This is a genomic window from Pseudoalteromonas sp. FUC4, from assembly GCF_008370255.1.
GTDB lineage: Bacteria > Pseudomonadota > Gammaproteobacteria > Enterobacterales > Alteromonadaceae > Pseudoalteromonas.
Genome location: NZ_SEUI01000003.1, coordinates 519,042 through 576,712, shown reverse-complemented (window position 1 = coordinate 576,712; position 57,671 = coordinate 519,042). Strand labels below are relative to the sequence as shown.

The following is a 57,671-nucleotide window of genomic DNA, read 5'->3' as shown; positions in this document are numbered from 1 at the left end:
TGGCAAGAGCCATAATTAATGACCCTCCAATACTATTACTAGATGAGCCAACCTCATCACTAGATCATAATAGTGAAAGTAAAATTATTAACAACTTAAAGGGTTATTCTAAAGATAAAACCTTAATCGTAGTGACTCACCGCTCATCATTACTTGAGCTTGTTGACCGTATTATAGTTTTAGATAACGGAAAAGTAGTTGCTGATGGACCAAAACAAAAAGTAATTGCAGCGTTAAATAATAAAACAGTGGAGCAAGCCTCATGAGTGACAATAAAAAACCACTTGAACAACGCTCCTTTGAATCGGTTAGCAAAGCAATAGAAGCTAGAAAAAAAGGCAAGCCATCAATATTTAATAAACTATTTAAAGGATGGATTTCACCGCCAAATAGCCAAGATTGGGTAGTCGATGCGCAGTGGGAAAAAATGCAACAGGAGCCAGCAAGCGCTAGGTTATTGCTCTATTTAATTTGTTTAACGTTTATATGCCTTATTGTGTGGTCTGGCTTTGCTAATTTAGATGAAGTTGCTCGTGGTGAGGGGCGTGTTATTCCCTCAAATAAATTACAGCTTATTCAATCTTATGATGGTGGTATGGTCGAAAAAATAAATGTAAAAGAGGGGCAAATAGTAAACGAGGGTGATGTACTCATTAAAATAGACCCTACCCGCTTTATTTCTAGCTTTAGAGAAAACCAATCCAAAGTTGAGTCGTTAAGTGCAAAAGTAGCAAGACTCAGAGCACTCACTCAAAAAAAGGAGCTCGTATTTAGTGAATCTGTTATCAAAAATGCGCCTAGAGTGGTGCAACATGAGCGTTCTCTTTATTTGAGTAACAGCCAAGAATTAGAGCAACAAGTAAGTATTCACAAACGCCAACTAGAGCAGCGACACCAAGATTACATTGAAGCCAAAGCGGCACTTGAACAGCATACAAGTGCGCTGCGCTTAACAAACAGAGAGCTCTCTGTTACTCGACCCCTGTTACGTACGGGCGCTATTTCAGATATAGATATCATTCGTTTAGAGCGCCAAATAGTTGATTTAAAAGGCGAGATAAATAGAACTAAAGCAGTTATAAATAGGAGCCTTTCGGCCATTAACGAAGCTAAGAATAAAGTAACCGAAGTTGAACTCGTTATGATTAACCGTTGGAACAATGAACTATCTGAAGCGCTACTTCGACTAGATTCAATTAAAGAAACTGAATCTGGCTTGGCCGATAAGGTAACTCAAACTGAAATACGTTCTCCTGTTAAAGGCACTGTGCAGCGGTTATTAGTTAATACTGTTGGCGGTATTTTACAGCCAGGTAGTGATGTTATGGAAATTGTCCCGCTTGACGACCAACTTGTTGTAGAGGCCAAAATTCCACCTAAAGACATTGCATTTTTACGCCCTGGGCAATCTGCGATGATAAAGTTTAGTGCCTACGACTTTGCCGTATATGGAGGCCTTGAAGCAGAGGTTTTACATATTAGCGCCGATACAATTACAGACGACCGTGAGAACACCTTTTATTTGGTGCAACTAAAAACCACCAAAAATAACTTTTCAAAAGAACTGACTATTATTCCAGGAATGACCACTCAAGTGGATATTATTACCGGTAAAAAAACCGTACTTGAATATCTTTTAAAACCAGTTCTTAGAGCTACATCGCAAGCAATGACAGAGCGTTAAGCATTTAATAAACGGAGATATAATGCGCCAAAGTATTTTTATTACACAGCCTGAATTTGAATCGAAGCACTGGCATGCAGCGTTTCCTGGTTGTTTAATATGCACAAAAGAACCAAACAGGGTAACGGCATCAAGTATTATTTGGATTTTAGCCGGCACACCGAACTGGCTTGAGCTCGTTAAAAAGTATTCGCAACAACGTTTACTCGTTATTGTAATGACCAACGAACTAGACATAAATCAATTAAGGAGTGCGCTTGAAGCAGGCGCTAGAGGATACGTAGAAGCACTCGCCACTAAAATAATTATTGAACAAGTACTTGAGACAATTTGTTCTGGCGGAATATGGTTACCAGGACAATTACTATCTAATTTGGTGGGAGCTTTATCAAATACACCGTTTAAATATGCGAGCACATGCGAGCTTGATCTACTCACAAAACGAGAACGCCAAGTAGTTGATATTGTTGTAACAGGTGCTACTAATAAGCAAGCTGCAGAATCTTTAAATATTACAGAGCGAACAATTAAAGAGCATATGGGTTCTATATTTAATAAGCTAAAAGTACGCGACCGCATCCAATTAATGTTAGTTGTAAAAGGGCATTAACCGCACGGTTAATGCCTACTACTTACTCTTTAATAACCCCATCAAAGCCTAAGTTAATAAGTGTATCGAGGTCATCTTGACTTGTTACACCTTGAGCCACCACTTTAATACCAATAGAGTGAGCTAACGTACACACTCCTCGCAAGAATGTTTGGTTATCTTGGCTATAACTAATATTGTGCCCATAAACGCTATCAACCTTAATCATTTCAAGCCCAAACTCCTGAATTTTTTCAATTTTAGTAAACTCAGGGCCTACACGTTTTAACGCCACCTTAGCGCCCATACTTCTTACATCTTCACAGAAACCTTTAAATATTTTAATTTCGCTAACAGCAATACTTTCTCGTATATCAAAGCAGATTTTAGAAGCTAAATCAGGAAATGCCGACAGATAGGTAAGGATTGAAGCAAGCGCAGCATCATCAAGTAATGTTTGAGCAGACAATTCAACCGAAACCTGTTCAGTCGGTGGCTCCATACTATACTGAGCAACCAACGCCTTAATTAATCCCCAATCTAAACGTGCTAATAACTTTAAGCGATTAGCCCATTGGTAATAATAACTTGCCCGATATACTTGCCCGCCAAGCTCTAGGCTCAGTCCTAATTGATTTTGCATCAACTGCCCCGTAAAACTCGTTACTGGGTATGTGTTAATTTCTAGCGCTTTGTTATCTAGAGCTTCTTCTATTGCATTTTGCCAACTTGTTGCATCATCAAATAGCTCGCTTTTTTGTTTATTGTCACTTACTTTTGCTTGAACACCAGGTTTATTATCAGCTGATTTTAATAACTCATCTGCGCGTTTCAATACATCAAACCGTGTGTCATCTTTTTGGATGTAAGTGCAGCTATGCGGTATAGCTAATTCAATATTTTTATACTCTTCAATAAAAGATTCATGAAGCCTAACTACTTTTTCACTCAATACCTCAATATCATCAGTATCACTAAACAGTACAGTAAAGTCATTATGTGATATTCGGGCTATGTAGTTTTCTGAAAAGTGTGCTTCATTTGATTCTAAAAACTCGATTAAAACCTGCGAAAAACGACGTAAAAAATTAACCATTTCTACACGGCTAATTTGTTCGCTCATTTTATCTAGGTTTACAACTCGAAATAAAAATAAGGCGCCATGGGCATGATCTTTCGATTTTTGTAAGTGGGCCTCAAGCGTTGCACCAAAGTATTCTCTATTTGCTAAACCAGTTAGCTCATCATGTTGTGATTTAAATCTAAGCTCTTCTAAACGTTTACTATCTTCTTTAATAATACGACTAAAACGGGTAGATAATTGGTTCATAGACTGCACTAAACGTGCAAACTCAAATGTACGTGGGACGCTCGATTTAATAAAACGTTTTTCACCAAATGCATTAGCCTGATACACAACATCATCTAGTGGTTTTAATATTCTACTTAAAAAGTAAGCACTAACTATACAAGCAAAAAAAGCGACAATTAAAAAACTAAAAAACAGTTTAAGTGCACTTTCCCATAAGGCTTGCTCAGCATATTGACTGTGGCTTTCTATAAACAAAGTACCAAATTGCTGCCAACCATTATTTACTTGCCCAACCCCTGGTTGAACATTTAATCCATACATTGCCCTAAACCACTGTGGGGCCGTTGCTTTAAGCTCATCGGTAAATATGCGTTTAACAATTACCTCACCATTAGGGTCTTGTAGTTCTATTCGTTTATAATGACCGGTATCAAATGTGGCTGAAACTAATAATTCAAGCTCAACGGGGTCTTTATCTAATTGACTGATCATCAACGCTAGTGAGCTGGCGTTATCTACATTTTTTAAATACAACTGGGTCGAAAAGTAACTTTTAGCCGAATTAGTACTAATCAGAACACTACTTATAAAGCCCACAAAAATAACAATTAGTAATGCAATCCATAGCTCTTGTCTGAGTGTTATTTTTCGTTTTTTAAGATACTTAGATAAGGAAAATGATGCCATTACCACATAACTCCTTCTTTGGTTGTCTGCTCCAAAATTTTACGCCAGCGTGAAAGTCTTGCTGTTGGGCTGGCTACACTTTTGGTTGAATTATTAGCCCATAAACCTTGACTGTTAAAGCTAAAAACAGGGCTTAAATCTACACGTTTTGCAGCAGGTAAAACCTTTGTTATTAAACTGTCTAAAATGAGTGGCTGAGCGTTTGGTGTAGCAAAATAACCTAACACCATATGTGCTTGCGTTTTGTTAGTGCCCGCAATTTTTGCTTTTACATAAATAAGGCGTAACTTGTCGTCGCTCACACCTAACGCTCTTAAGCTGATATATTTTGCTATTGCGTAATCTTCACAATCACCGAGGCCCCTGCCTAATGTTTCTAAAGGGGTTGCCCAATAATCGTTTTGTTTCCAAAGCAAAATATCTGTTTGATAGCGCAAATTACGCGCAAAAAAATCATTAACAATAAGAATTTGTTGTTGCTCTGGCTTGTTTTGAGTTTGCACCAACATGCTTTGCCAGTTGCGAGCAACTGCCGCTCGCGCAGGCCCGTATTTTTGACCCATGAGCTCTATAAAGGTATTAAATTGAATAGTTAGTCGGCTTGCAAGCACACCACTGGAGAGTACAAAAAACAACAATAGGTAGCGCAAATTGGCTTTGCACCATATAAATAATTGAGGATTTAAATGACTTGGCTTAATCGCCATTTACAGAGCCACTGTTAATATAAGTGGCAATAAAATACATCTGTTGAGCACTACACAATCTGCTTAAAATTAATCCTAACAACAGCATAGCACTCAATATAGGAGGATGAGATATTTTGAATAACTTTTTTAATAAACGTTTTTAGTAGTACGTTACCTTTTTAACTTCACGAGGCTTTACTTCACCTATGTATAAATCGTGCACACGCTTCATATTAAGCTCAAGCTCGGTCACGTAAGTGTCATCTACTGCGTAAGTTTTAATTATTTGTGCACCTTTAATAAGCCCCTGCACTTTACTTTCTAGGTAATCGTCTTGAGCAATTGAGCCTTCCACTGTTGTTCCTGCGGTAATTTTTTGCCCATATACTTGCTCAGTAAGCTCGCGATAAGCTTCAAGCTTAGAAGCCTTAATTGCCATAAGTTGCTTTTGCGACGCGTTAGCGCCTTTTTGTAAGCTAATAGGTGCATACCCTATCGCTTTTAAAACAGGGTAATTATTTGGCTCTACATATTTATATTCAACATGCTTATCAAAAACGCTGCTACAACCACCTAAGGTTAAACACCCAAGTGTAATAAGTAATGAAATTGCTCGCATAGCATCTAGCCCTTGTATAGTAATTAGCAGTACATATGCACGTTTAATGCCATTTACTAATAATTACCAAATAACATTGGTACAGTCCTTGCTCTACCTAGTTAATAGCTAACGTTTAATTGGAGTTAAAGTATGAAGTCGTTTTTATCATTGGCATTTGCAGGATTAAGTGTAACGGCATTATTAACCTTCTCCCCTTTTACTAAAGCACAGTGGTATGAATCAACGGGCCATGCGAACGTTCAAAATGGTGATACGAGCGCGGCTAAATCTGCCGCTATAAAAGATGCTATAACACAGGCGTTAGTATTCTCTGGCGCACGAGTTAGCTCTGTGCAAACCCTGGTAGATGGCGTGTTAATGCAAGATCAGCTAAAAATTAGCAGCCACGGCGAAATTCAAAAAATTGAACTGATCAGCGAAAATAAATACGACAATAAATTTGCCGTTACATTACGACTCGATATTTTTTCTCAAACAGAGCAATGTCCACAAAATAGTTTTAATAAATTTGTGGCCGTTACACAAAGCCAACTTGTTCATCGTGAACACGCTAAAATGGGTCAAATATTTGACGTAAGCAAAGCGATTAGTAAAAATATTTTTACCTCCCTGCAAAAATCAAAAATGAGCGCAGTACCTATTGCTTACTATAATAATGCAATAAGCGTTGATAAATACTTTTCGCAGCAGCACGACTATTCAAACGCTCAATTAGAAGAAATATCTTCGCGCAGTAACGCTCAATATGTTCTGCTTAGCCAAATAACCAGCCTTTCGACTAGCGACAAACTCAATAACGATTATGCATTTTGGCAAGACGAAGCTTATGAGCGCAGTTACAACATTGAGTTTGCACTGTTTGATGGCACTACCTATGAGCAACTTTGGCAAAATAGTTACCATACTCAAGCCATTTGGCCATTTGAAAAAACAACCATAGTTGATGTTAATAGTGATAGATTTTGGCAATCCCCTTATGGGCAAAGCATAACCGATATCAACCAATCAGTAAGTTATGACATTCAAGCAGCCATGGCGTGTTTGCCAACTCAAGGCAAAATAATGCACATGGAAAATAGCAAAATAGTTATTAACTTAGGTAAAGCTCATGGGTTAAAAAAAGGCCAAATGCTGAGCATTGCGCACCATAACTATTTAACCGACGCGGCTGGTAATGTTATGCCGCACACCATCACCACGCTTAATAAAATTCGCGTTGAGCAGCTTTATCAGCAAACCGCAGTAGCCGTTAGTATTGACAGTAAACCGCTACCTGGCGTACAAATTAACGATGTAGTAGAAATAATCAGCCAAGATCTTTAGAGTTTTTTACTCAATTTAGCTTTTAAATTAGGGTGAGCCGATAACCACTCGCCCAATTGTTCTACACCAGATAAATGCGGATAATGCTTTCTACATGCAAACACCACATTACGCTGCTGATTAGGGAATATAGGCAAGTAATCAATCCCTACACGGTCGGTACATGCCAGCTTTGGTACAAATGTAATACCGTCATCCATGGCCACTAACGCTAATAATGTTTCTAAACTATTACCTTTATACTGGTTAGATACATCGACTCCTGCAGAAAAACAAAACTTTTGGGCTTGATCTTTAAAGCAATGGCCATCACTTAACATTAATAGGCTGCATCCTTGAAGATCGCTCAACGCCACTTTTTTATGCTTAGAAAGCGCGTTATCTTGTGATACTGCTACTAAAAAATCCTCTTTGTATAGAGCAACCGTATGGTAATTAATAAGCTCTGGCACATCGGCTAAAATAGCAAAGTCGAGTTCGCCGTTGTTTAAAGCTTCTAAAATTGTTGCTGTTTGCATCTCAATAAACGAAAACTGACTATTAATAAATGCCGCTTTCATTGATGTTAATAACGCAGGCAACAAGTAAGGCGCAATGGTAGGAATAATACCAATAGTTATTTTACCTTGGAGAGGCTCATTAGAAGTAGCAGCAAGTTCTTTGAGTATTTGCGTTTGTTCTAAAATAATCTCTATTTGTGTCAACAAACGTTCACCTTTTGCTGTTAAGGTAACTTGCTTGGTTGAACGATCAAACAAAGTAACGCCAAGCTCATTTTCGAGTTTTTTTACTTGGCCACTTAATGTAGGCTGGCTTACAAAACATGCATCGGCAGCTTTGCGAAAATGTTTATATTGCGCTATTGCTTTTACATATTCAAAATCTTTTAAGTTCATATTCAGCTCCACATGATAGTTTATAACTATCAGTTTAATACAAACAAACGATTGGAACTATATTTAATTATTCACCATAATGGCTATCAACAAATCAAGAGGAACAAAAAACTATGTTAAACAATATCGAAGGTCAAACAGTCCCAAGTGTTACATTTGCAACTCGTCAAAATAACGAATGGAAATCAGTAACAACAGATGACATTTTTAAAGGTAAAACGGTTGTAGTGTTTTCACTACCTGGTGCATTCACACCAACATGTTCATCAACTCACTTACCACGTTACAACGAATTAGCGGGCGTACTTAAGCAAAACGGCGTTGACGAAATTGTATGTTTATCAGTAAACGATACCTTTGTAATGAACGCATGGGCTGAACATCAAGAAGCGCAAAACATTACTTTATTACCAGACGGTAACGGCGAATTTACTGACGGCATGGGCATGTTAGTAGACAAAAACGACCTAGGCTTTGGTAAACGTAGCTGGAGATACTCTATGCTGGTTAAAGATGGCGTGATTGACAAAATGTTCATCGAGCCAGATTTACCAGGTGACCCGTTTGAAGTATCTGACGCAGACACAATGCTTGATTACATCAACCCTAAGCAAGCTAAACCAGAACCAGTAAGCATCTTTACTAAACCTGGCTGTCCTTTCTGTAAAAAAGCGAAAGAGCTTCTTGCAGAGAAAGGCTTCGCATATGAAGAGATTGTTATGGGTGCAGGCGCATCACTTACGAGTCTTAAAGCTGTATCTGGTCGTGACACTGTTCCACAAATATTCATTGGTGGTAAACACATCGGTGGTTCAGATGACTTAGAAAAATACTTTGCTTAATTAATAAGTAAATTAAATACCTAACGTTACTAGGTAAAAAATAGGGGCTTTTATGCCCCTATTTATTAGAGGAAAATACTATGAAAGAATTGCAAACCGATGTTGTTGTTATAGGTGCTGGCACTGCAGGTTTAAGTGCATACCGTAACGCTAAACAGTTCACACAAAACGTATTAATGATCGAATCAGGCCCATACGGCACAACATGTGCACGTGTTGGTTGTATGCCAAGCAAATTATTAATTGCCGCAGCTGAGGCTGCTCACTCAATTGAAATGGCACCTGCATTTGGTGTACACAGCTCAAAACCTGAAATTGATGGCAAAGCAGTAATGGCGCGTGTTAAAAGTGAACGAGATCGCTTTGCAGGATTCGTAGTAGAAGCCGTAGATGAGCTACCTGATGTTGATAAAATTCGTGGTTACGCTAAATTTTTAGACACAAACCGCGTACAAATAGACGACCATACAATTATTACAGCAAAACGCTTTGTAATTGCCACCGGTTCACGCCCTTCATACCCTGGCGTATTTAATAACTTTGGCGACAAACTTATTATAAACGACGACGTATTTGATTGGGATGACCTACCAGAATCAGTCGCTGTATTTGGCCCTGGTGTAATAGGTCTTGAAATTGGCCAAGCACTTAGCCGACTAGGCGTAAATGTAAAACTATTTGGTGTAGGCGGCGCAATTGGCCCACTTACAGATCCAGTCGTAAAAGACTATGCAAATACTGTTTTTGCTGAAGAATTTTTTGTAGATACCGACTCAAACGTATCTGACATGATGCAAGTTGGCGACAAAGCACAGCTAACTTACACCGACAAACAAGGTGAAAAACACACCGAACAGTTTGACTACGTACTTGCAGCCACAGGCCGAGTACCTAACGTAGATAAACTAGGCCTTGAAAACACAGGCATTGAACTTGATGAACGCGGCGTACCGCACGCAGACACACATACAATGCAGTGTGGTGAGTCAAACATATTTATAGCAGGCGATGCGAGTAACATGCTACCACTGCTACACGAAGCATCTGACCAAGGTGCTATTGCAGGTCAAAATGCAGGGCGCTTCCCAGATGTACGTATAGGTCTGCGCAGAGCAAAAATTGCAGCTGTATTTAGCGACCCACAAATAGCAATGGTAGGCGAAAGCTACAAGCAAATTACTGACCGATTAGGCCCATGCGGTTGTTTTGAAGTCGGCGAAGTCAGCTTTGAAAACCAAGGCCGTAGCCGAGTAATGCTTAATAACAAAGGTCATATGCGTGTGTATGCAGAGCAAGGTACAGGCTTATTTTTAGGTGCAGAATTTATTGGCCCACAAGCCGAACACATTGCTCACTTACTAGCATGGGCTGTACAAAACAAAATGACTGTACCAGAAATGCTTGATATGCCATTTTACCACCCAGTCATTGAAGAAGGGCTACGTACCGCCCTTCGCGACTTAAACGCCAAACTTAAATTTGGCCCAGACATTGTAAATTCATGTATGGAATGTGGTCCAGGCGCATAACCTATTTACTACACATACAAACTTGCTAAGTAAAAGCCAAAACTAACGTTTTGGCTTTTTTTTATAATTTTTTTAAGCTGACCTCTCAAAAAAAAATTTAGCTGTTACACTTAATTGATAATTCAATTAAAAAAGATGGAATAGCTATGCCCAATAATAAATTTAGACTAGTCACTCGCAGCGATTTTGATGGCTTAGTTTGTGCCGTATTGCTTAAAGACTTAGACCTAATTGACGATATTTTATTTGTTCATCCAAAAGACATGCAAGATGGTAAAATAGACATTACCGAAAACGACATTACCACCAACCTCCCCTATGTTGCAGGCTGTCATATAGCATTCGATCATCACCTTAGCGAAACCGTACGTAACTCAAGCGACTTAAAAAATCATATTATTGATCCAAAAGCCCCATCAGCAGCTCGCGTAGTGTACGACTACTATGGCGGCGCTGAAAAACTTCCAAATATTTCTGTTGAAATGATGGACGCGGTAGACAAAGGCGATGCTGCTCAGTTTTCAAAAGACGAGATATTAAACCCAACCGATTGGGTCTTAATGAACTTTATTATGGATGCGCGAACTGGACTTGGTCGTTTTCGCGAGTTTAAAATTTCAAATTACCAATTAATGATGAAACTGATTGATGCGTGTAAAGATCAGAGCATCGAAGAAATCTTACAAATGGAAGACGTAGCCGAGCGTGTTGCTTTATATAACGAGCATAACGAAAAAGCTAAAGAGCAAATTTCTCAATGCGCTACCGTCCATAAAAACTTAGTAGTCCTTGATTTAACTCAAGAAGAAATTATTTACGCCACAAACCGATTTGTTATTTATGCAATGTACCCCGACTGTAATATCTCGATTCATAAAATGTGGGGCCTTAAAAAGCAAAACGTAGTGTATGCCATAGGTAAATCAATAACTAACCGCAGTTCAAACACCAATGTTGGTGAACTGTGCCTTAAATACGGCGGCGGTGGCCATTTAAATGCAGGGACTTGCCAAGTAGAAACAAGTAAATCTGAAGCCGTGCTTAGTGAGTTAATCGATAAAATTACAAGTGATGGTTAATATTAACTTACAATAACCAGAGTCATATAATAGCTCTGGTTATTTTAGTAGAGTGAGTTTTAATCACTCTTTTTCATATAAATTTCTGTAATCATAAAAAATAATGACCTCATGTTAGATACTAAAGACTTCGAAAAAACACTTTATCAAGATACCAAAAAAGCATTTAAAGACATCATTCAAAAATATGGTAACGATCTTTATGTAATGGGTTTTTACCACACAGGTAGCTACTCACTACTTCCAATGTTTAATACTTTATCAGATTTAAAAGAAGTATTTGAAACAGAGTACAATAACGATGTAAGTAGCTTTTACATGGCTAAATGGAACCCTGATGACTACCCGACGCTTGAGAGTTATTCAGAATACTTTGATGAAACAACGCTAGAGTGTCAAAAACTAGAAAACAGCATTGATTTGTTTCAATCAGATATAGAGGCGATGGATAATTGGCACCAATGGCTTACAGCAATGGAAAAAGTACTTATGCAATTAGATGCCGAAGGATTATTTTCAAATGGTATTGAACGCGAAAAAATCACTTTAGCTATACTCGCCTATGACGAAGAAGAAAGCATTCAATTTAAAAGAATCAAACGACTTAATCCACCAGCTGTTCTAACGCAAATTCAAGCTGACTTTGAAGTAATGATTGCAGAGCGTGAAAAATGTGAGCTAGAAGTGTTAAATACCATTAATTAAAAACGAAACACGACTACATATACGCTATACAGAAAGTATTCGGAAGGAAAATAAAACTGTAACTGATTGATTTAATTGGTAGCCCCTGCAAGAATCGAACTTGCAACTGCCCCTTAGGAGGGGGCCGTTATATCCATTTAACTAAGAGGCCACAAATAAGCTGTGTGCTTAGAAGTGTGAATTATAACGGCATCTGGTTTTTTATATCAAGCGACAACTGAACTTAATTACTTGATAAGTATATATCTTCTTTATTTAGTACATAAATTGGGATTAATTTTCGACTACTCGCGACAATTTTTTTTGTATGCGCGTTAATCACACGTGTATTTACAACAACAGCATCATGGCGATAAATTAATGTACCCGCTAATACATGGCTCGCCATTTGATCTTCGCTAAGCTTTTCAATATCACGCGAGAAAGCAAAATCACCACGGCTATTTACATCTATTGTTTGAGTTGTTTTAAAATCAACCACGCCATAACCAAACTTTTGTAACTGATGGATTAACGTTTCTGAAATTTGATTACCTAATTGATTACTTTTAGTAAGCGATGAATCAAGATCAACCAAGGTAGTAACGGCAATATTAATATTGGTGTCGGTATCACTTTCAAATTCAAGCGTATCAACCAAATCAAGCGCCATTTGCTCTACATAGTTAGCAAGTGTTTTATGGTGCTTAAGTGGTGTGAACTGCTGAGATGGGTCGTATTCAACTTGCGATTGTATTGCTTGATTATTATAAGTAATATTAAGCTGATCATTACCACCGTTTACAGTGTAATCTATTCGTGTTGTGTTTTCGTTATGCTCATTATTATGCGTCATTGAGCAGCCTGTTAACCCAATTAAAGTAGTAAACCCAACGATAGTAATTAGTATATACGACATAGTTAGCCTCACTTGCTTGCTTGCTTAAGCATTATGCCATCAGTGCGGTAGTTACTATTAAGTGCATCAACAACTGATTGCGGAATAAAACCTTGCGCAGTGCCTACTACGGCTTTGCTTTGCAGCCCAACAATACGTGCATTTACAAGTACTCCTCCTTGACTGCTCACTAATGTGCCAGCGAGTACGTATTTAAAGTTTTGCTCTTGGTTAAGCTCTAAATAATCTCGACTAAATACAAAGTCTCCTTCAGATGTAACACGCATGTAGTCGGTTGTTTTAAAGTCAATAACGGGTATGCCAAAATTATGTAGCTCGTGCATAAAACTTTCTGATATTTGATTACCCAGTAAACTACTGTCATTAAAATCATCATCTAAAAATACAAAGCTTGAAACAGCTAATGGTGTTTTTCCATTAACATATTGCAGATTTTCAACCATGTCTTGCATTATTCCGCGTACATAATGATTTATGTTCTTTCGCATCGGCGGAGTCGGCTTAGTATGACTATTTTTTTGAGCAAAGTCAGATTGAAATAAACGGTCATTGGATACTGGATCTGCAACATCACGCTGATTATTAACGAGTTGCGTTGTTTGGTTATTATTTTGAACCTCGGTCTCATTCGTGCCTGTATTCATACCATTTAGTATATGCGAACAGCCAAAGCCCAAAGGTAAACAGAGGGTAATTAATAGGTTTCTCATTTTGTGCTCCTGGTTAGTATTCGCTGCGGTATAAGTAGCCGTCGCGTTGCTGTATTTTTTCATTACCCCACATTACATTAATTGGGATCTCTGTACTGCCGGCAGACAAAATTTGTTTATTATTAATATTTATCAAACGCGCATTTACAATATAAGCGTGTTGCTGGCGGGTCACTGTGCCGGTAATAATTAAGTCAATATTCTGACGAGCCCGTAATTTATTTAAATCACGACTAAGTATACTGTCGGCATGTTCTGATAAGTTTAAGCTGTTTCCCAATCTATACTCAACGGTGTTATATCCCAGTTGGGTCATTTGAGTTAAAAGGCTTTCTTGAATCTGTTGGCTTAAGCCAGAACCTTGCTCTGTCATTAGTTTTGAGTCGATCTTATCGGCAAGAAAAAAGCTACTTACACCAATACGCGCATTTCTACTTAGCGGCCCTTGAAGATTATTAAGTTGGGCAGTTAAGCTATTAACGTAATCACTTACTGTGTAGGCTGCCATAGCTGCTTTGGGAGCATTAGTACTGACACTCGGCTCGGGTTGAGGCGTTAAACTACAAGCTGCTAGGTTTACAAATAATAAGGGCAATAACAGGCGCATAGTTGCCATCCTCTTTTAAATATATAAGAGTTAAAGCAATTATTATGCCTAAAGATTACTGTTTGTAAGGTTGTTTAATGTAATAGCTAACAAAACATGCTACTTTTTGCTTTATAAGGGCTAAACAATCACTTTTAGCATCCGCTGAATTGCTATAAACACCTAACTTCAATCGATAAAAAGTTGTGTTATTAACTCTTACGGTTTCTACATTTACCTCAGTGGGTGAGATAATATTATGTGGTATTTTTTCTTGGAATTCTCTGAGCTTCTTTTGTAATGCATTTTTATTTTTAAAAGCGGCAATTTGCAAAGCAAACGATACCGAGTGGGGTTTTAATACACTCTCGTTATTAACTACATCATTTACAGGAGTATTTAGAACATCAAACCCATTTAGCTGTTTTAGATTAGTAGCAAGCTGCGTTAATTTATTTTCTAACTTTAGTAGCTGCTCTACTTTAGGTTGAGAGCTTTCCCACTGTGCGACTGAAACTTTAAGCAGCTCCAAATCAGACTTCTCAATAAGAATCGGTTGCGGGTTGGTTTGAGTCGCTTTAACTTGCTGGGGTGAGTTACATGCAGCTAAAGCAAGTACCATTAATAGCACTGTGCTTTTAAATATCGGTTTTAAAAGCATTTACTTTTCCAAAAAGGAGTTAAATTATGAAGAATATATTTTATGGATAAATATATTTTAATCAAGTTTCTATTTTAACTACAGTTTTACTGGCTTATCAGTATAGTTACTTACTATGCAATCGAGTTTATAAAGCTTGAATACGGCGCAGTCTGCTTTTGCATTTTTAAAGTTTTGGTAAGAACCAAGCTTTAGCCTGTAAAACATTTTGTCGTTTATTTTAGCGGTTTCTACATTCGTCAATATTTTGTCTCTAAACAACGGTGCTGCTTTAGTATTTAGTTCTTGCCATGCTTTAGCCACACCTTGTTCTGAGTCAACCGAAGCTACCTGCAAAGCAAATACATGTTTAGGTGTATTTAGTTTTACAGTTTGTTTTTTATTACTGTAGTTTTGTTTAACTTGTTGGCGTGATTTAACATTGCGTGTGTTTCGTGGTGAGCGTACAGACTTGCTGCTATATCCTTGATTAGACTGCGCAATAGCTTTGCTGTTGATAATATCAATATGATTTACGAGGTAAGTTATTTCTTTTTCTAACCTTAAGATTCGCTCTATACCTTCGCGTGCTTGTTGCCACTGCATTGCGGCATCTTTTAGCTGAGCAAGCTCCAAAGCTGTAATTGAGACGTAATCAGGCGAGTTACTTTGAGATTGTTGTTCATCAATAGTTTTTATTTCAGGCGAGACGCTGCATGCTGTACCAAATACAAGCATTAGTAAACTGAGTAAAAGCCCTATGTTATTTTTTTTATATTCAAACATGTATTAATTATCCTGAAAGCAGTGTTTTTCACTACATTTCAGTTAAACATTCTCACAAGAAAGTGTTTAACTTTTTAAGCTGTGAGCTATAAAACTTAGCTCTTCGCATGCATGTCAGTGCTTCACAAAACACATCGTTGCATACTCCCTCCCTTCCTTGAGAGCATTATTTAATACAAATTCAATGCCAATTAACACAAACTTTACAACATAAATAACAATATGTCTGTAATGACTTAAAAACTTTTATTTTTCGAGTGGCCCTGTCCTTACTTTATTCTAGGGCCTGTTGACCTTTCAGGATTAAAATTTGTTCAATCTCGAGGTTATTTAATCGCGGCGCGAGGTTTGTAACCTAGTGGGCTCGGTAACTGCTCCTGCGTTACCCTACTGGCTTACATCCATGTAAGAATAAGTAAAAACCGAGTAAAGCTTCCGCGTCCTGCTCACGCCCCTTACCTACATCCATGTGGGCAAAAAGAGTAAATTGCCCCGAGGCAAAACCCTTCGGGCAGCGCATGTTTGGCATTTATGCTACGTTATAGCCTATTTATGGGGAATAACCACACTACATAGGCTCTGCCTTGCCTAAATACCAAACAGCCTGCTGCAAATTTAACATCGAAAGATAAACAGGCCCTGATAAAACTCATAAAAAAAGGCGCCGATATAGGCGCCTTTCATGTTTTTCGTTAACTGTTAAATCAGTTTTTTGATAAATGATTTTAATTCATCGGCAAATTCATCACGGCGTAGTGCAAATTCAATCGTTGCTTTTAAGTAGCCAATCTTACTTCCACAATCATGGCTTCGGCCTTTTATAGCGTATGCATCTACTTTTTCGTGTTCCATTAACATTGCAATTGCGTCAGTTAATTGAATTTCGTTGCCTGCACCTTGCGGAGTTTTTGCAAGTAACGGCCAGATATTTTCACTTAACACGTATCGACCCACTACAGCTAAGTTTGATGGAGCTTCATCTACTGGCGGCTTTTCTACCATATTAAAAATTGGCGAGTTTTCACCTTGCTTTAAGTCAACATCACCTAAATCAACCACACCAAACTGATTCACTTGCGCCATTGGTACTGGTTCTACCATAATTTGACTGTGCTTAGTTTGCTCAAAATTAGCGATCATTTCTGCTAAGTTATCTTTTTTAAGGTCGCTTTCTACGTCGTCAATAATTACGTCTGGTAAAATAACAACAAATGGTTCGTTACCAATAATAGGTGCTGCACAACTAATAGCATGGCCTAAGCCTTTTGCTTCACCTTGGCGTACGTGAATAATAGTTACGTCTTTTGGGCAGATTGCTTGCACTTCGGCAAGTAGTTGCCGCTTAACACGCTTTTCTAAAGTAGCTTCTAGTTCAAAACTTGTATCGAAGTGATTTTCGATTGAGTTTTTACTTGAATGCGTTACAAGCACGATTTCTTTAATGCCTGCAGCAACGGCTTCGTTTACTACATATTGAATTAAAGGACGGTCTACCACTGGCAGCATTTCTTTAGGAATTGCTTTAGTGGCTGGCAACATACGCGTGCCAAGACCTGCTACTGGGATCACTGCTTTCATTTTATGTTTTCCTTAATCTTTTATTATACTGAAAATGGATATTGAATCGCTTCGTGGCATTGATAGCCTGTTACTTCAAAGTCGTCTCGTGTTACCCACGTTTCTATGTCTTCTAATGATTTAATTTTTGGATTAATTTTTAACTGAGGTGATGCAAATGGCTCACGCGCTAACTGCACGTCTCGCATCAGTTCAAGTTGGTTTTCGTAAATATGCGCATTAGCAATTTTATGATACGCCTTACCCGCTTTATGGCCGGTAATTTGAGCCACTAACGCAAGCAACACAAAGCACTGAATTTGATTAAAATTAAGGCCAAGTGGCACATCACAACTGCGCTGGTATGACGTTAAATATAGCGTATCGCCAAGTAACGAAAAAGTGTGCGTATGCATACACGGGCGCAGGCAACCAAGCTCAAACTCACCTGGATTATAAAACGTGATTATTTCACCACGGTCATCAATGCCATTTTTTAAGTTATTAATAACTTTGGAAAGCTGATCAAGCGTTGAACCATCTGGACGTTGCCAACCACGGCCTTGTACGCCATAAACACGACCCATGTCATCATCGCCTTTACGGTTAGGGTTATTAAGCCATGCGTTGTTATCGTTCGCGTTGGCATCCCATGTTTTACAGCCAATTTCACGAAATTGCGCAGCGCTATCGTACCCGCGTAAATAGCCTAGCAATTCAGCAATCGCGGCTTTGTAATAACTTTTGCGTGTAGTGATCATCGGAAACTGATTATTAGCCACATCGTATTCTAAATCAGCATTGATAACGGTTAAACAACGCGTACCTGTACGTTTGTTTTCAACCCACTGCCCTTCGTCAACAATACGCTGACATAATTCTAAATATTGTTTCATGCTTTTCTTATTATGCCTTAGCTGGTGTAACGTGTTGTGGTTTCTTATATGCCCAAATTAATAAGCCTAAACCACCCACTATCATAGGAAGTGAAAGTATTTGCCCCATTGAAATAAAGTCGGCAAATAAACCTAGTTGTGCATCAGGTTGGCGGAAATATTCAATACAGAATCTAAACACACCGTAACCTAATAAAAACACACCGGCTACGCTGCCTGCTGGACGTGGCTTTTTAATAAACCATTGTAGGATTAAAAACAGCACTAAGCCTTCAAAAAATGCTTCGTATAATTGCGATGGGTGACGTGCAAGCGGACCGCCCGTTGGAAATACCATTGCCCATGGAACATCAGTGACTCGGCCCCATAATTCACCGTTTATAAAGTTACCAATACGTCCAGCTAAAAGCCCTACAGGAACCAATGGTGCAACAAAATCGCCCACTTGAAGAAGCGACTTTTTACGCGTCCACGAAAAAATTGCGACGGCGGTTATAACGCCAAGTGTTCCACCATGGAACGACATACCACCCTGATCTATTCTAAATAAATACAGTGGGTTTTCTATAAAGTAACTAAACTGGTAAAACAATACGTAGCCAATACGCCCGCCTAGTATTACCCCTAACATGCCGTAAAACAGTAAATCGCCTACTTGCTCTTTAGTCCAACCCGAATTTGGCTTTGATGCTTGACGATTTGCAAACCACATCGCAAATGCAAAACCTATTAAATACATTAAGCCATACCAACGTACGCTTAGCGGTCCAACAGAAAAAATAATTGGATCAATTTGAGGAAACTCAAGTGCCATAAAAAATAAACCTTTAGCTAAAAACCATTTTAATTGCGATAACTACAAGCAGTACCGCGAAAACTTTCTTAATTGTATTAACAGGTAAATAGTGAGTTGCTTTAGCGCCAATAGGCGCAACAAACCACGAGGTAATAACAATTCCAAATAATGCAGGTAAATAAACAAACCCAGCAAAACCATGCTCTAAATCGGTAACATGCCAGCCTGCGCTGATGTAACCAATGGAGCCAAATAATGCTATAACAATTCCGCACGCGGCTGCGCAGCCAATTGCTTTTTTTATATCAACCGAAAAATAATTAAGCATAGGTACTATTAAAGCACCACCGCCAATACCAATTAAACCTGATAATCCGCCCATTATTGCAGAAAACCCACCTAAAATAGGACCTGCCGGTAACGGTTTATCTGACATCGGTTTATTACGCGCGGATAGCACCATTCTTGCTGCAATAAATACAACACTTATCGCAAACACTGTACGTAATATTTGTTCAGGGATTAAACTTGCTGCAAAGCCACTAATTAGTGCACCTAAAGCCACACCCGACATAACCCACGGGGCGATTGCCCAAGGCACGTTATCATTTTTATGATGAGCCAGCGCTGAAGACGTTGAAGTAAATAAAATAGAAGCGAGTGAGGTTGCAATAGCAATTACTAATACATGATCAGCCGACGTTACATTAAATGAGAGTAGCAGAGTGCTTAATACTGGAACGATAATTAAACCGCCACCAATGCCTAGTAATCCAGCTAAAAACCCAACAATACAGCCTAGTAGTGCGCAGCTTGCGAGTAACAAACCTAAGTCATACATAGTAATCTCAAATACCCTTTTAAGGTTTATATATTAAAGGATTATAAAACTAATAGCATCTGTGTATTACAATTAATTAAGCGTATAAGCTTATTTAGGAGTGTAAAACAAATCCCCTAATTTATGCTCTAGCATAAAGCTTCGCGTTAAACGTAGTACTTGTTTGGCTGTGGATTGCGCTAAGCATTCACTTAATAGTTGCTCCATGTCACTGACATTCAAACGCCTAAGAACCCATTTAACTTTATTAAGTGATGATAAATTCATACTAAGGCGTCTGTAACCCATGGCAATAAGCAAAATAGCACCTTCAGGATCGCCGCCTAGTTCACCACACAAACTAAATGGCAGTTCATATTGCTCACATTCGCGCGCTACTTTATTTAGCACCCTGAGTACGCCCGGGTGATAAGGGCTAAAAAGTTCGGCAACTCGTGCATTAGCCCTGTCTACTGCTAATAAATACTGTGTTAAATCATTACTACCTACTGAACAAAAATCGACTTTTTTTGACCACTCAGGAAGCATAAATACACTTGAAGGTACCTCTAGCATTATACCTATATCAGGTCTTTCTATTGTCTGTTCTGGGTATTTTTCACTTAACTCAAAATAAGCCTGTTCAAATAACGCAAGTGACTCATCAACTTCTTCAGTGCCACTGATCATAGGGAGCATTATTTTTAAATTACCTAAACCAATATTTGCTTTAAGCATTGCTTTTAATTGATCTAAAAATAACTCTGGATGATCAAGACTAATACGAATACCACGCCAACCTAAAAATGGGTTTTCTTCAGTAATATTAAAGTAATCAAGTACCTTATCGCCCCCAATATCCAATGTACGCATAACCACAGGATTAGGATGATAGCTAGTTAGTACTTCCCGATACCAATTTTCTTGCTCTAATTGCGAAGGAAACTGACCTTTTTGCATAAACCACGCTTCGGTTCGATAAAGCCCCACTCCGTCACAAATATGCGCGCTACTTTGCTCGGTATTAAGCTCAAGGCCTGCGTTTAATAATAAGCTAACATGCTCACCGTCAAGCGTAATTGATTCAGAGTCTTGCTCTGCTAAAAAGCGGTTATTAAGTAGGTTATCTTGATGCTGTAACTCTGTGTATTCATCCATCAACATTTGCGAAGGCGATATATATAAACGCCCAGAAAATGCATCTAAAATCATCGGTTTACCATTAAACTGCAGTAAAGGTAAATCTTCTATCCCCCAAATAGCAGGAATGCCCATTGCACGCGTTAATATAGAGGCATGGCTATTTGCAGAGCCATTTACGCTTACAACGCCTGTTAAGTGACCTTTTGGCACCTCAGCAAGCATCGCAGGCGTTAAGGTATTAGCAATTAAAATAGTGTTGGCCGGATAATTTTTAACAGCATGCTCGGTATTTACAAGATGGTGCAATACACGAAGGCCAATATCTTTAACATCAACAGCACGCTCTTTTATATATGGGTCTTGCATGGCATTAAATTGAGAGATTAAACGCTCTATTACAATTTTTAATGCACTTTTAGCGCACCAACCTTCTTGTAACTGTACCTCAACATTATGGCCTAAGCTTTTTGCATCAAGTAATTGCTGGTAAACATCAAATACCGCAAGAGCTTCGTGCGGAATAGAATCGCTTAGCGTCATAGAAAGGGTATTAAACTCTTTGCGTGTAGCAGCTACAGCTTGAGTAAACAAACGGCGTTGCTCTGTTACATCACTGTCTTTTAAAAGCTCTATAGACTTAAAATCAAGCTTTGGCAGCACTACAAATGCTTGGCCAATTCCTATACCCGGCGCACTCGATACCCCTTTTAAAACTGATGTTTGATGAGATGATTCGTCTTGTCGCAATACTTCTTTTATTTCAGCATGCGCTAATTGTGATGCAAGTTGTGCAGAGAGAGTAATTAAAAACGATTCTTCATCTTGGCTAAAAACACGGGCCATTTTTTGCTGAACAACAATAACGCCCAATACTTTTTTTTGATGCACCACAGGCACAGACAAAAAAGCATTGTAGCCTTCTTCATTCACTTCGGGGGAGAGTTTAAATCGCGGGTGTGATTTAGCAAATGCTATATTAATTGGCTCTTCGCGCTGGGCAACTAAGCCCACTAAGCCTTCGGTAAAGCCAATTCTAAACTTACCCACCGCATCAGGATTTAACCCTTCGGTAGCCATAAGTACAAAATTGTCTTGGCTGTAATCTGCAAAATAAATGGAGCAGCACTGGGTTTTCATGGCATCTTTTACCATTTGCACAAAGCACACTAGAGCACTGTCTAAATTCGCTTGTTGCGATACAGACTCAGCAATAGATCTAAGTGTAGCCAGCATGTCCTGCTCCTTTATTCTATCGAGAAATTACTACCTTTTACTTCGCCAATGATCTTTGTGTTGTTCTCTTTTATTAAAAGGCATGGCGAAAGGAGCAAACTCCTTCATTACACGTCGATAAACATCCCGTTTAAACGATACTACCTGTCTTACAGGATACCAGTAACTTACCCAGCGCCAATCATCAAACTCTGGATGATGGGTTTTAAGCAAGTTTACATCTTCATCTTTACAACGCAGTTTTAATAAAAACCATTTTTGTTTTTGCCCAATACACACCGGACTAGAGTCGCGACGAATTAATCGTTTGGGTAATTTATAGCGTAACCAATGTTTTGAGCTTGCGACTATTTCTACATCTTCAGGTCGCAGCCCTACTTCCTCGTGTAACTCGCGGTACATGGTTTGTTCTGCTGTCTCGCCATCATCAACACCACCTTGGGGAAATTGCCAAGAATGCTGACCATAACGTCTAGCCCAAAAAACCTGTCCCTGATTATTGCAAATTACAATTCCGACATTGGCACGAAAACCTTCGGCATCAATCACCTTAGTGCCTCATTTGTAAGTCGATTTTTAATGATTGTTCCACATTAGCTGCAATACGGCAAACACTATTATAGCCAAGCTAATTTGGAAGCTAAGTTTACGCTTTTGCATACCCCATAAAATAATGAAGTGTGAGTAAAAATTTTAAAAATAATCCACCAAAGCTATTGCGGTTATTGTTTTACTCTACTTACTCACAGTTTGTGCATAACTTTTATAAAACACGCTCGTTTTGCAAACAAATCCACAATATAAGATCTAAAAACTCGTGTTCTCCACAGAATCTGTGGATAAACATGTTTATATAGTTGTATTTATCCCAGCAACTTTTAACAGCCTTAATCAAAACTGAATGCATAACTTAAAAAAAATCAGCTATCTCAGTAACTTAAAGTAAACCGCCCAATTTTATACATGTACAAAATTAACCCAAACAACAAGCGAGCAAAAAACGAACAACCCTAAAGATATCCACGGCTTAGCCAATTTGCTATCATGGCTATGGTATTTATTCAACCGAAATTAATAGTATGCGACCTACAAAACCACACTCAATAAACGACTTAATGCAACGCGTTAACAATATAGCCGGATTAACGCTAGGACAACTTGCTAGTAAGTATAATTTTAAAACGCCAGATGATTTACTGCGTGAAAAAGGTTGGACCGGTCAGTTAATTGAATATGTACTAGGCGCTACTGCAGGCTCAAAACCACTTCCAGATTTTGAAGATTTAGGAATTGAGCTAAAAACACTCCCCATTTCTTATAAAGGTAAGCCACTGGAAACTACGTTTGTATCGGTTACACCTTTAATGAACGTGACGGGAATGAAGTGGCATACCAGCTCTGTGCGTAAAAAACTAAATCATGTTTTATGGCTGCCAATTTTAAGCGAACGTGATATTGCGCCGTTTGACAGAACCATCGGCAGCGGCTTTTTGTGGCAGCCCTCACCTGAACAAGACGCTTTGTTACAACGCGACTGGGAAGAACAAATGGAGCTAATTGCGCTAGGTAGAGTCGACGAAATATCAGGCCATTTAGGCGATGCGATGCAAATACGCCCCAAAGCTGCTCATAGTAAAATCGTCACTGATGCTATTGGCCCAAATGGGCAAATAATTAAAACCCTACCCCGTGGTTTTTATTTAAAAACCAGTTTTACAGGTGATATTTTAAAGCAGCAGTTTCAGCTATGAGTGCGTAAGAAGTTAAAGCATGAATAAAACGTTATACTTTTGTGTTCCACTCTTTAGTACTGCGTACATCAACAGGCTTAGAGCCTACAACTTTTTCTCATCTCTTAGAATAAAAGTATCAGGCATAAAAAATCCCCGCTTATGCGAGGATTTCATCATCTAAAATTAAAAATTAGATTCTATATAAAATAGAATTACTGACCTTTAACTTCTTTAAGACCGTTGTACGGTGCTTTATCACCTAATTGCTCTTCAATACGTAGCAATTGGTTGTACTTTGCAACACGGTCAGAACGGCTCAATGAACCTGTTTTAATTTGACCTGCAGCAGTACCTACCGCTAAATCAGCAATAGTTGAATCTTCTGTCTCACCAGAACGGTGAGAAATAACAACTGTAAAGCCTGCATCTTTTGCCATTTTGATTGCAGCTAACGTTTCAGTTAGCGAACCAATTTGGTTAAACTTAATTAAGATTGAGTTAGCAATACCGTTGTCGATACCACGTTTTAAAATCTTAGTGTTAGTTACGAATAAGTCATCACCTACTAATTGGATTTTATCACCCATTAGTTTAGTTTGGTGTGCAAAGCCATCCCAATCTGACTCATCAAGACCATCTTCGATAGAAACGATTGGGTATTGATTAGTAAGATCTTGTAAGAAGAAGTTAAATTCTTCAGAAGTGAATTTTTTACCTTCACCTTTAAGATCGTAAATGTTTGCTTCTTTGTCGTAAAACTCAGATGCAGCACAATCCATCGCTAAAGTAATATCTTTACCTAGCTCGTAGCCTGCGTTTGCAACAGCAACTTTGATTGCAGCAAGAGCCGCTTCGTTAGATGCAAGGTTAGGTGCAAAACCACCTTCATCGCCAACCGCTGTTGAATGACCGTCTGCTTTAAGTACTTTTGCAAGGCTATGGAATACCTCTGCGCCCATACGTAGGCCTTCGCGGAAGTTTGCAGCGCCAACAGGTTGGATCATAAACTCTTGGATATCTACAGAGTTATCTGCGTGCTCACCACCATTGATGATGTTCATCATTGGAAGTGGCATAGAGTAAACACCCGGTGTGCCGTTTAAATCAGCAATGTGCTCGTAAAGCTCTACTTTTTTAGACTGTGCAGCTGCTTTTGCAGTTGCAAGTGATACTGCTAAGATTGCGTTTGCACCTAGTTTTTCTTTGTTTTCAGTGCCGTCTAAATCTAGCATTACTTTATCAACAGCACTTTGCTCTAATGCATTTTGACCTTTAAGCGCATCTGCGATTTCATTATTAATAAAACCAACAGCGTTTAATACGCCTTTACCTAAGTAACGTGACTTATCACCGTCGCGTAACTCTAATGCTTCGCGAGTACCAGTAGATGCGCCTGAAGGTGCTGCTGCACGACCCCAAGAACCATCTGCTAAATGTACGTCTGCTTCAACAGTTGGGTTACCACGCGAGTCCATAATTTCGCGACCGATTACTTTTACGATTTCTGACATCTTGATTCCTCTATATTCCCAAAATGGTGAGTTCAGCTAACTTTACTACGTTTTATATAGTTTATACCAATTGCATTTAATTAGTGAGCTATTATAGCGCTAAGAAAATAGCTCAATAACAAGGCAGAAATTATGACATATAGTTGTTCTATATGAGTAATTTTTAACGCAGTGAGTGAGTTATTTAATGCGATACAATGCTCATGTTTTTAATAAAATTGGTATCGATCAGCCCTTAAAACAAAAAAGCCGTGCAATATGCACGGCTTTTAAAATTACGAATTCGCTTTTTGGTGGATGTGAGCCGCAGCTACAAACCCTTCAAATAGCGGGTGACCATCACGTGGGGTTGACGTGAATTCCGGGTGGAATTGCGCGGCAATAAACCATGGGTGATCTTTATTTTCGATAATTTCTACTAATTTTTTATCTTCTGATAAACCAGTAAAGCTTAATCCTGCTTTCTCAAGCGCTTCTACAAAATTGTTGTTTACTTCGTAGCGATGACGATGACGTTCAACAATTTCAGCATTACCGTATACTTCATGTACTTTAGAACCTGGTGTTAAATGACATTTTTGTGCGCCTAAACGCATAGTGCCACCTAAATCAGATTTTTCATCACGAACTTCAACCTTACCTTCAGCGTCTAACCATTCAGTAATTAAACCAACGACAGGCGCTTCTGAGTTAGCGTTAAATTCTGTAGAGTTTGCATCAGTTAAACCTGCAACATTACGTGCATATTCAATTAGTGCTACTTGCATACCTAAACAAATACCTAGGTATGGAACTTTGTTTTCACGTGCGTATTTAGCCGCTAAAATTTTACCTTCAACACCACGTCCACCAAAGCCGCCTGGAACTAAAATAGCATCTAAGTGCGATAGTAGTTCTACGCCTTTGCTTTCTAAATCTTGTGAGTCTACGTATTCAATATTAATTGTTAAACGATTTTTAAGACCCGCATGTTTTAGTGCTTCGTTAACTGATTTGTATGCATCTGGTAATTCAATGTACTTACCAACCATACCAATTGTTACTTCACCAGTAGGGTTAGACTCTTGATAAAGTACTTGTTCCCACTCAGCAAGATCAGCTTCTGGCGCATCTAAATGAAAACGACGACATACAAAGTTATCTAATTCTTGAGATTTTAATAGCGCAGGAATTTTATAAATGCTGTCTACGTCTGGTAGTGAAATAACCGCTTTTTCTTCAACATTAGTGAACAATGCAATTTTTGCACGCTCGTTGTTAGGCAGTTTACGGTCTGAACGACAGATAAGAATATCTGGCTGAATACCTACAGAGCGCAACTCTTTAACAGAATGCTGAGTTGGTTTTGTTTTCACTTCACCCGCAGGGCCTAAAAATGGCACTAGCGTTAAGTGAATAAATAGCGCGCGTTCGCGGCCAATTTCAGTACCCATTTGACGAATTGCTTCAATAAACGGTTGTGATTCAATATCACCTACTGTACCGCCAATTTCTACAATCGCGATTTCATGACCTTCAGCACCGTCGTATACGCGTTGCTTAATGTCATTTGTAATATGTGGAATAACCTGAATAGTTGCACCTAGGTATTCACCACGGCGCTCACGACGTAACACGTCTTCGTATACACGCCCTTGTGTAAAGTTATTACGACTAGTCATTTTGGTACGAATAAAACGCTCGTAGTGACCTAAATCAAGGTCAGTCTCTGCGCCGTCTTCTGTAACGTATACTTCACCGTGTTGAATTGGGCTCATTGTGCCTGGGTCAACGTTGATGTAAGGATCCAGCTTTAAAATGGTAACGTCTAAACCACGGGCCTCTAAAATAGCGGCTAGTGATGCTGCTGCAATACCTTTACCCAACGAAGAAACAACTCCGCCAGTAACGAAGATAAATTTTGTACTCATGCGAACCCTAGAATATCAGGAATTAAAAGGAATATAACACCCGAGAAAGAGACTCTGGGTATATCATCAAGACGGGGCGAAATTGTACCAAAACACTGCTTATCAATCCAGCTAAAATTAGCTAATACGCGCACAAAAAATGTCCACTATTTAACATTAAGCCTATTTTACTTTTTTAATCGCATCCCACGCACTATCCATCTCTTCAAAGGTGGCTGTATCTAAGCTTTTACCTTGCGCATGCAAATAAGCGTTTACCTTTTCAAAACGCGCTGAAAACTTATCATTAGCGCTACGAAGCAGTTGTTCGGGATCTCGTTTAACATGGCGTACAACATTAACAGTGGCAAAAAGTAAGTCGCCGAGTTCTTCCGCTGTATGATCAGATAGCGGGTCTTGCTCAATCGCTTCTTTTACTTCAAGCACTTCTTCGCTCACTTTATCTAGTGCACCATGATAGGTTGGCCAATCAAAGCCAAGGGAAGCCACGCGTTGTTGAATTTTTTTGGCTTTACTTAAGCTTGGCATATTGCCAGGGATATCTTGCCAAAAAGAAGGGGATTCGGTTTGCGCTCTAGCACTTCGCTCCTGTGCTTTGATTGCTTGCCACTGCTGTGATAATTGATCGTCTGTTAGCTCTTTTTTTTCACCAAACACATGCGGGTGACGGCGTGTAAGCTTATCGTTTAATTGCTCTACTAGATCATTAAAATCAAATAGATTTTGCTCTTGTGCAAGTTGCGCATAAAAAACTATTTGAAATAACAAATCACCCAATTCACCTTTAAGCTCATCTAATTTGCCTGATTCAATACAGTCAGCAACTTCATACGCTTCTTCTAGCGTATGCGGCACGATAGATTTAAAATCTTGCTTGAGATCCCACGGACAACCGCCCTTGGGGTCTCGCAGCGTTTTCATTATGCTAAGAAGTTGTGTAAGCGCTGTATTATCATTCATTATTAATGACCACGCTTGGCATCATGTACACCTTCAATTTGGTGTAATTTAGAAAGAACACGGTTAGTACCCGATAAGTCATGTACTTCTATTTGCATTGTAAATATAGCTAACTGATTATCTTCAACCGTATTAACGTTCATATTTAAAACATTTACTTTTTCATTAGCAAGTACTGAGCTTATATCGCGTATCAGCCCAGAACGATCGGTTGCTTCTATTTTAATACTTAGTGCATAAGAGCCATTAATATCATCAGACCAGCTTACCGAAATTACACGCTCAGGATGCTGGTTTTTTAAGTTATTAAACGAATCACAGTCTTCTTTATGAACACCTATTCCTCGACCTTGGGTTATATAACCTATTATTTCATCGCCAGGTACTGGGCGGCAGCACTTGGCTACATGGCTCATTAAGCTGCCAACGCCATCAACCACAATGCCATTTTTGTCACCAGTTACTTTACTTGGTGCTTTAATACGAATGACCGGCTCATCTTCAGTGCGATCACTTACAAAGTTAAGCATTTGGTTTAAGCGTACATCGCCTGCACCAATTGCAACCATTAAGTCATCCAGCTCTTTAAAGTTAAAACGCTTTATTGCTGGCTCTAAATCTTTGTATGTTAAATTTAGCTTTTGTAATTCATTGTCGAGAATTTCTTTACCCGCACTTAGGTTTTTATCGCGGTCGAGCTGTTTAAACCAGTGATGGATTTTAGCTCTAGCGCGAGATGACTTAATGTATCCTAATGACGGGTTTAACCAATCACGACTTGGATTTGGTTGTTTCTGGGTCAGTATTTCTACCTGATCCCCCGTTGTAAGTTGATGCGTGAACGGCACTATTTTGCCGAATATTTTTGCACCAATACAACGATGCCCCACATTTGAGTGAATGTAGTAAGCAAAATCAAGCGGTGTAGCGCCAAGTGGTAAATCGATAATATCGCCGCTTGGGGTAAATATGTATACGCGGTCTTCTACTACTTGGTTTTTAAGCTCTTCTGCTAAATCGCCACCATCAACCACTTCTTCTTGCCATTGGAGTAGCTTACGCAACCAGCTAATTTTTTGCTCATAACCCGAGCCACGCCCTGGTAATGCCCCTTCTTTATACATCCAGTGTGCAGCCACCCCTAACTCAGCATCTTGATGCATGTCGCTGGTGCGTATTTGTATTTCTACGGTTTTGCCCTCAGGGCCAAATACCACAGTATGAATAGACTGATAGCCATTTTGCTTTGGTGTGGCAACGTAGTCATCAAATTCTTTATTAAGATGACGCCAGTTTGTATGTACTATGCCAAGCGCGCCGTAACAATCTTGCAGGCGTTCAACAACGATACGCATTGCCCGAATATCAAAAAGCTGATCAAACTCGTAGTTTTTTTGCTGCATTTTTTTATAAATGCTGTAAATGTGTTTAGGACGACCATAAACTTGGGCTTCTATGCCCGCTTCACTTAAACGGTTTTTTACCTGCTCAACCATATCTTCCATGTAGGCTTCGCGTGTAAGGCGTTTGTCGTCAAGTTGTTTGGCTATGCTTTTATAGGTACCTGGGTGCAAATATCTAAACGATAAATCTTCCAGTTCCCATTTTAATTGCCCTATCCCTAATCTGTTCGCAAGTGGTGCAAAAATATCTGCTGTTTCTTTAGCGGCAATAACGCGGTCTTCTTCATCCGCATTTTTTACATTGCGTAGATGACATACCTGCTCGGCAAGCTTAATGACCACGGCGCGCACATCTTCAACCATGGTTAATAACATTTTTCGAATATTATCAACTTGCATAGTGCCTTTACCTTGATGCGATAAAGTACTAATAGTGGCCATTTGTGCAACCCCAGTTAACAGCATGGCTATGTTATTCCCAAGCTGCTCTTCGATGGTTTCAAGCGATATTAAGTCGTTTAAAAAATACGGGGTTAAATACGCAGTAGCTAACGATTCGGGGTCGAGATTTAGCTCAGCTAAAATTTCAACCATTTCGATTGCAGTAGTTTGCCTGCTTTCACTATCACATTTTACGCAGAGCGCTTGGGCTTTAGTAAGTAGCTCTGTTTTTTCTTCAGACAAGGCAAGAAATGAAAGCCGAGTGCTAAAATCTGTTGTCTCTTCTTGTTGATGTGATTGTCGTGTAGCTACCATAATGCGTTCTACCTCCGTTGAAATAACGCCATAGTTTCAATATGCCCTGTATGAGGAAACATATTCATTAGCCCAATTTTATTAAGATCAAAGCCAGCTTGTGAAATAATTGCGCTGTCACGGGCTAAAGTAACAGGGTCACAAGAGACATATAAAATAGTTTTAAACTGCTTTAAAGGTAATTGCTCTAATACAGCCATAGCACCAGTCCTAGAAGGATCGAGTACAAGCACATCTAAGTTTTTACTAAACCATGGGGCGCTCTGTATGCTTTGGGTTAAATCAAAGCAATGAAACTGCGCATTGGTAATAGAGTTAGTTTGCGCATTTTGAGCAGCCATTGCAACCGCTGAAGTCACACCTTCTACGCCAATTACAGATTTTGCTTGTTTTGCCAACACTAATGAGAAATTACCAATGCCACAAAATAAATCCAATAAATATTCATCACCTTTTAAATCAAGCCAATTTGCAGCTTGCTTCAACATAGCTTCGTTAACTTGTGCGTTTACCTGAATAAAATTACCTAAACCAAATTCAAATTTTAGATCAAATTCTTTAAGATAATAAAATGGCATGGCTAAGTGTGAATGCTCGATTACATCGCTCTCGCTTTGCCATACAATTTGATATTGCTGACTTTGTGAGGCTTGTTCCACTATTGCTTTAAATTCATCGTTGATCGCTTTAGTGTGGCGAATAACAACAAAGTTTTTCTCATCACTTTGGCATAACTGTAAATGGCTTATACTGTGCAGTGCTTTGTGTTGGTTAATTAAATCATCAAAAAGTGTAAAAACATCTATAAATACTTCATCAAGTACTGCACATTTATTAATACTCACAATATTTTTGGAGCCACTTGCTCTGTAACCCACGCGCATTTTTTTAGCTGCTTTATCAAACATAACGGCTATGCGAGCGCTGCGTCTGTAATGCACAGGTTTACTTAATAATGGGGCTTGCCAGTTTAAGCTGTTTAATTTAGCAAACTTACTAAATAACTGAGTAACTGCAGTTTGTTTTTCTACAACTTGTTGGCTTGCTTCTAAATGCTGTAATTGGCAACCACCACACTGATTATAGTGTTCACAAAAAGCATCTACTCTTGATTCACTCGCTTGAATAACTTTAGTTACTTTTGCACTACTGTATTTAGCTTTATCTTCGACGAGTGTTGCTTTAACTGTTTCGTGCGGTAATGCTCCGCTTACAAAACATACTTTATTGTTATGTTTTGCAATGCCACGCCCTTGATGATCCACTCCCGTTATAGTTAATTCTAGTGTTTGTTGCTTTAACGGTTTTTTTTTCGCTTTAAAAATTTGCGCCATTAGGCATTACCTTCACTTTATTTATAAAGCACCTATATTTAGATGCTTTAGAATGCGTGTTGAACCGTATATACTCAAGTCATACTAATAACGATAAAACGCTCTCATTATGACCAAATTAGGCTTACGCGATTCTGTTTTAACACTGACCCTGATCCCAACGGTGATCATAGGATTACTACTTGGTGGCTATTTTACAATAAATCGTTACATTGAGCTTGATGAAATTTTATATCAGCAAGGTACTACTATTTCTGAGCCCCTTGCTATTGCGCTTGAGCAACCCATGCTCGAAAAAAACAAACAGCTATTGAATCGCCTTATAAGCTACACACATAACAAGCACTCCCCTACAATTAAGTCGATTGCTATTTTTGATAAAAATAATGCGCTATTAATGACCAGCAATTATCACCGCTCATTCGAAAAGTTAATTAATCAAAAAACGCTCATAAATTTAAAAACAACTCATGTGCAAAAAACTGATGAGCTTATTACGTTTTTCACTCCAATTATTAACCATACAAGTCACGACTCTAAATGGGATCCATCGGCTTTTCAGTCATCCCTGGGCACCGTTATTATACAGCTAAACAAAGACCAAGCGGTTATAGGGCAGCAACGTGCTTTATTAATTAGCGGTATTGTCATTATTTTATCATTGGTGTTTGCCGCAATTTTAGCATTAAGATTAAGTCGAATGTTTATGACGCCGCTTAATAAGTTAGTACTTGCAACCGACAAGTTAATTGAAGGTAAAAGAAGTACAGGTCTTAATGACAACATGATAGGTGAGTTTGAGTTGCTACGCGAAGGCTTAAATACCATCGCTCACACTATGATGATGAAAAAAGATGAAATGCAAAAAGCAATTGATCAAGCAACCAGTGATTCACAAGGAACTATAGATCAATATGAAGCTCAAAATATTGAACTCACAATGGCTAAAAAGGAAGCACAAGATGCTAACCGCGTTAAATCAGACTTTTTAGCTAAAATGAGTCACGAGCTGCGTACTCCGCTCAACGGTGTTATGGGCTTTACTCGCCAGCTCTATAAAACCCCGCTAAATAAGCATCAAAAAGATTATCTCGATACGATTATGCTATCAGCAAATAGTTTAATGACTATTATTAGCGATATTCTAGACTTCTCTAAGTTAGAAGCAGGTGCAATGGAACTTGAGTCAATTCAATTTCAGTTACGTGATGCAGTAAATGAAGTTATGACACTACTCGCTCCTAGCGCACACGATAAGCAATTAGAGCTATCCATTTATATAAACCAACAAGTACCAGATGACTTAATGGGCGACCCTACTCGCTTTAAACAAGTACTAATAAACCTATTGAGTAATGCGATTAAATTTACCGAAAAAGGCTCAATTAAAATAGATATAAGTCACCGGTTACTCGACGACGAACGCACCTCTTTACTTGTATCAGTAACCGATACCGGTGTAGGTATACCTATGGATAAACAAGACTCTTTATTTACTCCATTTGGACAGGCAGATTCAAGTATTACACGTAAATTTGGTGGCACAGGCCTTGGTCTTATTATTACCAAACATATTGTTGAAGCGATGAGTGGTCGCATAACATTAAACTCTGCGCCAGGTAACGGTACCTGTTTTACTTTTAATAGCGTGTTTAGCTTGCCAGATCATGTATTTACTAACGACTTACCATCTAAATCACTCATTGGTAAACGTATTTTATATTTAGAGCCGCATGAGCATACACACCATGCTGTACTTTCGTTATTGACCCAATGGGAATCAAGCGTAACAGCATGCTTTAACGAGACCAGCTTTTTAGACGCTATAAAAAATAGTGAATATAAATATGATATTTGTTTAATTGGTCATATGGCATCAGTTGATGATATGCAGCAGCTAAAAAGCTACGTAAAAGCCGTGCGTGAATCTACTGACTACTTATATTTAATGCTTAATACTGTATCGCACAATATGAGAGAAGCGTTTATTGGTAGCGGTGCTGATGCGTGTTTGAGCAAACCGCTTAATCATCGTAAATTATGTGAAGTACTTGCTGCGCCTTACAGACTTGACCACCCTACTCATAATATTGAGCAAAACGATCAAGCTTTGCTTCCGTTAAAAGTATTAGTTGTTGATGATAATGATGCCAACTTAAAGCTTATTCGCACGCTTTTATGCGAGCAAATTGAAACAGTAGAAACTGCGCATAATGGTTCTCAAGCTTACAGTCTAAGTAAAAGCCATAAATATGATGTGATTTTTATGGATATCCAAATGCCGATCATGGATGGTATTACAGCGTGTAAGCTTATTCGCGAATCATCATTAAATGAAGATACGCCAATTATTGCAGTAACGGCCCATGCCCTCAACAGTGAGAAAGAGCAGCTACTAAAAGATGGCTTTAAAGGCTATTTAACGAAGCCTATTGATGAGGATATGCTTAAACAAATTATTAGCGACCACAGTCCACAAACCCCAGTCAATCGTGATAAAGCGAAAACAGATACACCACAAAGCCCAGCACCATTTCAAAGTAATCGCATTGACTGGGCACAAGCCCTGCAGCGTGCTGGCGGCAAGAACGAATTAGCGCTAGAGATGCTTAATATGTTACTTTTAAGCGTCCCTGAAACTCTTACATTGCTTGCTAAAGCGATAGAGAGTAACGATTGCCAACAAGTATTAAGTATTGTCCACAAGTTTCATGGTGCATGTTGCTACACCGGTGTACCAAAACTAAAATCACTTGCAGAAACAATTGAAACATCGCTTAAAAATAAATGCTTGCTAGAAAATATTGAACCTGAATTATTTGAGTTACAAGACGAGCTTGAAAACTTACTTGCTGATGCAAATGTAACTGAGCTACAAAGATAAGCTTTGAATTTTAGATACAAAAAACGCGGTATTTACCGCGTTTTTTTATTAAGCTTTTTTAAATACTTATATTTTCTTATCTTACATTCTTGCTTCAATCATTAATCGTTTCATGTCGCGTACGGCTTTATCGAGCCCATCTATCGCTGCACGAGCAATAATAGCGTGACCAATATTTAGCTCATAAATCTCAGGCATTGCAGCGATTGGTTTCACGTTATGATAATGAAGACCATGGCCAGCGTTAACAATCAAACCTAAGCTTGCTGCATATTTAACACCTTCACGAATGTGCTCTAACTCTTTGTGTAAATCAGTATCATTTGTGGCATCAGCGTACGCGCCTGTGTGTATTTCTACATAAGGAGCACCACATTCTTTGGCTGCATCTAACTGTGCTTTATCTGCATCAATAAATAGCGATACTTTAATACCCGCTTCGGTAAGCGTTTTTGTTGCTGCTTTAATTTTATCTATATTACCGGCTACGTCTAAGCCACCTTCGGTTGTTAATTCTTCGCGCTTTTCAGGTACTAAACACACGTACTCAGGTTTTACTTCAAGCGCGATTTTTATCATTTCATCGGTAACAGCGGTTTCAAGATTCATACGAGTTTGAATGGTTTTAGCCATTACATAAACGTCGCGATCTTGAATATGGCGTCTGTCTTCACGTAAGTGAATCGTAATACCGTCTGCGCCTGCATGCTCTGCTACACTGGCTGCATGAGCTGGATCTGGGTAACTTGTTCCACGCGCTTGGCGAAGTGTTGCAATATGATCTACGTTTACACCCAAAAGAATATCTTTCATTTTCTTACCTGTAAAATTACGTTTATTGAGAGGCCATAAATAGCTCGCGGCTTTTTAATGGTTTACTACCTAATAAGGGTTTTAATAAATAGCGACTTAATTGCTTTGCCATATATAGCACATCACTTTGGCTAAAATCATGATTTGCTATGGCATTGAGTTGTTTGCCACTAAATCCAGAACGCGTATCTTCTTGTACTAAAAAACCAAGTTCGGGGAAATAACTATACGTCTGCTTTTCATCTATTGGTTCACCACTGGCGTCAAAACTAAAATCCACGCCATAACCGAGTAATTCCAATAGTTGAAACTCGTATGAGCGAAGCACTTCTTGTAAATTGGCCCCGCTGTTTAGGTTTGATAAATGAGTTTTATATAGCTCAAATACTTGTTCAATTGGCTCGTTAACAGGAACGATACGATTAGTAAGCTCATTTAAATAAAAACCACAATAAAGCTCATCACCTTTTAAAAAGTGCGAGTTCCCATGCAGTTCAAACTTATTAATATATTTTAAATCGTACTTGCCACTGTAATTAACAAGCAGTGCCTGAAATGGCTGAAGTTGTGCTTTATGTTTAGTGGCCTGGCGACCACTAATTCGGGCCAGCATTCTTAGCTGACCAACGCCTTCTACAAGCATATCTAACATCACTTGAGAGTCACTATAAGGACGCCGATGTAATAAATACGCGGTGTAGAAGTCGCTATCCATTCACTAAACTACTGCTTGGTTTAGTCTTCACTATAACCTAAGCTTCTTAGTGCACGTTCATCGTCAGCCCAACCCGACTTAACTTTAACCCAAAGCTCTAAGAATACTTTGTTATCAAGCATTTCTTCTATGTCTTTACGGGCTTCACGGCCAATAGTTTTTAGCTTTTCGCCTTTATTACCAATAACCATGCGTTTTTGTGTTTCGCGCTCAACAAGAATTAACCCGTTGATATGCCAAATACCGTTGTCTTGCCATTTAAACTGCTCTATTTCAACAGTTACAGAATACGGTAATTCTTCGCCCATAAAACGCATTAGTTTTTCACGAATTACTTCAGCTGCCATAAAGCGCATTGAACGGTCAGTTACATAATCTTCAGGAAAGTAAAATTCGCAAGGAGGTAAGCGTTTGGTTACTTCTTCTTTGATTAAATCAACGTTTTTACCTTGTGTTGCCGATACTGGCATAATTCCAACAAAATCAAACTTGTCACTTAACCACTTCATATGAGGCAACACAAGGTCACGGTCTTTAACTTGGTCTATTTTATTAATAACCAATAATACCGGCTTACCACTTTGCGATACTTTATTAAGTACCATTTCGTCATCGGCATTCCAATGAGTGCCCTCAACTACAAATATAATAAGCTCAACATCACCAATAGAGCTAGACGCGGCACGGTTCATTAAACGGTTAATCGCACGTTTTTCTTCAACGTGTAGACCTGGTGTATCTATATATACCGCTTGGTGCTTACCTTCGGTATGAATACCCATAATACGATGACGCGTGGTTTGTGGTTTACGTGAGGTAATACTCACTTTTTGCTCAATAATTTCATTAAGCAAAGTCGACTTACCTACGTTTGGGCGCCCTACAATAGCAACCATTCCACAAAACGTATCTACATCACCTTCATGAGGCTGTATAAGGGTATCAAGGTTCATTTTTAAGTATCTTCAATGCTTTTTCAGCAGCTTTTTGTTCGGCTTTACGGCGCGAGCTACCTACAGAAATTATGCTATCCATTCCATCAACAATACATTCAACCGTGAATGTTTGATTGTGTGCTTGGCCTTTTGTATCAACCACAGTGTAACCCGGTAAAGATAATTTACGGGCTTGCAAATACTCTTGCAGCAGGGTCTTCGGATCTTTTTGGTTAAGCCCTGGTGAAATAGCATCTAATCGTGATTCGTACCATGACAATATAAGATCGCCACAGCTATCAATACCTGAATCTAAAAATGCAGCGCCAATAATAGCTTCTACTGCATCAGCAAGCGTTGACTCGCGACGGAATCCGCCACTTTTAAGCTCGCCCGGCCCTAAGCGCAAATAATCGCCTAGGCCAAATTCAAGACCAAACTCGGCAAGTGTTTGACCACGCACAAGCGTTGAGCGCATCCGGCTTAAATCGCCTTCACGCGCTTTGGGGAATTTGGCATAAAGTGCATTAGCAATCACAAAGCTTAAAATAGAGTCGCCTAAAAATTCTAGTCGCTCATTATGCTGACCTTTGTGGCTGCGGTGCGTCATTGCTTGCTCAAGTAAACCTTGATCTGCAAATTCATAGCCAATTTTTTTATATAATTCTGTTACATTTTTTTTCATCGTTACTGAATATTACCTAGGCGCTCAAAGCGAACACCAGTTGGAACCCATCCTGGTAAAATATCATCAGGGCCATTCTCAAATTCAAAACTCATCCATATAAAGACAGCTTTACCCACCAAGTTTTCTTTTGGTACAAAGCCCCAAAAGCGACCATCTTGGCTGTTGTCGCGGTTATCACCCATCATAAAATAATGATCAGCAGGAACAGTCCATTCATCAGAAGGCGTGCCCGGTTGCTGGTAGTAACGCCCTTTTCTCTCAGGCGCTTGTGGGTTGATTAATATATCATGCGTAACTGTTGTTAAATTTTCATTTACACGAGCTAGAGGCATTGGGCCTTGTTTGAATTCGTTATCATTAATTAGTTTAAAATCAATTTTATTGAATTCATTACATAAAAGCTCACCCTGCTGGGTTTCGCCTTCTTTACAATTTGGCTGAATATATAAACGTTTATCGCGATAAACAATTTTATCGCCAGGTAAACCAATTGTACGTTTAATATAGTCAACATTTTCGTCTAAAGGGTATTTAAAAACAACAATATCACCACGTTCAGGCTGCCCAATATCAACCAATTGAGTACGCCAAACAGGGTCTTTTATTCCATATGAATACTTTTGTACTAAAATAAAATCACCTACTAATAGTGTAGGCATCATTGAACCTGATGGAATTTGAAACGGTTCAAAGATAAATGATCTAAAAATAGTAATTGCTGCAATCATCGGGAAAATCGACTTTGCTGTTTCTGTTAGTACTGGTTCTGGTGCAATTAATGCCGCAGTTTCTTCATCTAACGGAGCTCCAGCAGACGTTTGCGCTATCGCTAAGCGCTCCTGCCTTTTTGGGGCGTACATTAAGTGATCTATTAACCATATTAAGCCTGAGCCTAAAGTTAATAACACCAATAAAACTGAAAAATAACCAGCCATTTATAATCCTTTGTTTTTATTTGCCAACTTTTAAAATAGCTAAAAACGCTTCTTGAGGCACTTCAACATTACCTACTTGCTTCATACGTTTTTTACCATCTTTTTGCTTTTTAAGTAGCTTTTTCTTACGACTCACATCACCGCCGTAACACTTAGCAATTACGTTTTTACGTAATTGTTTTACCGTAGTACGGGCAATAACATGCTGTCCAATCGCTGCTTGAATCGCTATATCAAACATTTGACGTGGGATAAGCTCTTTTAACGCATCAGCCAGCTGACGACCACGAGACTGCGCACCATCTCTGTGAACAATTATCGCAAGTGCGTCAACGCGCTCACCATTTATTAAAATATCAACACGCACCATATCTGATGTTTGAAAGTGCTTAAAGTTATAATCAAGCGACGCAAAGCCACGGCTAGTTGATTTTAATTTATCAAAAAAGTCCATCACCACTTCAGCCATAGGTAGCTCGTAAGTTACAGCTACTTGCTTTCCGTGATAAGTCATTTTAGTTTGGCTACCGCGCTTTTCGATACACAAGGTAATAACGTTACCTAGGTATTCTTGTGGTACCAAAATATTAGCTTCAACAATCGGCTCACGAATCTCTACAATATCGTTTACTGCAGGCAAATCAGATGGATTATCAATCTGGAACGTACCTTCTTTAGTAACTATTTCATAGATTACCGTAGGTGCCGTTGTAATTAAATCAATATCATATTCACGCTCTAAACGCTCTTGAATGATTTCCATGTGTAGCATACCTAAAAAGCCACAGCGGAAACCAAAGCCTAGTGCAGTTGAATTCTCTGGTTCAAAGAATAACGACGCATCGTTTAAGCTTAATTTATTAAGTGCATCACGGAACGATTCATACTCATCAGATGCAATAGGGAACATACCTGCATAAACCTGAGGTTTTATTTTTTGAAAGCCCGGTAAACGTAGTGGAGCCGCATTTTTTTGATGAGTAATTGTGTCCCCTACTGGCGCACCATGTATCTCTTTAATACCGGCAATAACAAAACCTACTTCGCCAGTACGTAAAATACCAGTGTTTGTTTGCTTAGGTGTAAAAATACCAACATGATCAGCTGTATGAACGTGCTCGTTTGACATTATTTTTATTTTGTCGCCCGTGCGTAATTCACCGTGCTTAATACGCACTAGTGATACAACGCCTTGGTACGGGTCAAACCAAGAATCAATAATAAGCGCTTGTAACGGTGCATCTTTATCGCCTACTGGCGGTGGTACATCTTTAACAATCATTTCAAGAACTTCAGCAATACCTACACCTGTTTTAGCACTACACTGCACTGCATCAAGAGCATCAATACCAATAATTTCTTCAATTTCTTCTGCAACACGTAAAGGATCCGCTTGCGGTAAATCGATTTTATTCAGTACTGGTATTACTTCTAATTCCATTTCAATAGCGGTGTAACAGTTGGCTAATGTTTGCGCTTCAACGCCTTGCCCTGCATCAACAACTAGTAGCGCACCTTCACATGCAGCTAAAGAGCGTGATACTTCATACGTAAAATCAACGTGCCCTGGAGTATCAATGAAATTAAGTTGATAAGTTTCGCCATCGTTCGCTTTATAATTCAACGTTACACTTTGCGCTTTAATGGTAATACCACGTTCGCGCTCAATATCCATTGAATCCAAAACTTGTTTTTGCATTTCACGGTCGGTTAAACCGCCACAAACTTGGATCAAACGATCTGAAAGGGTCGATTTACCATGGTCAATATGGGCGATGATCGAAAAATTACGGATATGCTTCATAAACTGGATTCTATACTTCTATTTTAATGGACTAAATATGAATACCTAAGTGACTTGAAAATACTTGATTTAGGATGCCATAAGCTGAATTTGTATATAACAAACTGTACTTACGCTTTTTAAGATGGGTTATAACCATTTTATGTATTGAATAACAATAAGTTATATTTACTTAACTTAAATAATTCAGCCAGATAAAATAATTTAAAAAACCACGGTTCCCTGTATTTCCAAGTTACTTTGGTATAAAACGGCAATTTTACATTTAATTGGCGTCAATCACCATCTATTTGCGTTAAAGGGATACTAATTGGGTGAATTTTTATAACTTTTATATCGTGCTTTAGCGATTTCACGCGAGTTTTAGCTATAAAAAAGCCAGTAACACCACCTAGAGCAGCAGCTAAAATCTGCCAGCCTTCAGAAGCCATAAACAATTGGGCCGCAACAAATGCAAAAACAAGACTCAAAAGGAGCGGTAGCATGTAAACCGCAAAAGCATGCTTAACGACATGACTATCATCTAGCGACAAAGTGACCTTTTGCCCTACTTCTATAGGGGATTCAAATTTATAAGGGAAGGTTTTTTTTGCAGTGCCAAATAATTTACCAAAGACTTGTGAGCCGCAACGACCATTGCAGCCTTCACAAGCTTGTTTTTGCTGTGCTTCTAAATGAGCAATGTGGCCATCGAGGGCCACAACAGTGAGAGTTTGTTCAATCATAACAATCCTTACGGAATCGTCTATAGTGCGCGAGTAACTGACTCTGCAATCGCTTTTGCGGTCATACTCGGTACATTACCAACAACCGATACATCAAAATTACCGCCATTATGCACATATACTGTCGTTGCACCAGAAGTGAGTGCTCCACTTAAACGCTTACCTGGTAATGGGCGCTGAATAAATACAGAAACCTCAACAAAACCATCAGAGAACAAGTAATAATCAGTTAATTCGTTATTTAAATCGAGCTTATGTCTGTCTGATTTTAGCAACTCAAAGCCATCTGGTAACCAACTTATTTTCCAGTTGGTGGCAGCACTATCTTCGTTTATAAGTGCATCATTTGGTAAAGGCGTTGGAAAGTTTCGATTAAGTACTTCAAGTAGCATACCGGCTGGCTGCTCTGTCACACTAATATGCGTAAGTTGTAATTGCTCTAAGGCTTCACCTTCATGGTTTACGTACGCGGCTTTTAATAGCAATGACGATTCCATATCAAGCCAAATCCAATAATTATATTTATACTCGTCTTTGGACTCTATGCGAACTAACTGTGCAGCACGCCCTGCGATACGACCCTTTCCGCCAAGCACAAAGTCATAGTGCGCACTTAAGCGATCTATATCTTTAAAAAGTACTTCAGGAATTGGTCCAGCTATAGAACCTGTTTTTAAAGAGTAGGGTTCAGACTGAGGTTCAAAATAAGTAACTTGGTTATTAATGCGCACCATTTCTAGGCCAGCACCATTGAGCAAACTTAAATGCTCAAGTTCGGTGTTATCTTGTAAAGCATGCACCCAGCGGTAGGGTTCCATTGTTTTACCTTTAACAACCACAAATGAGGCGTCAAAATTACGGGTATGAACGGCATTAGCCATTTGTAGTAATAAATCTTTGGCAGGATTTGTGTCGCTGGCAAATGCATTAAAGCTTACTACCAACGACAGAACAAAAGTGATTACTTTCATTTAATTAGTTTTTTTCCTCAGACGCTTTGGTATTAGTTTGCGCTGTTTCTAAAGAATTCGCAACTCGTGCTTGACGTTGATGCTCAAGAACTAATGCACCAATACGTTGTTGCTGCAGTTCACGCAAACCTTGCTCTGCATTTTCAAGCGCAGGCTCAGATGAATAACTTACTGGTGACGCCATACCTGTCAGCGGTGTGGTTTGCAGTAATGGAATTTCGCTTTGCTGGTCGTTGTTGCTTTGAGGAAGCGTATTAACGCCTATAATGGCAAACATCGCTACACTTGCTGCAATAGCTAATTGAGCAACTGGTTTGCGCCAATTAAAAGCGACTACTTTATTATCTTGTACTGTTTCAGTGATTGCTTGAGGTTGTGTTTTTGACTGACTAAAGTCAGCATAAACAGGCTCGCTTTCTAGTGCTAATGCAACGCGATCGCTAATATCAATATGTATGTCGTTATTATTTTTTTGAGCACGCATCGCATCACCAATTAACGCATAACGGCCAAACGTAGTGACATCTTGCTCTGCAATTTTTGCATCGGTCAGATGTTGCTCGCCATCAAGTAATGCCGATAACGCTTCGTTATCTAACTTGTTAAGGTGTGCTTTTGTCATACTAAGACTCGCCTATTAATGGGTTTAATTTGTTATCAATTGCTTCACGGGCACGAAATATACGCGAACGCACAGTCCCGACCGGGCAATCCATTACCACTGCTATTTCTTCATAGCTCATCCCTTCGATTTCTCTAAGGGTGATTGCGGTTTTAAGATCTTCAGGCAAACTATCAATCGTATTAAAAATAACAGCGCGTACTTCTTCGCTTAAAAGTAGGTTTTCAGGAGATGCATTCGATCGCATTGAATCTGCACAATCGTAAAATTCGGCATCTTCGGCGTCTATATCATTTGCTGGCGGCTTACGCCCCTGAGCTACTAAGTAATTTTTAGCACAATTAACGGCAATACGGTATAACCACGTGTAAAAGGCGCTGTCACCTCTAAAGTTAGGAAGTGCACGGTAAGCTTTAATAAAAGCTTCTTGTGCTACATCAGCAATATCGCCTTGGTTAGATACATAACGTGAGATCAAACCTGCAATTTTGTTTTGATACTTCTTTACTAATAGGTTGAAGGCGTTTTTATCTCCTTGCTGGACCCTTTTTACTAGCACTAAATCTAATTCCTGCTCGCTCATTCGAGCCGGTACTCCTATGTCTGATTTTTGCTTGTTATTCATATTGTCGTCATTGTTCACAATTACTCTGACCTCTTTATGAATAAAAAGTTCTGCTTAATATTATTTTTTTATAAAATAGATGATAATAACGGCGCTAAGCCTTTAAAATCACTACGTAGTAGTATGACAAATATGATACAACTACAGATATTAAAAACAAATATTGCTCAATATGAGCATTGTAACCGCAAAGTACCTCTGACATGAACCAAAATAAACATCACATTGCAGATGTCGCTATTATCGGTAGCGGCGCAGCAGGCTTATCACTTGCATTATCTCTCGCTAATTATTGTAACGTTACCGTGATCAGTAAAGGAGCACTTACCGAAGGTTCTACATTATATGCCCAGGGTGGTATAGCAGCAGTATTTGATAAACAAAACGACAGCATTGAATCTCATGTTGAAGATACACTTGATGCCGGCGGCGGCTTATGCGACAGAGACGCTGTTCATTATACAGCGAGTAATGCTCATGATTGCCTACAGTGGTTAATTGACCAAGGTGTTCCCTTTGATATGGAGTTTGATAGCAAAGGAAAAGAGCGTTTTCATTTAACACGTGAAGGCGGTCACAGCCATCGTCGTATTTTACATGCTGCCGATGCCACTGGCAAAGCGGTGCAAACCACACTTATCAGCCAAGTCAAAATTCATAAGAATATAACACTTTTAGAGCAATACAACGCCATTGATTTAATTACAGATAAAAGCGCAGGTAAAACAGGCTCACACATTGAAGGTATGTATGTGTGGAACAAAAAAGCGAAAAAGGTAGAAACCATTTCCGCTAAATTTGTTGCGCTTGCAACTGGTGGTGCAAGTAAAGTGTATTTGTATACATCTAACCCGGATGTATCAAGTGGTGATGGTATTGCAATGGCATGGCGCGCAGGCTGTAAAGTTGCCAATATGGAATTTAATCAATTTCATCCAACAAGCCTTTACCATCCTGAGCTACAAAACTTTTTAATTACCGAAGCGATGCGCGGTGAAGGGGCCTATTTAAAACGCCCTGATGGCACGCGCTTTATGAAAGACTTTGACAGCCGTGAAGAACTTGCTCCACGTGACATAGTGGCACGCGCAATCGATTTTGAAATGAAGCGTTTAGGTGCTAATTGTGTTTACTTAGATATTAGCCACAAAGACAAAGATTTTATTATTGAGCACTTCCCTACTATTTACGCAAAATGCTTAAGTGTTGGCCTTGATATAACTAAAGAAGCAATCCCTGTTGTACCTGCTGCGCATTACACTTGTGGTGGTGTAATGACTGACTTTAACGGAAAAACAGATCTTGATAACTTATATGCGGTAGGTGAAGTTGCTTACACAGGCCTACATGGTGCAAACCGTATGGCAAGTAATTCACTATTAGAGTGCATTGTATTTGCCCATGCTGCCGCTAAAGATATTTTAAGTAAAATTGAACATGCACCAGAGCCGATGGCACTTCCTCATTGGGATGAGAGCCGTGTTAGTAACTCAGATGAAGAAATTGTTATTACCCATAACTGGCATGAACTACGTTTATTTATGTGGGATTATGTAGGTATTGTACGCTCTACTAAACGCTTAGAACGAGCACTGCATAGAGTTGAGTTGCTACAGCAAGAAATACACGATTACTATGCAAACTTTAGAGTAAGTAACAACTTACTTGAGCTTCGTAATTTAGTGCAAGTATCAGAGCTTATTATTAGGAGTGCTATGGAGCGAAAAGAAAGCAGAGGCTTGCATTACACTATTGATTACCCTGAACAAAGTGAAAATCCAACGCCGACTATTTTGACTCCAAAACGCAATTAATTGCGCCGACAGTGGCACGTTTTAGACGCGCATAACTTTGCTCACTAACGCCATTGGCTGAAATTATAAGCCAATGGTTGTTACTAAAACCTTTAATATGAAGCCATATATTATTACCATAAAATCGGCTTTTGTTACTTATTTCCCCCTGAATTTTTAAGCTCTCGCCCTCAAACCTAAATAACTTTGGTTCTAATATTATAATGCCCTCATGCGGATGAATTGCTAATACCTTGCGCCACATTATCAAGCCAGCTAGTGCATTAATTATTAAACAAAAAAGCATAGCTAATAGTGAATCTAAAAATAAACATAATATAAAACTGAGCATGCAAAAAAAGACCACAATTGGTTTGTGGTCAGCTTTATTATTCGTAACCGTAAACCTATACACGAACTCGGTCTAAGATCAGCGAAACCATACCGTTTAACTGCTCGTCTTTACATTCTTCATGACCCATAAACCATGCAAATAAGTCAGGGTCTTCTTCTGTTAGCAAACGCTGAAAGATAGCCTGTTGCTCTGCGCTCAAAGAGTCGTATGCTTCTTCTACAAACGGCATAAACAAAACATCTAGCTCTAACATGCCACGACGACAAGCCCAACGAATACGTGCTTTACTATGAATTTCAACCATTTTAAACCTCATACTTAATTGACTCGAGTTTAACAAACACAAGCCTGTTTAGCAGCTATTAATCTCTCATTAAATAATAAACCCGCACCAATAAGCGCTTGTCTGTACCATACGTAACAACTGCGTTATTATGTCACTTCATTTATATTGCAAAGAAGGTTTTTATGTCGAGCGTTTATGCATGTCCGTTATCTCATCAACTTATTAGCCTCTGCGGTGCTGATAAATTATCTTATTTGCACGGACAAATCACTCAAGATCTAAATAAATTAACCAGCAGTAATTATTTGTGGGCTGGCCATTGCAGCGCCAAAGGTAAACTTTGGGGTGTATTTAAATTATTTTCTTACCAAGATAGTTACTACCTTGCAGGTAGCCAAGCTGAAGTTGAAAAATCATTAGCTGAACTTAAAAAATACGCTGTATTTGCAAAAGTTGATATTACTGAATGCCCAAAACGTTTAATTGGTTTAATTGGTGATAATTTATCTGATGTACTGGCACAGCTTGATATTAGCTTTGAAGGCGATGCAAGCGCGTGTGATTTTACTAATGGCAAAGCGCTAAAATTAGCTGATAACCGTGTTTTAATAATGGTTGATAACCAATTTAGTATGCCTGATAACGTATCCACACTTGATAACGAGGCCCCATGGCAACAAGCAGCGATGCTTGCCGGTGAGCCTCAGCTAAGTGCAGATGCAATTGGCGAATACGTTCCTCAAATGGTAAACCTACATGCTATTGGCGGTATAAGTTTCAAAAAAGGGTGTTATACAGGTCAAGAAACAGTAGCCCGTATGAAGTACCTTGGTAAAAATAAACGTGCAATGTATATCGTTTCGGGGCAAAGCGAAGGCTTGCTGAATGAGCCTGACTTAGAAACTCAATTAGGCGAAAATTGGCGCCGTGCAGGTAAACTTATTGCACAAAGCTTTAATGAGCAAACAAATAAATTAACAGGCCTCGTTGTGTTGCCAAACGATACTGATGTAACTCAGGTACTTCGTGCAAAACACACACCTCAGGTGGAGCTAAGCATTCTGCCTCTACCCTACTCTCTTGAAGATGAATAAATAGGAATGACTATGATCGTTGCGGCAAACAAAGTGGTAAAAATGCATTATTCAGTAATGGATAATGATGGCAATAGCATTGATAACTCGTTCGGTGGTGAGCCACTACACTTTATCATTGGCACAGGCTATTTAATTTCAGGCCTAGAAAATGCTTTGCTGGGCAAGCAACCAGGCGACACGCTTAGCGTAAAGGTTGAACCTGAAGAAGGTTACGGCGAGCGCCACGAAAACCTAATGCAAGCAGTACCTAAATCAATGTTTGAAGGTATGGAAATTGAAGTTGGCATGCAATTTCGTGCATCAACAGATGATGGTGACCAATCAGTAATGATCATCGATATCCAAGATGAAGAAGTGATTGTAGATGGTAATAACCCACTTGCAGGTATAACACTTAACTTTGATGTAGAAATACTAGAAGTACGTGATGCTACAGAAGATGAATTAACTCACGGCCACGTACATGGCGAAGGTGGGTGTGGTCACGACCACTAATACACTGCTAAACAGATAAAAAAAGCGCCTAAGGCGCTTTTTTTATATCATATTGTTACGCTTAACCGTTTCAGCTTTTGGCTTACTAGGCAGCGCGATTGATACGTTTTTTTCTTTTAAAGCAGCTAGTAAATCTTTTTGATCGTTTGTACCAACTCTATACAAAGTGCCATCTTTGAGCGTTAGCTGTATTGCACTAAAGCCAGATACTGTATACACCCAACCATCGTGAGTAATTCGCATACCAATACCGTGCCTGTAAGAGTTTTGAACTGCCTTAGCTTCTGCTACTTCGCTAAGCTCAATATTTTGCCCAGCAACGCCTGGACCAAACGCCCAGCTAATATACTTATCATCTACTTTTACTGTTAAGCCATGAAACAAAAAGCCCACCAGTACTAAAATCCCAGTAAATATTATTAAAGGTCCATCAGCGCCTAACAAGTTCCACGCGAGCGCTACAAAACTGCCTATCCACGCTAATACAAAAAAGATAAACACCGCATACTGTTTATGCTGATACATAATATTCTCTAAATTAAATAAATACTTAAAAGCTGTATACCAATGTAGCACTCAGCTCTGAATCGAACTTGAGTTTATCATCTTCGGGTTTTGAATTATAACGATACATGTAGGTAAATTTAAGCGATACCGCGCCAATAACTTGGCTTATCAGTGCGGTTTCTGATTTTAAGCGAGAATTAAGCCCTGAAAGCGACTGCTCTATACTCACATCTTGGTTAAAGCGAGTTCGTTTTGAAACTAATCGCTCCCACTGCATTGCAACACGTACTAAATAACCAGTTTTATTAATTTCATCTTCGCTCACGTCCGAATCTTCATCCGCTACTGAGCGGTATAAACCAGGTCCTATATCAATATCTACTTTGTTTTTAGAGCCTTGATATACACGCGCACCATAGCCTGTTGCTATTGTGCTTTTAAAATCAAGTCCACTAAACTCATCTTCTTCGTAATCACCGTAGATAAAAAATGAAGAGTTTTTAACGCCTACTTTATAGTTACCTTGAGCAGATATAAATATACGGTTTGCAGTTACATCCGTTTCATCTGTTTCATCATTATGATCACGCTTATAAAGAGAGTCTATTTTGAATTGGTTTCGCCACTTTTCAAAATCTTGGTATAAATTACCTTTGAGCTTAAAACTGGTCGAATTGGTGTTACCTTTACTTAGAATAAAACCAAATTCAGTATCACCGTAAAGCATATCACCTTTGTGTAACTCATGAATTTCTTCATCAGAGAGCTTGCCATATTCATGAAAATCTTCAAATGGATCAACAGCCCAACTTGGGCAGCTAATTATTAAAAAAATTAAAAATAAATACTTACGCACAACACTCTCTCTGCACACAATTATAAAAATAAGCGGTATTGCTTATTCACTCTCTTTCCATAAAATATGACAAAACGGAGCATCTTTATCACGACTAATCAAAATTTTAGCAAACAAAACATCATCATTTTCAAATTCTAAACCAACTAGCACCTGAATAAAGTGCTCTGGTTCTATCTCAAGGGCAACAAAATCTTGCCATTGATCATCTGGCTCGTCTTCTTCAATAAAGCCTAGGTCTTCTCTAAACTCATTAAAGTCTTCAACATCTTTATCACTCAAGTTATTTGGCGCTAACTCTAAAAAAATATCATAAGCTTGGTGAGTAGCTTCTTCTACCGTATATAAACGTGGACCCGACATATGTGCTTAACCTTAAGCTTTTAAGTTGCGCTATATTATCAAATCTCTCCATCATTTTGATAAAAAAAAGCGTAAAACACTGACTTTTTTGTAACCAAGTCATGCTTTATTCAGCATACAGCTCAAACAACAAATAACAATTTAACTAACCCATTGAATATCAAGATTACTTTTAAAATTTAAGCTTAAAATAACAACGTAAAATATTTTTATTATCTTCGGTCCGAATTGTTTAGCTTGTTCTCATCTAAAACCAATCCTTTAAGACTACGGCTTTAGCAATAAATTCCATTTATTTAAAAAATACCGTCACTTTACTTAATTCTTATAACAACATAAGCTCAACTAACAGGTCAGAGGAGTGTGTAATGATAAAACTAGAAAAACAAAATGGCATTGCAACAGTCACGCTTAGCAGAGCAAAAAAACAAAATGCATTAAGCTTTGAAATGTTTGTAGAGCTAAACAAAGCCATTAAAAGCATAAAAAGAGATCGCAGTATTCGTGCTGTGGTAATAAAAGGCGATGGCGAACATTTTTGTGCCGGCCTTGATATATCAGCAGTAATCGCAGCGCCATTAAATATTATAAAATTATTGCTTAAATGGTTACCTGGCAATCAAAACTTAGCGCAAAAAGTAGTATTAGGCTGGCAGTCACTAAGCGTGCCTGTTATTGCGCAAATTGATGGCAACTGTTTAGGAGGGGGATTACAAATAGCGCTAGGTGCTGATTACAGGATTGTTCATGTTGATGCCAAGCTTGCCATTATGGAAGCACGTTGGGGGTTGTGCCCCGATATGGGCGCAAATGTAATGATGAGCGGTTTAGTTAAGCGTGACCAAGCACTTTGGCTTGCAAGCCACGCAAACCCAATCACAGCACAACAAGCAAATGAGCTAGGTTTGGTTACTCAGCTTACCGATGATACTCAACAAGCCACGCAAAACATGCTCAATACATTACTCGAGCGCTCACCCGATACGCTTGCGGCTGTTAAACGTGTTACACAACTTAGTTACAAACCAAACCAACGAAAAATACTCGCTAAAGAAACCTTCAGCCAAATTCGCTTATTGCTAAACCCAAACACTAAAAAAGCAATTGCTAAAGCAAAAGGAAAAGTGGATATAACCTACGCAAATACAAAGCACTGGTAGACTATTGCACAATGCATAAAAGAGTTTGATTTGTTAAAGTTAAGCTCTTATCTTTTATGTGAGCCACTTTGATGAAATATCTGCTCAGTAGCGCTATTATTTTACTATGTTTAGCCTGCGCTAAACTCATTATGCACTTTATTGGTGGAAGCTTTCCTGCACCGCTACTCGCTATGGTTATTTTATTAGTTTTACTCTTATCGGGTATTGTAAAAGAGCAACATGTAAAACCATGCGCCTCCCCTATTTTAAATATTATGCCTATATTTTTCATTCCAGCGGGTGTGGGATTTATTGAGCATCTCGGCCTTATAAAATCGCACTGGGCATTTTTAGCCTCAGTGGTGGTGCTAGTCCCTATAACTACCTTGTTGCTTGTTAGCAGTGTAATTGCGTACTTTAAGGGAAGAGAAAATAATGACTGATTTTACTTTTTCCGCTATTTCAGAGCTGCAGCCCAATTTATGGTGGCTAAGTATTCCTTTTATTATTGTGTTGTTTTTAGCACTAAGGGCCGTAAACCAAAGTATAAAAAACAGCGTATTTAAATCGCTCACCAACCCCGTATTTTTAAGTATTAGTATTATCGCTTTATTACTCGTTAATCTAAATTTGCCTTATACGCAATTTGCCACGCACAGCAAATTACTAAGCTGGTTATTAGAGCCGGCAATTGTGGCTCTAGCGCTTCCTTTATATCAACAGTTTACACACGTACGAAAAAACCTATTACTTATAGTCGCAACATGTAGCTTAGGCATTGTTAACGCAACCGTTGTGGCATTTTTGCTAAGCATATTATTTAATGCGCCAGCGCAGCTAAGTGCATCCGTTGCCGCACTCAGTGTGACGACCCCAATATCTTTAATTGTTACCGACTCGTTAGGAGGGATTAGCTCACTTGCTGCGGCTTTAGTCATTTTTATTGGTTTACTCGGCGCTTTATTTGGTTTTATGCTTTTTAAACTCATTAATATTTTTAATCACGAATCTCAAGGTGTTGCCATGGGCACAGCTTGCCATGCAATTGGGACCGCTGCTGCTATTGCTGAGCATCCAAAGGTAGGCGCTTACTCATCAGTTGCAATGGCACTAAGTGCTTTACTAACAGCGATTATAGTGCCGCTGTTATATCCATTTTTAGTCAACATTTTGCTATAGTTGGAAAAATACAACATAGCCCTAACATAGAGCGCTTTATGATCAGTTCTGAAATCGAACAGTTTGAAAAATATTACACCATGCTTACTGAATATATGGTTACCTACAGTATGCAAATTGTTGGCGCTATTTTTATCGTCCTCGTTGGTTTGTGGATAGCACAAAAGCTTGCCAAATTTGTAGCCGCGTTAATGACCCGTCATAACGTTGACATTACGCTCACAAACTTTGTCAGTAGCGTGGTAAAAGTACTGCTCATTGTAATGGTTATAATTATTGCACTTGGCAAAATAGGTATTAGCGTTACGCCATTTGTAGCAGCCATTGGTGCTGCGTCTCTAGGTGCTGGTTTAGCACTGCAAGGAATGCTCTCTAACTATGGTGCAGGCCTTGCAATTATAGCCACTCGACCTTTTGTTGTTGGTGATACTATTGAGGTTAAAAATGTAAGTGGTCAAGTTAAAACTATTGAGCTTGGCTACACTATTTTAATCAATGAAGAAAAAGTAGAAATTACTATTCCAAATAAGCACATAGTGGGTGAAATACTTCATAACTCATTTAGTTACTCATTGGTCAAAGGTGAAATAGATATAGCTTATAGTGCATGCTCTGATAACGCGATTAGCCTCATTGAAGACGTACTTAAAGCACATGAATTAGTCGCACAAAATCCGTTATCACAAGTGGGTATTGAACGCTTCGCCGATAGCGGTGTTACAATAAGCTACCGATATTGGGTGCCTACTACTAAAATTATCGAAACCAAACTGGCTATTAACGGCGGCGTTTACAAAGCAATTAATAACGCTGATATTGAAATTCCATTCCCTCAACGCGTCATTACAATTAACAAAGCCGACCTAGAAAGCTAATTTATTTTTATAGTGAGCTTGCATATCTGCAAGCTCATCCTTTACTCCCCCTCCTCTTTGCTCAGAATAAACTCAAATAGTTGTGTTATAGATTTATTTGCCATATAAATAGTATTAATAAATATCAATACGCACTTAATTTTAATAATAAAAAAACAATAATGAGTAATGATGATGCGCAACCCCTTCTACCTAGGCGATTGGCAAGTAACACCTTCAACTAACTCAATTCAACTCACTGGTAAAGCCAAACAGTTAGAGCCCAAAGCGATGGAAGTTTTATTGCATTTGTGTCAACAAAATGGCGACATTGTAAGCAGCGATGAATTGCTCAATAAATGCTGGAAAAATACTAATATTGGCGATAATCCATTACATAAAACTATCACTCAGCTAAGAAAAGCGCTCGGTGATAAAGCCAATGAATCACATTATATTGAAACTATCCGTAAACGTGGCTACCGCATTATTGCAAAATTATCTTTTCCGTTAGCAGATCCTACCCCAAACACTGAAAGTACATGGCAAGGAGGTTCCCCTTTCTTAGGCCTGCGTGCATATAACCCAAATGATACCCACGTTTTTTTTGGCCGTACCCAATCTATAGCTACTCTGCTGGAAAGGATATCTAACCAGGTAAATTACGGTCGTGCTTTTTGCTTAATACTTGGCCCTAGCGGTACAGGTAAATCCTCGCTTGTTAATGCTGGAATTTTACCAAAACTGCTAGATGAGCGAGGCTATAATGGCATCGGGGTTATTTCCTACACCCAGATCGACTTTGCAGATGTGCATAAAAATAGACTTTTTCTAGACTTAGCTTCTGCATTACTTGATTGGGATATAAACGCCCAGCCTGTGTTTGAAGGATTAAGCGCGCAAACACTAGCAGAGCAACTAGAATTGGCAATAGATGGCGTAATCAACGCAATACAAATTGCACTTAGCAAAGCCTCTACACAACTTAAAACACCCCAGTTATTTTTATTTATTGACCGCTTAGAAGTACTGCTTTCTTCTCCTATATTTAGTAACGAAACACGCAGCCATTTTTTATCGGTTATTGAGCGCTTAGCAATCTCTAAAGCTGTGATTGTATTTAGTGCGTGTCGTAACGACTTTTACCCTTTAGTTGTTGAACAACCAAGTCTAATGGCAGGCAAAGCTCATGGCGCCCACTACGATTTAACACCGCCAAACCGACAAGAGCTTCAACAAATTATTCGCCTACCAGCGTTAACCGCTAATTTAACGTTCTCCAATGACCCACAAACCCAAACACCACTGGATGAAATATTGTGCGCAGATACCGCCAATAACCCCGATGCATTGCCCATGCTGCAATACACATTGCAAGAGCTGTACTTACAGCGCAGTGATAATAACGAGCTATTGCACAGTGTTTACAAAAAACTCGGGGGTATTGAGGGCGCCATAGGCAAAAAAGCAGAAGATATATTTATTGGCCTTAGTAATGAGCAAAAGCAGCAACTAAAAAGCGTATTATCACAACTGATCACTTTAAACCCAGATGGTAAAACCATTACGAGCCGAGCTGCCCGCTGGCAAACATTAACCAACACAAGCCAAAAAGAGCTTGTGCAAGCCATGGTCGATAGCCGTTTATTTGTATCGCATTTACAAAACCAAGAAGCCTGTTTTAGCCTTGCTCACGAGGCATTATTGCGTCAATGGCCGCGCGCAAAACAATGGATTAATGACCATAAAGATGCCTTAGCAATAAAAAGCCGCTTACAACACCAAGCGCAAAATTGGATAGATGAAGGTAAAAGTAGTGCTTACCTCCTAGCGCCAGGTAAACCGCTACAAGAAGCGCAGCTATTACTTAACGACAAACTGTTTAAATTAGATGATAACGAGCATGCTCTTATCAAAAGCTCTGTAAAAAAAACAAAAACAAAAATAAGAGCAAAACGAGTGACCGTTGCTTTATTGTGCTTACTTACATGCACCGCGTTATTAATGAGCTTCACTAGTTTTAAAGCCCAACAACATGCGCAAAAAAAACAGCTTGAGGCCGAAAGCTTACTGGGGTTTATGGTCGGCGACTTTGCCGATAAATTACGTAGCGTTGAACGTATGGACTTACTTGATGGTATTAGTAATAAAGCACTTGAGTATTTTACTGAGCAAACTGACGATTCAAGTTCACTTTTTAGCTTTAGCGATAATAAAGCACAATTTAACAACCGTTTTCAGTACGCACAAACTCTTGAGGCAATGGGTGAAGTAGCTTATTCCCGAGGTAAAACCGATGAAGCCTTTACCGCCTTTGAAAACGCCCGTACCCGCCTTGAGGCATTATTAAAAATACAGCCTAACAACTTAGAGCTACTCACGCTTGCAGGTGCCAATGCCTTTTGGCTTGGTCAATTAGCTTATGATCAAAATGATCATCAAGCTACTGAGCAAATGTTTAAAAAATACCACGCTTACAGTAAAAAAATGTATGCGCTGGCGGCCAATGATTTTAACTCCATTATGGAATTATCGTATTCATCTAATTCGTTAGGTTCTTTATACATAGAAAAATCTAACTACAGCGCTGCAAAAAAGAACTTTACAGAGTCACTTTTACTTAAAAATAAAGCGCTTGAACTGAAACCTAATAACAAAGATTTACTTCGAGATAAATCCGATACGATTAGTTGGCTTGCAAAAACAGAAGAGAAGCTAAGTAACTTTAATGAAGCAGTTAATATACTAGAAGCTGCAGTTGAAGTAATCACAAAATTGATTGCTAACTACCCTAGTGATGCAAGCCTTTTTTACACGTCAGCAAACATATATATGCAACAAAGTTATTTACTGAGCTATTTGAGTGATAAACGGATGGCTCATAAAAAAGCCAACTTGGCTAATCAAGTTATTAATGAAGCTTTAGTACAAGATCCAAAAAACAATAAATTTCAGCTTATGTATTATCGCTCTTTAGCATATTCACTAATGCTATCTACTGATGAAGCTACTGACTCAACAATTGAAAAAATAATTAATTTTTTAAAGTCTCAAAATTTTAAAAATACCAGCACTATTAATACACAAATTACACTGATTCAATATTTTATAAATAGACAATCACCACTCAAAGCGCAGGAGTTGTTAACTGAGCTTGAGAATAATGAAAACTACACACATCAATTAGCCAACCTAACTAGAACTGGTGATTACTTAGTACATACACGAATAAACTTAATCAAAGCGAACTTAGCTACAACTAATAAACAGCGAGAGCAATTTTGCTTAAGTGCTATCAAAACTATTTCTGAAGCTGCAAAAATAAGTCAGAGCGTAAAAATAACATACCCATTAGTACAAGCTTATACCTGTTTAAACAGAGAAGACGAGATATCAAATATAAAAACAAGCCTAGTTAAATTAGGCATTACGAACTTCCAACTATAATCACTTATAAAGGAAATGATATGAATAACACCTTAGAAAATGTCGACTTTCAAGTAAATATTGAACTTAACAACGGTGAAGCTATTTTTAGTTATACAAAAAATGGCGAACCCGCTACTGGCGGTGGTGTTGTAAGAACCGAAACCGCTGGCAACTACAATTTAGACGTTGCCACAATTCAAAATGGTTTCGTATTTACTGGCGCTACTATCACCGATATCGACACACAAAAACCATGCGCCCAAGACTTCAGCTATAAAGTAAGTGACAACGGCCACACAATTATCATTACCGATACAGACAAGAATAATGGCTCTGTATGCTTAATCTTTAACGTTGAGTGTAATGGCAATAAATATGAAAGCGCTGATCCTCAAGTTAAGAATGAAAAAGAACTCTAATTAGTAATACTTATTTTTAAATTGCACAGGCATATTAATTGCAGTGCAATTTATTTGAAAACGCCCCTTAAATAAACATAAATAACAATAACTTAAATCAGAAGGTTACCGAAAGGTTTAAAAACCATAAATTAAATAAACTACTAGACATAAAGTTTCATTAACAATAAAAATGAGCAACACCATGTCTAACAATAATGAAAATAGCAGAGCGCACAACACCGACAGCGCTGTATCTGCATTAATCAGCAGCATTTCTAATACCGTTAACAATGAAAAAATAAGCGCAATTATAAATGTCACTAATGTCATGGCGGATGCTATTTTTATTGTTAATGCAGATGGAGTGTTTGAATCAGTAAATCCCGTAGCAGCACGTTTTTTCAATGTAACGTCTGATTCATTAATAGGTAAAAAATGGCAAGATTGTTTACAAGAGCAGTATCGCGATGACTATAAATACATGTTTGAAAGTTGGAAAAACAACTATCAAACACCACTCAATCATGGTCCGAAAGAAGTTAAAATAAGAAAAAACAATGGTAACTGTTTAGATGTTGAGTTATCTGTATCATGTTTACCCGAATCGGTAGTTTCAAGTACCCCACTTTTTATTTGTATAATGCATGATATTTCAAAGCACGTTAAAAAGTATAAAGTACTGGAAAACGTGGCCAGACTTGATCACCTCACTGGTATTGCTAATCGTTGTACTTTAGAAAAAACCATCATTAATAATTGGCAAGAGTGCATAGTTAACAAGCAGCCTCTTAGCTTTATACTTATTGATATTGATTACTTTAAATTATTTAACGATAACTTTGGCCATGTAAAAGGTGATAAGTGCCTTCAAAAAGTCGCTCGTACAATTGAAGAGTGCTTACCTTCTAAAGACAGTTTAGTAGCACGCTATGGCGGTGAAGAATTTGCTGTTGTGCTGCCTCGATCGCACATTTCAAATGCACAAATGATTGCTAAACGTATTCAAGAAAAAATACTCAACATTAATTTTAGAGATCTCGGTTTACCAGCGAATGTAAAAATAAGTGTAAGCCAGGGTTTAGCGTGTGAATACAACAATCAATACAGAACATCTGAGGCATTAATATGCGCGGCTGATACGGCTTTATACAGAGCGAAGTCGGAAGGTCGTAATAAATTATGTATAAGGTGATGTAAAGACTATTTGGTATCGCATTTATCTACTAAAATAAAAAAACCGCAATTGCGGTTTTTTTTATTACTTGAGAAAAGCTTAAATATCGATTAGCAATCCTTCGTCCTTTTTAATCTTTTCGATCACCATATAAGTATGATGAGTACCCACGCCAGGGATATCGACTAAATCACCTAGTACCTGCCTGTACTCTTCCATGTTTGACACACGAATTTTTAAAAGGTAGTCATAGCCGCCCGCTACCATGTCACACTCGACGACTTGTTCTATCCTTAATATGTGCTCTCTAAATACTTTAAATACAGCGGTGTTTGAAGCAACAAGCGATACTTGAACATGCGCTACTAAGCTCTGATTAAGTTTAGCTTCGCTA

Annotated in this window: 56 protein-coding genes and 1 tRNA gene (2 of these 57 cut by a window edge); 20 read left to right on the top strand and 37 right to left on the bottom strand. The window is 38.7% G+C overall.

Annotated features, from left to right (window positions below; translation table 11 throughout):
• The 3 genes in view from EU510_RS12165 to EU510_RS12155 are tightly spaced (at most 22 nt apart) and all read left to right on the top strand, a layout consistent with a single transcriptional unit that may run on beyond the window.
• Positions 1-266, top strand: the 3' portion of a protein-coding gene (locus EU510_RS12165) for a type I secretion system permease/ATPase (protein WP_149593715.1). 1,873 nt of this gene lie to the left of the window's left edge; 266 of the gene's 2,139 nt are visible here — the last part of the coding sequence; the start codon falls outside the window, past its left edge; the stop codon is at positions 264-266.
• Entirely contained in the window at positions 263-1,684 is a 1,422-nt protein-coding gene (locus EU510_RS12160; RefSeq protein ID WP_149593714.1) for an HlyD family type I secretion periplasmic adaptor subunit, read from the top strand. The genes EU510_RS12165 and EU510_RS12160 overlap by 4 nt, the downstream gene beginning before the upstream one ends.
• Before the next feature lie 22 nt (positions 1,685-1,706).
• Positions 1,707-2,294, top strand: coding sequence for a response regulator transcription factor (locus tag EU510_RS12155; protein WP_149593713.1), 588 nt, complete (start codon positions 1,707-1,709; stop codon positions 2,292-2,294).
• Between the two features lie 22 nt (positions 2,295-2,316).
• On the opposite strand, the gene EU510_RS12150 is transcribed toward EU510_RS12155, so the two are convergent.
• From EU510_RS12150 to EU510_RS12140, 3 genes are all read right to left on the bottom strand, one after another.
• Entirely contained in the window at positions 2,317-4,272 is a 1,956-nt protein-coding gene (locus EU510_RS12150; RefSeq protein ID WP_149593712.1) for a LapD/MoxY N-terminal periplasmic domain-containing protein, read from the bottom strand.
• Positions 4,272-4,979, bottom strand: coding sequence for a transglutaminase-like cysteine peptidase (locus tag EU510_RS12145; protein ID WP_002961331.1), 708 nt, complete (start codon positions 4,977-4,979; stop codon positions 4,272-4,274). Before EU510_RS12145 ends, EU510_RS12150 begins: the two co-directional genes overlap by 1 nt.
• Positions 4,980-5,121: 142 nt before the next feature.
• On the bottom strand, positions 5,122-5,580 hold the full coding sequence (locus tag EU510_RS12140) for an LPP20 family lipoprotein (protein WP_008168853.1): 459 nt from the start codon (positions 5,578-5,580) through the stop codon (positions 5,122-5,124).
• A gap of 132 nt (positions 5,581-5,712) precedes the next feature.
• On the opposite strand from EU510_RS12140, the gene EU510_RS12135 reads away from it, so the two are divergent.
• Entirely contained in the window at positions 5,713-6,906 is a 1,194-nt protein-coding gene (locus EU510_RS12135) for a flagellar assembly protein FlgT (RefSeq protein ID WP_149593711.1), read from the top strand.
• Here the strand turns inward: EU510_RS12135 and EU510_RS12130 are convergent.
• A complete protein-coding gene (locus tag EU510_RS12130) occupies positions 6,903-7,802 on the bottom strand; it encodes a LysR substrate-binding domain-containing protein (protein WP_149593710.1) in 900 nt (299 codons plus the stop codon). The genes EU510_RS12135 and EU510_RS12130 overlap by 4 nt on opposite strands.
• Before the next feature lie 113 nt (positions 7,803-7,915).
• Between EU510_RS12130 and EU510_RS12125 the strand changes: the two genes are divergently transcribed.
• The 4 genes from EU510_RS12125 (at position 7,916) to EU510_RS12110 (ending at position 11,957) form a co-directional block, all read left to right on the top strand.
• Positions 7,916-8,644 carry a glutathione peroxidase gene (locus EU510_RS12125; protein ID WP_149593709.1) on the top strand — a complete coding sequence of 243 codons (729 nt, stop codon included), beginning with the start codon at positions 7,916-7,918 and terminating at the stop codon, positions 8,642-8,644.
• 80 nt (positions 8,645-8,724) lie between these two features.
• Positions 8,725-10,173: a dihydrolipoyl dehydrogenase gene (locus tag EU510_RS12120; RefSeq protein WP_149593708.1), complete on the top strand. Its 1,449-nt coding sequence runs from the start codon at positions 8,725-8,727 to the stop codon at positions 10,171-10,173.
• A gap of 146 nt (positions 10,174-10,319) precedes the next feature.
• Positions 10,320-11,252: an exopolyphosphatase gene (locus EU510_RS12115; protein ID WP_149593707.1), complete on the top strand. Its 933-nt coding sequence runs from the start codon at positions 10,320-10,322 to the stop codon at positions 11,250-11,252.
• A gap of 111 nt (positions 11,253-11,363) precedes the next feature.
• On the top strand, positions 11,364-11,957 hold the full coding sequence (locus EU510_RS12110) for a DUF4303 domain-containing protein (RefSeq protein ID WP_149593706.1): 594 nt from the start codon (positions 11,364-11,366) through the stop codon (positions 11,955-11,957).
• 76 nt (positions 11,958-12,033) lie between these two features.
• Here the strand turns inward: EU510_RS12110 and EU510_RS12105 are convergent.
• From EU510_RS12105 to rppH, 12 genes are all read right to left on the bottom strand, one after another.
• Positions 12,034-12,108: transfer RNA gene (locus EU510_RS12105), tRNA-Arg, on the bottom strand.
• A gap of 72 nt (positions 12,109-12,180) precedes the next feature.
• A complete protein-coding gene (locus tag EU510_RS12100) occupies positions 12,181-12,855 on the bottom strand; it encodes a FlgO family outer membrane protein (RefSeq protein ID WP_149593705.1) in 675 nt (224 codons plus the stop codon).
• A gap of 8 nt (positions 12,856-12,863) precedes the next feature.
• The gene (locus EU510_RS12095) at positions 12,864-13,565 is read right to left on the bottom strand and encodes a FlgO family outer membrane protein (protein ID WP_149593704.1); all 702 of its coding nucleotides are present in this window, start codon (positions 13,563-13,565) and stop codon (positions 12,864-12,866) included.
• 13 nt (positions 13,566-13,578) lie between these two features.
• Positions 13,579-14,172, bottom strand: a complete 594-nt coding sequence (locus tag EU510_RS12090) for a FlgO family outer membrane protein (RefSeq protein WP_149593703.1) — start codon at positions 14,170-14,172, stop codon at positions 13,579-13,581.
• A gap of 55 nt (positions 14,173-14,227) precedes the next feature.
• A complete protein-coding gene (locus EU510_RS12085; protein ID WP_149593702.1) occupies positions 14,228-14,812 on the bottom strand; it encodes an SPOR domain-containing protein in 585 nt (194 codons plus the stop codon).
• Between the two features lie 78 nt (positions 14,813-14,890).
• Positions 14,891-15,577 (bottom strand): SPOR domain-containing protein, encoded by a 687-nt coding sequence (locus EU510_RS12080; protein WP_149593701.1) that lies wholly within the window; start codon positions 15,575-15,577, stop codon positions 14,891-14,893.
• A gap of 699 nt (positions 15,578-16,276) precedes the next feature.
• Positions 16,277-17,155, bottom strand: coding sequence for a UTP--glucose-1-phosphate uridylyltransferase GalU (galU, locus tag EU510_RS12075; RefSeq protein WP_149593700.1), 879 nt, complete (start codon positions 17,153-17,155; stop codon positions 16,277-16,279).
• Between the two features lie 23 nt (positions 17,156-17,178).
• Positions 17,179-18,030, bottom strand: coding sequence for a thymidylate synthase (locus tag EU510_RS12070; RefSeq protein ID WP_149593699.1), 852 nt, complete (start codon positions 18,028-18,030; stop codon positions 17,179-17,181).
• A gap of 10 nt (positions 18,031-18,040) precedes the next feature.
• The gene (gene lgt / locus EU510_RS12065; protein WP_149593698.1) at positions 18,041-18,844 is read right to left on the bottom strand and encodes a prolipoprotein diacylglyceryl transferase; all 804 of its coding nucleotides are present in this window, start codon (positions 18,842-18,844) and stop codon (positions 18,041-18,043) included.
• 13 nt (positions 18,845-18,857) lie between these two features.
• Positions 18,858-19,667, bottom strand: coding sequence for a sulfite exporter TauE/SafE family protein (locus tag EU510_RS12060; RefSeq protein WP_149593697.1), 810 nt, complete (start codon positions 19,665-19,667; stop codon positions 18,858-18,860).
• Positions 19,668-19,757: 90 nt separating this feature from the next.
• Positions 19,758-22,022, bottom strand: a complete 2,265-nt coding sequence (ptsP, locus tag EU510_RS12055; RefSeq protein ID WP_149593696.1) for a phosphoenolpyruvate--protein phosphotransferase — start codon at positions 22,020-22,022, stop codon at positions 19,758-19,760.
• Positions 22,023-22,052: 30 nt separating this feature from the next.
• Positions 22,053-22,571 carry an RNA pyrophosphohydrolase gene (gene rppH, locus EU510_RS12050; RefSeq protein ID WP_002958704.1) on the bottom strand — a complete coding sequence of 173 codons (519 nt, stop codon included), beginning with the start codon at positions 22,569-22,571 and terminating at the stop codon, positions 22,053-22,055.
• Between the two features lie 530 nt (positions 22,572-23,101).
• Between rppH and mutH the strand changes: the two genes are divergently transcribed.
• Positions 23,102-23,773 carry a DNA mismatch repair endonuclease MutH gene (gene mutH, locus EU510_RS12045; RefSeq protein ID WP_149593695.1) on the top strand — a complete coding sequence of 224 codons (672 nt, stop codon included), beginning with the start codon at positions 23,102-23,104 and terminating at the stop codon, positions 23,771-23,773.
• Between the two features lie 194 nt (positions 23,774-23,967).
• Here mutH and eno read toward each other — a convergent pair whose 3' ends face one another.
• The 5 genes from eno to rlmD form a co-directional block, all read right to left on the bottom strand.
• Positions 23,968-25,266 (bottom strand): phosphopyruvate hydratase, encoded by a 1,299-nt coding sequence (gene eno / locus EU510_RS12040; RefSeq protein WP_149593694.1) that lies wholly within the window; start codon positions 25,264-25,266, stop codon positions 23,968-23,970.
• Between the two features lie 275 nt (positions 25,267-25,541).
• A complete protein-coding gene (locus EU510_RS12035; RefSeq protein ID WP_058548612.1) occupies positions 25,542-27,176 on the bottom strand; it encodes a CTP synthase in 1,635 nt (544 codons plus the stop codon).
• A gap of 162 nt (positions 27,177-27,338) precedes the next feature.
• Positions 27,339-28,136 (bottom strand): nucleoside triphosphate pyrophosphohydrolase, encoded by a 798-nt coding sequence (mazG, locus tag EU510_RS12030; protein WP_149593693.1) that lies wholly within the window; start codon positions 28,134-28,136, stop codon positions 27,339-27,341.
• Positions 28,137-28,138: 2 nt separating this feature from the next.
• Positions 28,139-30,295: a GTP diphosphokinase gene (gene relA / locus EU510_RS12025; protein WP_149593692.1), complete on the bottom strand. Its 2,157-nt coding sequence runs from the start codon at positions 30,293-30,295 to the stop codon at positions 28,139-28,141.
• 8 nt (positions 30,296-30,303) lie between these two features.
• Complete coding sequence (gene rlmD / locus EU510_RS12020; protein ID WP_149593691.1) at positions 30,304-31,629, bottom strand: 23S rRNA (uracil(1939)-C(5))-methyltransferase RlmD; 1,326 nt, start codon at positions 31,627-31,629, stop codon at positions 30,304-30,306.
• Between the two features lie 109 nt (positions 31,630-31,738).
• Here rlmD and barA point away from each other — a divergent pair, with 109 nt between their 5' ends.
• Positions 31,739-34,513, top strand: a complete 2,775-nt coding sequence (barA, locus tag EU510_RS12015; RefSeq protein WP_149593690.1) for a two-component sensor histidine kinase BarA — start codon at positions 31,739-31,741, stop codon at positions 34,511-34,513.
• Positions 34,514-34,594: 81 nt separating this feature from the next.
• On the opposite strand, the gene pdxJ is transcribed toward barA, so the two are convergent.
• From pdxJ to rpoE, 10 genes are all read right to left on the bottom strand, one after another.
• Positions 34,595-35,326: a pyridoxine 5'-phosphate synthase gene (gene pdxJ, locus EU510_RS12010; protein ID WP_002958712.1), complete on the bottom strand. Its 732-nt coding sequence runs from the start codon at positions 35,324-35,326 to the stop codon at positions 34,595-34,597.
• A 22-nt stretch (positions 35,327-35,348) separates the two neighbouring features.
• The gene (gene recO, locus EU510_RS12005; RefSeq protein WP_149593689.1) at positions 35,349-36,041 is read right to left on the bottom strand and encodes a DNA repair protein RecO; all 693 of its coding nucleotides are present in this window, start codon (positions 36,039-36,041) and stop codon (positions 35,349-35,351) included.
• 20 nt (positions 36,042-36,061) lie between these two features.
• Positions 36,062-36,994, bottom strand: coding sequence for a GTPase Era (gene era / locus EU510_RS12000; RefSeq protein ID WP_149593688.1), 933 nt, complete (start codon positions 36,992-36,994; stop codon positions 36,062-36,064).
• A complete protein-coding gene (gene rnc, locus EU510_RS11995; protein ID WP_002958715.1) occupies positions 36,984-37,661 on the bottom strand; it encodes a ribonuclease III in 678 nt (225 codons plus the stop codon). Before rnc ends, era begins: the two co-directional genes overlap by 11 nt.
• A gap of 2 nt (positions 37,662-37,663) precedes the next feature.
• Positions 37,664-38,599, bottom strand: coding sequence for a signal peptidase I (gene lepB / locus EU510_RS11990; protein ID WP_002958716.1), 936 nt, complete (start codon positions 38,597-38,599; stop codon positions 37,664-37,666).
• Positions 38,600-38,615: 16 nt separating this feature from the next.
• Positions 38,616-40,403, bottom strand: coding sequence for a translation elongation factor 4 (gene lepA / locus EU510_RS11985; protein ID WP_149593687.1), 1,788 nt, complete (start codon positions 40,401-40,403; stop codon positions 38,616-38,618).
• Positions 40,404-40,678: 275 nt separating this feature from the next.
• Entirely contained in the window at positions 40,679-41,128 is a 450-nt protein-coding gene (locus EU510_RS11980) for a SoxR reducing system RseC family protein (RefSeq protein ID WP_149593686.1), read from the bottom strand.
• A gap of 20 nt (positions 41,129-41,148) precedes the next feature.
• Positions 41,149-42,099 carry a MucB/RseB C-terminal domain-containing protein gene (locus EU510_RS11975; protein WP_149593685.1) on the bottom strand — a complete coding sequence of 317 codons (951 nt, stop codon included), beginning with the start codon at positions 42,097-42,099 and terminating at the stop codon, positions 41,149-41,151.
• 4 nt (positions 42,100-42,103) lie between these two features.
• Positions 42,104-42,721, bottom strand: coding sequence for a sigma-E factor negative regulatory protein (locus EU510_RS11970; RefSeq protein WP_149593684.1), 618 nt, complete (start codon positions 42,719-42,721; stop codon positions 42,104-42,106).
• A gap of 1 nt (position 42,722) precedes the next feature.
• Positions 42,723-43,304 carry an RNA polymerase sigma factor RpoE gene (gene rpoE / locus EU510_RS11965; protein ID WP_002958721.1) on the bottom strand — a complete coding sequence of 194 codons (582 nt, stop codon included), beginning with the start codon at positions 43,302-43,304 and terminating at the stop codon, positions 42,723-42,725.
• Positions 43,305-43,549: 245 nt separating this feature from the next.
• Here rpoE and nadB point away from each other — a divergent pair, with 245 nt between their 5' ends.
• On the top strand, positions 43,550-45,160 hold the full coding sequence (gene nadB, locus EU510_RS11960) for an L-aspartate oxidase (protein WP_002958722.1): 1,611 nt from the start codon (positions 43,550-43,552) through the stop codon (positions 45,158-45,160).
• Here nadB and EU510_RS20080 read toward each other — a convergent pair.
• Both EU510_RS20080 and EU510_RS11950 read right to left on the bottom strand, forming a co-directional pair.
• Positions 45,135-45,491: a hypothetical protein gene (locus EU510_RS20080; protein ID WP_149593683.1), complete on the bottom strand. Its 357-nt coding sequence runs from the start codon at positions 45,489-45,491 to the stop codon at positions 45,135-45,137. The two genes, nadB and EU510_RS20080, sit on opposite strands and share 26 nt — an antisense overlap.
• 55 nt (positions 45,492-45,546) lie before the next feature.
• Positions 45,547-45,798, bottom strand: a complete 252-nt coding sequence (locus tag EU510_RS11950; protein WP_002958724.1) for a succinate dehydrogenase assembly factor 2 — start codon at positions 45,796-45,798, stop codon at positions 45,547-45,549.
• A 164-nt stretch (positions 45,799-45,962) separates the two neighbouring features.
• Between EU510_RS11950 and EU510_RS11945 the strand changes: the two genes are divergently transcribed.
• Positions 45,963-46,874, top strand: a complete 912-nt coding sequence (locus EU510_RS11945) for a YgfZ/GcvT domain-containing protein (protein WP_149593682.1) — start codon at positions 45,963-45,965, stop codon at positions 46,872-46,874.
• A gap of 12 nt (positions 46,875-46,886) precedes the next feature.
• Entirely contained in the window at positions 46,887-47,372 is a 486-nt protein-coding gene (locus tag EU510_RS11940; RefSeq protein ID WP_002958726.1) for a peptidylprolyl isomerase, read from the top strand.
• A 42-nt stretch (positions 47,373-47,414) separates the two neighbouring features.
• Here the strand turns inward: EU510_RS11940 and EU510_RS11935 are convergent, their stop codons facing one another.
• From EU510_RS11935 to EU510_RS11925, 3 genes are read right to left on the bottom strand one after another with little or no spacing between them, the layout of a single operon-like run.
• The gene (locus EU510_RS11935; RefSeq protein ID WP_149593681.1) at positions 47,415-47,897 is read right to left on the bottom strand and encodes a hypothetical protein; all 483 of its coding nucleotides are present in this window, start codon (positions 47,895-47,897) and stop codon (positions 47,415-47,417) included.
• A gap of 25 nt (positions 47,898-47,922) precedes the next feature.
• Positions 47,923-48,735 (bottom strand): DUF481 domain-containing protein, encoded by an 813-nt coding sequence (locus tag EU510_RS11930; protein ID WP_149593680.1) that lies wholly within the window; start codon positions 48,733-48,735, stop codon positions 47,923-47,925.
• Between the two features lie 42 nt (positions 48,736-48,777).
• Entirely contained in the window at positions 48,778-49,098 is a 321-nt protein-coding gene (locus tag EU510_RS11925) for an HI1450 family dsDNA-mimic protein (protein ID WP_002958729.1), read from the bottom strand.
• Positions 49,099-49,466: 368 nt separating this feature from the next.
• On the opposite strand from EU510_RS11925, the gene EU510_RS11920 reads away from it, so the two are divergent.
• The 7 genes from EU510_RS11920 to EU510_RS11890 all read left to right on the top strand — a co-directional run bounded on the left by EU510_RS11920 (position 49,467) and on the right by EU510_RS11890 (position 57,295).
• Positions 49,467-50,258: a crotonase/enoyl-CoA hydratase family protein gene (locus tag EU510_RS11920; RefSeq protein ID WP_149593679.1), complete on the top strand. Its 792-nt coding sequence runs from the start codon at positions 49,467-49,469 to the stop codon at positions 50,256-50,258.
• 71 nt (positions 50,259-50,329) lie between these two features.
• On the top strand, positions 50,330-50,683 hold the full coding sequence (locus tag EU510_RS11915; protein WP_010553207.1) for a CidA/LrgA family protein: 354 nt from the start codon (positions 50,330-50,332) through the stop codon (positions 50,681-50,683).
• Positions 50,676-51,419, top strand: coding sequence for an LrgB family protein (locus EU510_RS11910; protein WP_149593678.1), 744 nt, complete (start codon positions 50,676-50,678; stop codon positions 51,417-51,419). The genes EU510_RS11915 and EU510_RS11910 overlap by 8 nt, the downstream gene beginning before the upstream one ends.
• 38 nt (positions 51,420-51,457) lie before the next feature.
• Positions 51,458-52,294 carry a mechanosensitive ion channel family protein gene (locus tag EU510_RS11905; RefSeq protein WP_149593677.1) on the top strand — a complete coding sequence of 279 codons (837 nt, stop codon included), beginning with the start codon at positions 51,458-51,460 and terminating at the stop codon, positions 52,292-52,294.
• Positions 52,295-52,465: 171 nt separating this feature from the next.
• On the top strand, positions 52,466-55,720 hold the full coding sequence (locus EU510_RS11900) for a winged helix-turn-helix domain-containing protein (RefSeq protein ID WP_149593676.1): 3,255 nt from the start codon (positions 52,466-52,468) through the stop codon (positions 55,718-55,720).
• 20 nt (positions 55,721-55,740) lie between these two features.
• Positions 55,741-56,121, top strand: coding sequence for a DP-EP family protein (locus EU510_RS11895; protein ID WP_149593675.1), 381 nt, complete (start codon positions 55,741-55,743; stop codon positions 56,119-56,121).
• Positions 56,122-56,305: 184 nt separating this feature from the next.
• Positions 56,306-57,295: a sensor domain-containing diguanylate cyclase gene (locus tag EU510_RS11890; protein WP_149593674.1), complete on the top strand. Its 990-nt coding sequence runs from the start codon at positions 56,306-56,308 to the stop codon at positions 57,293-57,295.
• A gap of 81 nt (positions 57,296-57,376) precedes the next feature.
• Here EU510_RS11890 and EU510_RS11885 read toward each other — a convergent pair whose 3' ends face one another.
• Positions 57,377-57,671: the 3' portion of a winged helix-turn-helix transcriptional regulator gene (locus EU510_RS11885; RefSeq protein WP_024596882.1), read on the bottom strand. The gene runs 188 nt beyond the window's last position; only the last 295 of its 483 coding nucleotides appear in the window; the start codon falls outside the window, past its right edge; its stop codon occupies positions 57,377-57,379.

What these genes read in the sequence shown, in the direction of transcription:
- pdxJ (WP_002958712.1), bottom strand. Translation starts at nt 35,326, where the DNA reads ATGAAAGATATTCTTTTGGGTGTAAACGTAGATCATATTGCAACACTT.
- rlmD (WP_149593691.1), bottom strand. Translation starts at nt 31,629, where the DNA reads ATGGCGCAAATTTTTAAAGCGAAAAAAAAACCGTTAAAGCAACAAACA.
- EU510_RS11915 (WP_010553207.1), top strand. Translation starts at nt 50,330, where the DNA reads ATGAAATATCTGCTCAGTAGCGCTATTATTTTACTATGTTTAGCCTGC.
- rnc (WP_002958715.1), bottom strand. Translation starts at nt 37,661, where the DNA reads ATGAAAAAAAATGTAACAGAATTATATAAAAAAATTGGCTATGAATTT.
- EU510_RS12100 (WP_149593705.1), bottom strand. Translation starts at nt 12,855, where the DNA reads ATGTCGTATATACTAATTACTATCGTTGGGTTTACTACTTTAATTGGG.
- EU510_RS11900 (WP_149593676.1), top strand. Translation starts at nt 52,466, where the DNA reads ATGATGCGCAACCCCTTCTACCTAGGCGATTGGCAAGTAACACCTTCA.
- rpoE (WP_002958721.1), bottom strand. Translation starts at nt 43,304, where the DNA reads ATGAGCGAGCAGGAATTAGATTTAGTGCTAGTAAAAAGGGTCCAGCAA.
- EU510_RS12060 (WP_149593697.1), bottom strand. Translation starts at nt 19,667, where the DNA reads ATGTATGACTTAGGTTTGTTACTCGCAAGCTGCGCACTACTAGGCTGT.
- EU510_RS11945 (WP_149593682.1), top strand. Translation starts at nt 45,963, where the DNA reads ATGTCGAGCGTTTATGCATGTCCGTTATCTCATCAACTTATTAGCCTC.
- EU510_RS12140 (WP_008168853.1), bottom strand. Translation starts at nt 5,580, where the DNA reads ATGCGAGCAATTTCATTACTTATTACACTTGGGTGTTTAACCTTAGGT.
- EU510_RS20080 (WP_149593683.1), bottom strand. Translation starts at nt 45,491, where the DNA reads ATGCTCAGTTTTATATTATGTTTATTTTTAGATTCACTATTAGCTATG.
- EU510_RS12125 (WP_149593709.1), top strand. Translation starts at nt 7,916, where the DNA reads ATGTTAAACAATATCGAAGGTCAAACAGTCCCAAGTGTTACATTTGCA.
- EU510_RS11980 (WP_149593686.1), bottom strand. Translation starts at nt 41,128, where the DNA reads ATGATTGAACAAACTCTCACTGTTGTGGCCCTCGATGGCCACATTGCT.
- mazG (WP_149593693.1), bottom strand. Translation starts at nt 28,136, where the DNA reads ATGAATGATAATACAGCGCTTACACAACTTCTTAGCATAATGAAAACG.
- eno (WP_149593694.1), bottom strand. Translation starts at nt 25,266, where the DNA reads ATGTCAGAAATCGTAAAAGTAATCGGTCGCGAAATTATGGACTCGCGT.
- EU510_RS12120 (WP_149593708.1), top strand. Translation starts at nt 8,725, where the DNA reads ATGAAAGAATTGCAAACCGATGTTGTTGTTATAGGTGCTGGCACTGCA.
- lgt (WP_149593698.1), bottom strand. Translation starts at nt 18,844, where the DNA reads ATGGCACTTGAGTTTCCTCAAATTGATCCAATTATTTTTTCTGTTGGA.
- EU510_RS12150 (WP_149593712.1), bottom strand. Translation starts at nt 4,272, where the DNA reads ATGGCATCATTTTCCTTATCTAAGTATCTTAAAAAACGAAAAATAACA.
- EU510_RS11920 (WP_149593679.1), top strand. Translation starts at nt 49,467, where the DNA reads ATGATAAAACTAGAAAAACAAAATGGCATTGCAACAGTCACGCTTAGC.
- EU510_RS11895 (WP_149593675.1), top strand. Translation starts at nt 55,741, where the DNA reads ATGAATAACACCTTAGAAAATGTCGACTTTCAAGTAAATATTGAACTT.
- EU510_RS12095 (WP_149593704.1), bottom strand. Translation starts at nt 13,565, where the DNA reads ATGAGAAACCTATTAATTACCCTCTGTTTACCTTTGGGCTTTGGCTGT.
- lepB (WP_002958716.1), bottom strand. Translation starts at nt 38,599, where the DNA reads ATGGCTGGTTATTTTTCAGTTTTATTGGTGTTATTAACTTTAGGCTCA.
- nadB (WP_002958722.1), top strand. Translation starts at nt 43,550, where the DNA reads ATGAACCAAAATAAACATCACATTGCAGATGTCGCTATTATCGGTAGC.
- EU510_RS12080 (WP_149593701.1), bottom strand. Translation starts at nt 15,577, where the DNA reads ATGTTTGAATATAAAAAAAATAACATAGGGCTTTTACTCAGTTTACTA.
- EU510_RS12145 (WP_002961331.1), bottom strand. Translation starts at nt 4,979, where the DNA reads ATGGCGATTAAGCCAAGTCATTTAAATCCTCAATTATTTATATGGTGC.
- EU510_RS11940 (WP_002958726.1), top strand. Translation starts at nt 46,887, where the DNA reads ATGATCGTTGCGGCAAACAAAGTGGTAAAAATGCATTATTCAGTAATG.
- EU510_RS12090 (WP_149593703.1), bottom strand. Translation starts at nt 14,172, where the DNA reads ATGCGCCTGTTATTGCCCTTATTATTTGTAAACCTAGCAGCTTGTAGT.
- EU510_RS11890 (WP_149593674.1), top strand. Translation starts at nt 56,306, where the DNA reads ATGTCTAACAATAATGAAAATAGCAGAGCGCACAACACCGACAGCGCT.
- EU510_RS11975 (WP_149593685.1), bottom strand. Translation starts at nt 42,099, where the DNA reads ATGAAAGTAATCACTTTTGTTCTGTCGTTGGTAGTAAGCTTTAATGCA.
- mutH (WP_149593695.1), top strand. Translation starts at nt 23,102, where the DNA reads ATGCGACCTACAAAACCACACTCAATAAACGACTTAATGCAACGCGTT.
- EU510_RS11905 (WP_149593677.1), top strand. Translation starts at nt 51,458, where the DNA reads ATGATCAGTTCTGAAATCGAACAGTTTGAAAAATATTACACCATGCTT.
- EU510_RS11970 (WP_149593684.1), bottom strand. Translation starts at nt 42,721, where the DNA reads ATGACAAAAGCACACCTTAACAAGTTAGATAACGAAGCGTTATCGGCA.
- EU510_RS12135 (WP_149593711.1), top strand. Translation starts at nt 5,713, where the DNA reads ATGAAGTCGTTTTTATCATTGGCATTTGCAGGATTAAGTGTAACGGCA.
- recO (WP_149593689.1), bottom strand. Translation starts at nt 36,041, where the DNA reads ATGGATAGCGACTTCTACACCGCGTATTTATTACATCGGCGTCCTTAT.
- EU510_RS12035 (WP_058548612.1), bottom strand. Translation starts at nt 27,176, where the DNA reads ATGAGTACAAAATTTATCTTCGTTACTGGCGGAGTTGTTTCTTCGTTG.
- EU510_RS11910 (WP_149593678.1), top strand. Translation starts at nt 50,676, where the DNA reads ATGACTGATTTTACTTTTTCCGCTATTTCAGAGCTGCAGCCCAATTTA.
- era (WP_149593688.1), bottom strand. Translation starts at nt 36,994, where the DNA reads ATGAACCTTGATACCCTTATACAGCCTCATGAAGGTGATGTAGATACG.
- EU510_RS11925 (WP_002958729.1), bottom strand. Translation starts at nt 49,098, where the DNA reads ATGTCGGGTCCACGTTTATATACGGTAGAAGAAGCTACTCACCAAGCT.
- galU (WP_149593700.1), bottom strand. Translation starts at nt 17,155, where the DNA reads ATGAAAGCAGTGATCCCAGTAGCAGGTCTTGGCACGCGTATGTTGCCA.
- EU510_RS12070 (WP_149593699.1), bottom strand. Translation starts at nt 18,030, where the DNA reads ATGAAACAATATTTAGAATTATGTCAGCGTATTGTTGACGAAGGGCAG.
- EU510_RS12085 (WP_149593702.1), bottom strand. Translation starts at nt 14,812, where the DNA reads ATGCTTTTAAAACCGATATTTAAAAGCACAGTGCTATTAATGGTACTT.
- EU510_RS12160 (WP_149593714.1), top strand. Translation starts at nt 263, where the DNA reads ATGAGTGACAATAAAAAACCACTTGAACAACGCTCCTTTGAATCGGTT.
- EU510_RS12115 (WP_149593707.1), top strand. Translation starts at nt 10,320, where the DNA reads ATGCCCAATAATAAATTTAGACTAGTCACTCGCAGCGATTTTGATGGC.
- ptsP (WP_149593696.1), bottom strand. Translation starts at nt 22,022, where the DNA reads ATGCTGGCTACACTTAGATCTATTGCTGAGTCTGTATCGCAACAAGCG.
- EU510_RS11950 (WP_002958724.1), bottom strand. Translation starts at nt 45,798, where the DNA reads ATGGTTGAAATTCATAGTAAAGCACGTATTCGTTGGGCTTGTCGTCGT.
- EU510_RS11935 (WP_149593681.1), bottom strand. Translation starts at nt 47,897, where the DNA reads ATGTATCAGCATAAACAGTATGCGGTGTTTATCTTTTTTGTATTAGCG.
- EU510_RS12110 (WP_149593706.1), top strand. Translation starts at nt 11,364, where the DNA reads ATGTTAGATACTAAAGACTTCGAAAAAACACTTTATCAAGATACCAAA.
- EU510_RS12130 (WP_149593710.1), bottom strand. Translation starts at nt 7,802, where the DNA reads ATGAACTTAAAAGATTTTGAATATGTAAAAGCAATAGCGCAATATAAA.
- barA (WP_149593690.1), top strand. Translation starts at nt 31,739, where the DNA reads ATGACCAAATTAGGCTTACGCGATTCTGTTTTAACACTGACCCTGATC.
- EU510_RS12155 (WP_149593713.1), top strand. Translation starts at nt 1,707, where the DNA reads ATGCGCCAAAGTATTTTTATTACACAGCCTGAATTTGAATCGAAGCAC.
- relA (WP_149593692.1), bottom strand. Translation starts at nt 30,295, where the DNA reads ATGGTAGCTACACGACAATCACATCAACAAGAAGAGACAACAGATTTT.
- lepA (WP_149593687.1), bottom strand. Translation starts at nt 40,403, where the DNA reads ATGAAGCATATCCGTAATTTTTCGATCATCGCCCATATTGACCATGGT.